Below are 56,612 nucleotides of genomic sequence, written 5' to 3'. Positions count from 1 at the left end.
GCGACATCCTCCTCGACCTCGGGTGTGACCTGGGACAGGGCTACTTGTTCTCCATGGCGTCGCCCGCTGTGGCGCCCTTGCTCAGTCCCTTGCCGTAGGGCGCCCCACCGCTTCTGTCCCACGTCGTCTTGCTTTGTCGGTGCGGTCTCCTAGGCTCGACGACATGACTGCTGGACAGTGGACTGCAGACTCCATCCTTGAGCGGTACGACGACGTCCGCTCCCACACCGAACGGCTCGCCGCACCGCTGTCCCCCGAGGACCAGACGGTGCAGTCGATGCCCGACGTCTCGCCGACGAAGTGGCACCGCGCGCACGTGACGTGGTTCTTCGAGACGTTCCTGCTCGCCGACAACGAGGACGGCTTCGCGCCGTACCAGGACCAGTACTGGTTCCTCTTCAACAGCTACTACGAGGCGGTCGGGCCGCGGTATGCGCGCGCCGAGCGTGGGGTGATCAGTCGGCCGGGTGCCCACGACGTCGGCGTCTACCGCAGCAACGTGGACGACCGGGTGCGCACGCTGGTCGACGCGCTCGACCAGGGCAGCATCGACAAGCTGGCCGCGACCATCGAGCTCGGCTTCCACCACGAACAGCAGCACCAGGAGCTGTTGTTGATGGACATCAAGCACGTGCTGTCCCTCAACCCGCTGCAGCCGGTCTATGCCGGCACGCGTGCTCCGACCACCACCAGCGACCCGCTCGGGTGGGTCGAGATCGAGGGCGGGCTGGTCGAGATCGGCCACCCTGGCGGGGGATTCTCGTTCGACAACGAACTCCCCGAGCACCGGGTGCACCTCGAGTCGTACCGGTTGGCTGACCGCCTGGTCACCAACGAGGAGTGGCTCGCGTTCATGGCAGACGGGGGTTACCGGCGCCCCGAGCTGTGGCTGTCGGACGGCTGGGCGGGTCTCGACAAGCTCGACCACCGGAACAATGCGCCCTTCTACTGGCGCGAGATCGACGGGGTCTGGTTCGAGCACACCCTGAACGGCACCTGGCCGGTCAACCCGAGCCTGCCCGTGAGCCACGTCAGCCACTATGAGGCCGACGCCTATGCGACCTGGGCGGGCAAGCGGTTGCCCACCGAGGCCGAGTGGGAGCACGGCGTCTCCGTCGCTGGAGACGTCGAGGCCGTGGGCCGCCCCGACACATGGCATCCGCAGGCAGCCGGCCCGGCCACCGGCCGACTCCGCCAGGTCGGCGGCGACTGCTGGGAGTGGACCGCATCGGCCTACCTCCCCTACCCCGGCTTCCATCCGGCCGCCGGGGCCATCGGCGAGTACAACGGGAAGTTCATGTCGAACCAGATGGTCCTGCGAGGCGGGTGCGCGCTGACGTCGCCCGACCACGCTCGTGCGTCGTACCGCAACTTCTTCCCGCCGGGCGCCCGCTGGGCGCTCAGCGGCGTCCGCCTCGCCGACGGGGTTTCGAGGCTCGCTGACGCTCGCACCTCAACCACCGGAGGCGCTTGATGAAGCGCATCGAGCCCGAGTTGGCGGTGCTGCTGGACCCCGACTGGGCCAGCGGCAGCCTGGTCGACGACGTACGCCGTGGCCTGACCCGCCATCCGCGCACCCTCCCGCCCCGGTGGTTGTACGACGACCACGGGTCGGCCCTGTTCGACCAGATCACCCGGCAACCCGAGTACTACCCGTTCAACGCCGAGCGGGCGATCCTCGAGGCACACGCCGACGAGATCGTGGCCGCCAGTGGCGCGACCGCGCTCGTCGAACTCGGCAGCGGCACCAGCGAGAAGACGCGCCTGCTCCTCGACGCCTTCACCCGTACGGGCCAACTGACCCGCTTCTCCCCCGTCGACGTCTCCGAGGGCACGTTGCGCGACGCGGCGGCGCAGATCGCCGACGCCTACCCGGGCCTGGAGGTCGTGGGCGTGGTCGGTGACTTCACGCTGCACCTGTCCCACCTGCCCGAGGGCGGCCGGCGGATGGTGGCGTTCCTCGGCGGCACGATCGGCAATCTCTACCTCGAGGAGCGCAGCGCGTTCCTGAGCATCCTCGCCGATCTCCTGGAGCCCGGCGACTCGCTGCTCCTCGGCACCGACCTGGTCAAGAGCACCGACCGGTTGATCGCCGCCTATCACGATGAGGCCGGCGTGACCGAGGACTTCATCCGCAACTCCCTCACGGTCATCAACCGTGAACTCGGCGCTGACTTCGATCAGTCGGCGTTCACCTACATCCCGTTCTGGGACGCCCACATGGAGCGGATCGACATGCGGCTGCGCTCCGAGGTGCCGCAACGCGTCACCGTTCCCGGCGCCGATCTGTTCCTCGACCTGGACGTCGGTGAGGAGATCCGGGTGGAGATCTCGACCAAGTTCCGGATCAGCAAGGTGGCCGCCGAACTGGAAGCCGCGGGCCTCGTGGTGGGCCGCGTCTGGACCGATGAACCGGGCGACTTCGCGCTGACCCTCGCGACCAAGCCCTGAACCACCGCCGGGCGTGGCAAGATCAGCGCCGTGATGGGCGTGCGGATGGGTGCAGCGCTGGCCGGGCTTGCCCTGCTGACCGCCTGCAGTGGCGACCCCAAGCCGGTCTACCAGGACGAGCCCACCCCCGCAGCCGTCGTGTCGACCTACGACGAATCACTGGAACCCTCGGCCGCCGTACTCGCGCTGGTGCCGGCTGACGCCAGCACCGTGATGGTGACGGACTTCGACCAACTGCGGCTGGTGCTGGGTTTTGGCTCCCTCTCCAGGGACAGCGTGCCGGCCGACCGCGACGCCTTCTGGGCGAAGGTTCCCGGCACGGCCGCCCTGTCCCGCGGCATGCTGCGCCCGTTCGAGGCCCGGCTGCGTGACGACTTCGGCATCAGTCAGGACGACGTCGCCTGGGAAGCCACCTACGGCGGTGACAACGGCAGCGGCTGGGTGCTGGCGTTCCGGCCGACGACCGCGATGGCCGCCGTGTCCCGCGCCGTCCGCGCCGGTGTCGGGCCGCTCAAGGGCGCCTCCGTCGACGCCGCCCGCCACCTGGTCACCTCGTCCGCAGCGCCCGACGCGGCGGATTCGTGGGGCGCCGAGCCGGAGTTGGTCCAGCTCGCGGGCCGCGAGGCCGTGTCGACGTACGTCACGCGCGGTTGCCTGGACTTCGACACCGTCTTCGGTGCCGGGATGAAGGCGCAGCTGGCTGCGGCGCCGGGTGCCGCTCTGGGCGCTCTCGACGAACTGGACGGTTTCGCCGTGGCGCTCGGCAGCGAGCTCGCGACCGTCCTGCTCGGCGCGGACCGTTCCGACGCTTTCGAGCGCGCCCGTCTGGCCGAGGTGATGCCGCCGACGGCCCCCGAGTTCCCGCTCGCGATGAGTCGCCCCGTGGCAGACCCGTCGACCGGCCGCCTCGGCTACACGCTGAGCGACCCGGCGGCCGCCGCCGAACTCACCCGGACCCAGCACTTGCCGTTCGCGGTCTGCCGCGGCTGACGGTCTACCGACCGAGGTCGTGCAGGCGCTGCACTGTCGGGGAGGTCGGGACGCTGCTCGGCTCGGGCGCCGTACCGAAGAGGCGGTCCGCCGTACCGGCCGAGGTGACCGTGAACCAGTAGTGCTCGCTCTTGTAGTGGTGCAAACGGTGGTTGCGCCAGATCTTGCGGTAGTACGCCGACTTCGGTCGGTAGTCGCTGTGCAGCAGGTAGTGGGTCCACTCGTAGCCGGACATCAGCGTGTAGATGCCGATCAGCAGCGAGAACATCGCAGTCGGGTTGGGCGTCGTCGCCCAGGCGAGCGCGGTGTACGCCGGCGCCAGCCACAACTGGGCCTGCCACGGGATGAACACCAGCGGGATCTCGCGAGGGTTGGCGTGGTGTGCGCGGTGCTTGCGGGCGAGCAGCGGGTCCAGGGTCAGGCCGGCCACCTTGCGCGGTCGCCAGTGCAGGATGAAGACGTGGACCAGCCACTCCACCACGGGCAGGATCGCGAGCAGCCCGAGTGGGATCGCGAACTCCCACCACGAACCGCCGCCATCGCGGCCAGCCAGCACACGACCGGTGATCGCGGCGACCAGGCAGGTGCTGAGCAGGTACGGGCTCGGGTGCTTCCAGTACTCCCGGAACACCGCCCCCAGGCTGAGGTTGGTACGACGACCGGTGGCCTTGTCGCCGACGATCAGCCGCGCTTCGTCCGCATCGACCCGCTGGGCTGCGAACGCCTCGGCGTCCCGCGGGCTCACTGGTCGTCCTCGCTCAGCGCGGTGAGCGCACCGAGCAGCGAACTCGCTGTCGGGGAGAGCACGCGGGCCGCGGCGGCGCGGGCGGTGGCCGGGTCGCCGGCCCGGATGGCGGCAGCGAGGAGGCGGTAGGGCTCGACCTGTCCGACCTCGTCGGCGAGCACCGCCGCGAGGGCCGGGAGCGCGGGCTCGTAGGCCGCACGGAGGCTGTTGTACATGAGCCGGAAGACCAGGGAGTCGGCTCCGTCGACGAGCAGGTCCCAGTAGTCGAGGGCGAGTCGCTGCCACGTGATGGCGTCGTCGGCTGCTTCGAGGTCGGCGACGACGGCGTCGAGGGCCACGGCCAGTGCCGGTCCCCCGCGCTCGGCAGCCAGCGCTGCGATGCCGGGGCCGACCTCGGCGCGGGCCTCGACGACACTGCGGACGATGGCCGCGTCGAGGCGCCCGCCGCGCACCAGCAACTTCGGCAGCAGGTCCAGTCCAGCGGCTTTGCGGAAGTCGCGCACGGTCGTGGCACCGCCGTGCCGGACCTCGACCAGGCCGGTCTGCCCGATCCGCTGGAGTGCCTCGCGGACCGCGGGCCGGGAGATGCCGAGCACCTCCGCCAGGCGACGTTCACTGGGCAGGGCTTCACCGACGGCGATCTCGCCATCGACGACGTCGTCGACCAACTGGTCGAAGACCTGGTCGGACACGGAGCGGCGGGTGACGGGTCGCAGGGCCATGGACCGACCGTAAACCGCCTCTGGTCCACTGGTCAAGTGGTAAGACCAGTACGCTTCCAAGTGTGGTCCCGGAGTCGAGAGTGCGCCCCTGGAGCCCACGTCTGCTGGGGGCCCACCTGCTGGCCCTGGTCTGCATTGCGTTCGCGGCCGGCATGGGCCTGTGGCAGTACGACGCCTGGCAGGAGCGCCGCGCGGCCGAACGGGTCGACCTGACCGAGGCGGAACCGGTTCCGCTGACGGACGTCCTGGGTCCCGACCAGCCCTTCCAGACCGCCGGGCTCGGGCGACCGGTGGAGGTGCGGGGCACCTTCCTCGCCGAGGGCACCGTGCTTGTCTCCGACCGCGAGAGCGCCGACGGCAAGCCCGGTCGCTGGCTGGTCACCCCGATCAGCGTGGGAGCGCTCGGTGCGCCCGCCGTACCCGTCGTTCGCGGGTGGGTGCCTGCGGACACCGCCATCGAGGACCTACCGGCACCCCCGTCGGGCGAGGTCGACGTCCTCGGCTGGCTCCAGCCCACCGAGGCCGCCGGCGAGCCCGACGACGACCCGAAGGACGCCGTCGTCCCGGCGCTGCGGATCGCCGACCTGCTCCAGCTCCTCGACGAGGACCAGGACCTCTATGAGGCCTACGTCGTCACCGAGGAGCCGTTGGCCGCCGACCAGGCGGACGGCGTCACTGCGGCCACCCTGGACCAGCTCCCGCCGGCCAGCCGGTTCACCGGCCTGCGCAACATCCTCTACGCGATCGAGTGGTGGGTGTTCGCCGCGTTCGCGGGGTTCCTCTGGTGGCGCTACGTGCGCGACGCCGTACGCTCGGAGCCGTGACCAAGCTCTTCAACACCTACCGCGTGCTCGCCCTCGTGGTCGGCGTTCTTCTCGTCATCGGCACCATCGGCTCCGTGCTGAAGTACCTGCTCGAGGACGGCAGCGGCCTGCAGCAGTTCGGTGACGACCTGACGCCGATCTGGCTGGTGCACGGCTGGATCTACATGGTCTACGTCGCCGTGGCGTTCGTGCTGACGCAGAAGGCGCGCTGGACGCTGCCGCAGTTCGGCCTGATGATGATCGCCGGCCTGATCCCCGGCCTGATCTTCTGGGTCGAGCGCCGGGTGGCTGACCGGCTGCGCGAGGAGCACCCCGAGCTCGTCACCTCCTGAGGAGGGTGCCTGTGTGCAGGTTGATTGATATCAATCAACCTGCGGCGCGGGTGGTGCCCAGCTGGATTCGCGGTGGCGCTGTGGACAGACCGTCTCGATGTCGGCGCCGGCTGTCAGCGTCGTCCGCATGCGATTGATCAGCTCACCGTACGAACGCCCATTCCTCCGCTCGGCGTCGTTGAATCCGTTCGACATTGTCGGCGACGGCGGCCTTGTGTCGCATGGCATCGGTGGCCTTGGAGCAACGATGGTTCGCATGGGTGCGTGAGTCGCTGATGGTTCTCGACCCCGAGATACCGGAGTTCCGCTTCCCCGAGACGGAACACGAACGCATGGGTGTCGCGGTCTGGATTGCCTGGCACGAAGTTGTGCGAGGACGCGCCCTCGTCGGCGATCTCGTACCGGCTGAGCTACTCGCTGCGTCGCGTGACGACGAGCGCCACGTGTTCGCCCAAGCCATCGGTGCGTCCGAGGGGCGACCGCTGTCCGATCACCAGCAGGTGACCTTGCTGGGCCTCGCGGAGGGCTTGCGTGCCGAGTTGGTGCGGCCGGGCTCGGCGCTGCCAGTGAGCGTCGCCCGGGAGGTGATGGCCCGACAGGTGGCCACGGTTCTCAACAGTGAGACGCGCCCGGCCGCCTGACGGCCATCACCGACGAGCAGTCAGGCGGTCGGCTCAGCCGACTGCCACTGGGCTGCTCCGGCGCTGCCACCCTGCAGCTTCTTGGCCACCGCAGCGACAACCGCGCCCAGCGCGACAACCAGCACGAGCGTCTTCAACTTCTTCATCCCGAGCACTCCTTGGGGTTGGGGTTGTGCGGGCAGGACCCAGCATGTCTCATCGCGCAAGCAGGGTGCCCGTAGGATCGAGCGCGCACGAAGACGTACCCATCACCGAGACGAGGATTTCATGGCAGACCAGGCCATCCTGAAGACGAACAAGGGCGACATCAACGTCACCCTGTTCCCGAACCACGCGCCGGAGACGGTCGCGAACTTCACCGGCCTCGCCACGGGCGAGAAGGCGTACGACGCCGGCAACGGCAAGACGGGCCCGTTCTACGACGGCCTCGGCTTCCACCGCATCATTCCGGGCTTCATGATCCAGGGCGGGTGCCCCCTCGGCACCGGCACCGGCGGTCCCGGCTACACGTTCAAGGACGAGCCGCACCCCGAGCTCGTCTTCGACAAGCCCTACCTGCTCGCGATGGCGAACGCCGGTCCGGGCACCAACGGCTCGCAGTTCTTCATCACCGTTGGCGCGACGACCTGGCTGAACTTCAAGCACACCATCTTCGGTGAGGTCGCCGACCAGGCCGGCCGCGACATCGTCGACGCCATCGCCGCCGTCCCGACCGGTCGCAACGACAAGCCGGTCGAGCCGATCGTCATCGAGTCCGTCGAAATCGTCGGCTGACCGAGCTCCATGACCAACCCTCCGGTCGGGGTGCCGACCTGTTACCGGCACCCCGACCGCGAGTCCTGGATCCGCTGCCAGCGCTGCGACAAATCCATCTGTCCCGACTGCATGCGTGACGCTGCCGTCGGTTTCCAGTGCCCGGACTGCGTGGCTGAAGGCCGCAAGTCCGTTCGTCAGGCCACGGCCGCGTACGGCGGCGCGCGCTCCACGAACCCGGCGCTCACCTCGCAGGTCCTGATCGGTATCAATGCCGCGATCTGGATCGCGATCATGGCCACCGGCCGCTACGGCAGCTGGCTCTACGAGTACTTCGCCCTGCAGCCCGCGAGTTCGTGTCGCGAGAGCGACGGCTCGTACTACCCGTTCATCAACGATGCGGCGACCTGCACCAGCGGCGCCACCGCCCAGTGGGTGCTCGGCGTCCAGGACGGCGCGTACTGGCAGCTGTTCACCAGCATGTTCACCCACGTCGAACCGTGGCACCTCGGCTTCAACATGCTCGCCCTGTGGGTCCTCGGCCCCCAACTGGAGCAGGTCTTCGGCCGGACGCGCTTCCTGGCCATCTACCTGCTCTCGGGCCTCGCGGGTTCGGTGGCCGTCTACTGGCTCTCCGCCGAGCACGGCAGCACCGTCGGCGCCTCCGGCGCGATCTTCGGGATGATGGGTGCCCTGGTCATCGTCGGCCTCAAGGTCGGCGGACAGATGCAGGGACTGCTGCTGTGGATCGGCATCAACATCGCCCTCACCTTCACGCTGTCCAATGTGTCGTGGCAGGGCCACTTCGGTGGGCTGGCCGGCGGTGCCCTGATCGCGGCCGTCATTGCCTACGCGCCGAAGGGTCGTCGTACCCAAATGCAGGCGCTCGGCCTGAGCGTCGTCGGGGTCCTGCTCATCGCGGCGACGCTCGTCCGCACTCTCACGCTGTCCTGATCCACGCCTGAACGGGACCTTCATCCACAGGGTTATCCACCATTGTGGATGAATCACACCGATGTAGTTCTCCACATCTGGGGAGAAACCTGTGGAACGACAAACGCCGGCGGACCTTGCGGTCCACCGGCGTTTGTCATGCGCGTGCTCGCGCGGGGATCACTCCCAGCGTGTGGCGAAGGTGAAGCCGACGGCCATGAAGGCGATGCCGACGAACAGGTTCTTCTGACCGAGGTCGTTGAAGATCACCAGGTCCTTCGGGTCGTTGCCGGTGAGGAAGATGTAGAAGATGCAGATCCAGATCAGACCGATGATGAAGCAACCGAGCATGCCGACCACGACACCGCGGCCGCGGCCCAGCGGCGTCTTCGGGTGGGCCGAGATGGCCAGGCCGAGGAACAGGGCGATGAACCCGATCAGGTAGTTCTTGCCCTCGAGGTCCTGGAGGAACGACGGGCCGGTCGGCTGGTTCGGCTTGCCGTCGGCGTTGATGCTGCCGAAGCCGTCGGTCGGGCGGACGCCGAAGTAGTAGAAGAGGATCCAGGCGATGCCGCCGACGATGAGCAGCAGGGCGAGCGCGAACCGCAGTGTGAACAGCGGACCGCGGTCGGGCGCGAGGACGTCGCGTTCCTTGCTCTTCAACAGGCGGGGCAACTTGGCCACGGAGGGCTCCTCGATCGTTCTGGGACTTGGGTAGTAGACACTGTCAGTATGACGGGTACGCACACCGAAGGTCCGACGGGCCATCGCTCAGGCCGCTCGTTGGCCTGGCGGATCGGCACGCCTGCCGTCGCGGTGCTGTGCGGCAGCCTGCTCGCGGTGTCGGCCACGAACAGCGACGGCACCGACCTGCGGCCCGGTCGCTACAACGATCTGGCTGGTCTCGTCGAAGGTGAAGCCGCCGACTACCAGGGCGTCGAGGACAAGTTCAACACGCTCTCGGCCGAGGTCGACCGGCTCGGCGCGAACGTCAGCGACGAAGGTGTCGACAGCGCCCGTGCGAAGGTCGAGGAACTCAACGACCCGGCCGGTTTCACCCCCCGGCGCGGGGAGGGCCTGCGGATCACGCTCGCCGACGGTCCCGAAGACCTGCTCGAGGAGGCCGCCGAGCGCAATCGCGACCTCCCGCGCGAGGAGCGACTGAACCTCAACCGTTTCGTCGTGCACCAGCAGGACATCCAGGCCGTGGTCAACGCGCTGTGGAACGGCGGAGCGAGGGCCGTCACGATCGCCGGCCAGCGCGTCATCAGCACCACCGGCATCAAGTGCAAGGGACCGGTCGTCCAGCTCGCCGGCGTGCCGTACCCGCAGCCCTACGTCATCGAGGCCGTCGGCGACCAGACCGCCCTACTGGCGTCCGTCGACACCGACGAACTGGTCAGCCGTTACCGATCGGACGCCGACAACGCCGAGATCCAGATCGGCTGGTCCCTCGAGGAACCCGACCTGGTCACCGCGCCGGCGTACGACGCCGTCCTCGACCTGCAGTACGCCCGGCCGCTGCGTTAGCCCGCTGGGTCAGCCCGCTGGGTCAGCCCGCCTGGGGGCGTTGCCCGCCCGGCCCGCCGCCGGGCAGCGGCGAGAGCGGATTGAGCGGATCGGTTCCGTCGGTGACTTCCTGGCCGTCGCTGACGCCGTCTCCGTCGGTGTCGGCAAGGGCCGGGTTGGTGCCCCGCGTCGCCTCGTCTGCGTCGGAGAGACCGTCGCCGTCGGTGTCCACCGGCTCGGGCGGCTTCTCGTAGATCGACACGTAGAGCACGACCCGGTCGCCCTGGCGCAGCGGTTCACCCGCGACGGGGTCCATCCGGGTGATCCGGCCCTTGGGCTGGGTGGCGTCGTCGGCGGCCGCGTTGTTGACGACCGGGATGAACCCGGCATCGCGGATCGCCTTCTCGGCCGCCGCCTGGGTCCGACCGACGACGTTCGGCACCTTGGCCGGACCGTCGGACACGCAGAGTTCGACGATGGCGGAGGTGTCGACGGCCATGCCGGCGTCGGGGGTCTGGGTGACGACCGTGCCCGCCGGGTCGTCAGATTCCTTGCACTCGGTCTTCTTGATGTTCGCGCGCAGGATGCCGACACCGAGCAGGTCGTTGACCGCGTCCTTGAACGGCTGGTCGGTCACGGGCGGAAGCGGGAAGTCGCAGGGTCCGCTGGACAAGGTCAGGAAGACAGTCCCGGTCGGCTCGATGTAGCGCTCGGCGAGCGGGTCCTGCTTGATGACCTGCCCACCCTCGGGGTATTCGTCGCTGCACTCGGTGGTGCGGTCATCGATGGCCAGACCGACATCGCCGATCCGGTCCCGGGCCAGGTCGCTGTCGAGGCCGATCACCGACGGCACCTTCACGTCAGGAGCTTCGGTGTCGAAGAGCTTCGGCCACACGATGGCGGCCGTGGCGAGCAGGGCGAGGAGCAGCACACCGAGCACGACCCACAGCGCGACCCGGCTGCGCCGGTCGTCGTCCCGCACCGGTGGCAGTGCCGAACGGACGGCGGTCTCGTGGTGCGCGTCGGCCGTACTGGTCGCGCTGGTGGCGGGTCCGGAGACGACCGGCACCACGGCGGTGCTGTCGGCCACGGCCGCCTGGACCGGGCGGCCGGCGAGGTAGCGCTCGATGTCGGCGCGCATCTGAGCGGCGGACTGGTAGCGGTCCTCGACGCGCTTGGCGAGGGACTTCATCACGATCGCGTCGATCTGCGGCGTGAGGTCACCCTCGTGCGTCGACGGGGGTACGGCGGGCTCCCGCACGTGCTGGTACGCGACGGCCACGGGTGAGTCGCCGACGAACGGCGGCCGTCCAGTGAGGAGTTCGTAGAGCAGGCAGCCCGCGGAGTACACGTCGGAGCGGGAGTCGACGGTCTCGCCGCGCGCCTGCTCCGGGGAGAGGTACTGCGCCGTACCGACGACCGCAGCGGTCTGGGTCATCGACGACTGGGCATCGCTCATCGCGCGGGCGATGCCGAAGTCCATCACCTTCACGTCGCCGGACGGGGTGAGCATGACGTTGCCGGGCTTGATGTCGCGGTGGATGATCCCCGCGCGGTGGCTGTAGTCCAGCGCGGACAGCACGCCGCTGGTGATCTCCAGGGCGCGCTCGGGCAGGATCTTGCGGCCCTCGCGCAGAATGTCGCGCAGGGTGCGCCCGGCGACGTACTCCATGACGATGTAGGGGACGATCTCGCCGTCGTCGACGCCACCGACGGTGCGTTCCTCACCGGTGTCGTAGACGGACACGATCGAGGGGTGGTTCAGCGAAGCCGACGACTGCGCCTCGCGGCGGAAGCGGGCCTGGAAGGTGGGGTCGCTGGCGAGATCGGTGCGCAGGCGCTTGACGGCCACGACGCGGCCGAGCCGCGTGTCGGTGCCCTTGCGGACCTCCGCCATGCCGCCGCGGCCGAGGAGTTCGGCGAGCTCGTAACGCCCGCCGACCGTGGGACCACCTGATCCGGGTTCAGTGGGGGGAGTTGTCATCCGTCTTCACCCCCTGGGAGCTCGGTGAGCGGGTTGCTCGGGTCGGTGGTCTCGTCGGTCGGGGTGGTCTCCTCGGTCGGTTCGACGACCGGGCCCCAGTAGTAGACGGTGATCGGGTCGCCCTCGTTCAGGGTGCCGTTGGTGGAGAAGCGGCTCACGGTGTCGGCGGGGCAGGTGCCGTCGTTGACGGCGGAGTCCTGCTCCCAGGTGACCTGGAGGCGGTCGTCCTGCAACTGGGCCACGGCGTCGCGGTAGTCGGCGGTGCAGGAGTACGGCGTGTCGTCGACCTGGACCGTGGTGGCCTCCTCGGAGGTGGTCTCCGTGGTGGGTTCGCTGGAGGAGGATTCCGTGGTGGCTTCGGTGGTCACCTCGGACGTCGTGTCGTCGGCGGCCGGGTCCTCGTCGCCGTCGCGGCCGAGCAGTAGCGCGGCCACCACGACGGCAGCGATGACCAGCAGGATCACGGCGATCGCGGCGGGCCACGGGGAACGTCCCTGACGCTCGGTCGCCTGGGAGCCGGCGTAGGCACCCGGCGCGTCGAGGCGGCGGATCGGCTGTCCGGGAACCGGAACCGGCATCGGGGTGTGCGTCGGCGTGGCCGGCGGGATCGGACCGGTGACCGACGGCAGCACCTGGGTGGCGCCCTCGGAGGGCGGCGGGTACGCCCCGGGAACCGGACCGGCACCCAGGTCGGCCCCGCGTACGGCGGCGGCGAACGCCGCACCGTCCGTGTAGCGGTCCGCGGGGTCCTTCGAGAGGGCGCGCGTGACGATCGCGGCCAGCGCCGGAGGCACCGTCGAGGGCAGCGCAGGAACGGGCTGCTGCAGGTGCGCAAGGGCCGTGGCGACCGGGGTCTCGGCGTCGAACGGACGGCGACCGGTCAGGCACTCGAACGCGACGACGCCCAGCGAGTAGACGTCGGACGCGGGCGTGGACGGGTTGCCGCGGGCCTGCTCGGGGCTGAGGTACTGCGGGGTGCCCATCACCGATCCGGTGCGGGTGAGCGCGACGGCGTCGGCCGCACGCGCGATGCCGAAGTCGGTGATCTTGACCCGGCGGTCCGCGGTGATCAGCAGGTTCGCGGGCTTCACGTCGCGGTGCACGATCCCGGCCCGGTGCGCCACGGCCAGCGCGTCGCCGGTCTGGGCGATCAGGTCCTGCACCACGGCAGTGTCGAGCGTGCGGTCGTTGCCGCGCGCGGTCGCGAGCAGGTTCGAGAGCGGCTGTCCGTCGACCAGTTCCATGACCAGGTACGGCGGCAGGTTGCCGTCGACCTCGCCGGCGCCGTAGTCGTAGACACCGGCGATGCCCGGGTGGTGCAGGGCCGCGGCACTGCGCGCCTCGGCCTCGAAGCGGGTGCGGAACATGGGGTCGTCGGCGTACTCGGGCTTGAGCACCTTCACGGCGACCGAACGGTTGAGGCGCGTGTCCGTGCCGCGCCACACCACGCCCATGCCACCCGTGGCGATCACGGAGTCGAGGTGATAGCGACCTGCCTGGTCGGCGAACTGCCTCTGCTCGGAGTTCACTTCTTCAACACCGCTTCCATCACTGCCTTTGCGATCGGGCCGCCGAGCTGGCCGCCCGCGATCTGCTTGCCGGGTGCTTCCTGGATCATCACGGCCACCGCGACCTGAGCGTCTTCCGCAGGCGCGAACGACACAAACCATCCGTAGGGCGCTTTGCCTTCGACACCTCGCTGGGCGGTGCCCGTCTTGCCCGCGACGCTGACGCCGTCGATGGCGGCGGGTGACGCGGTGCCGTCGTCGACGGTCGCGACCAGCAGGTCCGTGAGCTGGTCGGCGGTCTGGGGCGAGATCGCGTCGCGGAGGGTCTCCGGCTCGGTGGTCTCCAGGACGTCGAACGTTGCGGTCTGCACCTCGTCGACGAGGTAGGGCCGCATCAGCGCGCCGCGGTTGGCGATCGCCGAGACCACCATCGCCATCTGCAGGGGCGTCGACTGGACCGAGAACTGGCCGAAGCCCGAGCGTGCCGTCTCGGCGTCGTTGAGCTCGCGCGGGTCCTGCTGGACGTCGTCGATGGTGTCGACGACCTCCTCGGGGAACACCGAACGCGCCTGCGGGCCGAGGTCCAGCAGATAGTCGCTGTTGAAGCCGAACGCCTCTGCCTGCTCGCGCAGTTTCTCCGGCCCGACCTCGACCGCCATCTTCGCGAAGGCGGTGTTGCAGGAGTCCTCCATCGCCTTCGAGAAGGAGATCTTCGCCGGGCTGCACCCGGCGCGCCCCTCGTTGTCGATCACGTTCTGCGAGCCGGTGGTGCCGGGCGCCTGCCAGGTCGCACCCGCGGGCACCTCGTCGTCGGCGTTGTAGAGACCGTTCTCGATCGCGGCCGCGGCGGTGACCACCTTGAACGTCGAGCCGGGGAACAGCCGGGTCTGGATCGCCCGGTTCAGCAGCGGCTGGCGCTTGTTGCTGTCGAGGCTGTCGTACGCCGTCTCGCGCTTCTCCCGGTCGTGGGAGGCCAGCCGGTTCGGGTCGTACGACGGGAAGGACACCATCGCGAGGATCCGACCGGTCTTCGGCTCGATCGCCACGACCGCGCCTTCCCCTTCGGGTCCGACGGTGTCGCGCAGCGTCGTGTAGGCGGCGCGTTGCGCGGCGGGGTCGAGGGTCAGCAGGACGTTGCCGCCCTGGTTGGTGTCGCCCTTGAGCAGGTCGACGAGCCGGTTGACGAACAGTCGCGGGTCCTCGCCGGAGAGCACTTCGTTCTGGCTGCGCTCGATGCCGGTCTGGCTGCCGAGCTGGAGGTAGCCGGTGACGGGCGCGTACAGCTGCTTCTCGGGATAGACCCGGAGGTACTTGTACTGGTCGTCGACCGGTTCGCTGCGGGCAATCGGCTCCTCGCCGACCAGGATCAGGCCGCGCTCACGGCTGAACGCGGCCGCGGCGACCCGGGAGTTCTTCGGGTCGGTGTTGTACTCATCGGCCCGCCAGAACTGCAGGAACGTCACATTCGCCATCAGGGCGAGGAACAAGAACATGCAGAAGATGGAGACCGCGCGGATCGGCTTGTTCATGACGGCACCACCTTCACGATCTGGGTCTGCTGCTCGTCCGGGTCGTCCTGCTGCTCGTTGAGGTCAGGCACCGGACGGCGGGCCTGGTCGGAGATGCGCAGCAGGATCGCGATGATCACCCAGTTCGCGACCAGGGACGAGCCGCCGTACGACAGGAACGGTGTGGTGAGGCCGGTGAGCGGGATCAGTCGGGTGACGCCGCCGATGACCACGAAGATCTGCAGCGCGAACACGGCTGCCAGGCCGGTGGCGACCAGCTTGCCGAAGCCGTCGCGCGAGATCAGGGCGGCGCGCAGGGCGCGCTCGACGACGAGTCCGTAGAGCAGCAGGACGGCCATGACGGCGGTCAGGCCGAGCTCTTCGCCGATCGCAGCGAGGATGAAGTCGGACTCGGCATACGGCACCCGCTCGGGCATGCCCTCACCGAGGCCGCGACCGACCAGGCCGCCCCACGCGAACCCGTAGAGCGCCTGCACCAGCTGGTAGCCGCTGCCGCTCGGGTCGGCGAACGGGTCGAGCCAGATGTCGACCCGGTTCTGCACGTGGCTGAAGATCCGCACCGCGACGGCCGCGCCGCTGAAGAACATCAGTGCGCCGACCACGATCCAGCCGGGGCGCTCGGTGGCGACGTACAACATGACGAGGAAGAGGCCGAAGAACAGCAGGCTGGAACCGAGGTCGCGCTGCAGGATCAGGATGCCGAGGCTGACGATCCACATCATCAGGATCGGCCCGAGGTCGCGCCCGCGGGGCAGGTCCAGGAACAGCACCCGGCGCCCGGCCAGCGCGAGCGCGTCGCGGTGGACGACGAGGTAGCCGGCGAAGGTGATGACGAGCAGCAGCTTCGCGATCTCGCCCGGCTGGAAGCTGAACGGGCCCACGGAGATCCAGATCCGGGCGCCGTTGATCTCGGTGCCGAGCACCGGGAGCATCGGCAGGATCAGCAGCCCGATCGCCGCGAGGCCCGAGGTGTAGGTGAAGCGGGCGAGCAGCCGGTGGTCGGGCAGCACCACCAGGGTGCCGATGAACAGCACGACACCCAACGTCATCCAGGTCAGCTGCTGGCTGGCCAGCGCGGTCTCCTTGGCGAGGTCGAGGCGGTGGATGATCGCCAGACCCAGGCCGTTGAGGGCGGCCACGACGGGCAGCAGCACCGGGTCGGCGTACGGCGCCACGCGGCGCACCGCGACGTGGGCCGCGACGACGAGCAGGGTCAACCAGCCGCCGTACCCGATCAGGTTCGTCGGGACCTCGCCGTCGACACCGAGCCCGACGGCGGCGTACGCGCCGACGCCGACGAGCAGCGCGAGGATCAGCAAGAAGAGCTCCGCGCCCCGCCGCCGGCGGTGCACGAAGCCCATCAGGGCTGAGTTGGTGGCCATGTCAGTGCCGTCGGTTCGCTCAGGAGCCGTCGGCCGGGCTGCCGAAGTCGCTCGCCTCGCCGGAGGGCGGGGTGGGCGCGGGCGTGGACGTGGACGTGGTGGCGGACGTCGGGGGCGTGACGGAGGGCTCCTCGGTCGGTGTCTCGTCGGTCGGTGTCTCGTCGGTTTCGTCGCCGAGCTGCCGCAGCTTCTTGACGGCCTCTTCGTAGTTGTCGTAGTTCAGGCGACCGTCGACGGCGCTCTTGTCGGCCTGGCTGAGGTCGTCGAAGGACAGGCCGGGGCGCCAGACCACGTCGGACAGGCCGGGGACGTCGACGCCCTGGAAGAGCACGACCTCACCCTTCTCCTCGCCGATGTAGTACTGCCGCTGGCTCCACCAGTACGCCGTACCGAGGACCACCCAGACCAGGCCGAGCAGGACGGCGAGCGCGAGCAGGCGCCGCGCCCACGTGAACCGCGGCGGGGGCTGCAGGGCGTAGCGAACGGCCTCGGGGTCCGGCGGCGGGTCGGCGCGGATGGCGTGGTCGACGCCGGGCGGGATCTCCTCGTCGATCGGCTCGAGCTCGCCGGTGTCGCCGGAACGGTGGCCACGGAACAACGCGCGCGGACGCCGCTGCTTCAGTTCGGCGGCGGCGCCGACGATCTGCGGCTCCGGGGGTACGACGGCCGTGTCGCCCGGGTTCGGGGCGAGATGGACGTCGGCGACCACGCAGGTCACGTTGTCGGAACTGCCGGCCTCGAGGCTGGCGCGGACCATCTCGACTGCGGAGAACTCGGGGGTGCCGTCCGCCAGGATCTCGGTGATCCGCAGGTCGTCGAGGACACCGCACGCACCGTCACTGCAGAAGAACAGGCGGTCGCCCGCGACGAGTTCGAGCGTGAACAGGTCCGGTTCGACGTCGTGCAGGCCGTCGAGGGCCTTGAGGATGAGGTTGCGGTGCGGGTGGACCCGCGCCTCCTCCTCGGTGATCCGGCCCTCGTCGATCAGGCTCTGCACGAAGGTGTGGTCGCTGGTGAGCTGGGACAGCTCGCCGTCGCGGTAGAGATAGGCACGCGAGTCGCCGACATGACCCAGCGCGAGCCGGGCACCGTCGAACAGCCCGACGGTGACCGTCGTACTCGTGCCGTTGAGCGAGGCGTCGTGGTCGACCTGGGCGCCGATGGACACGTGCGCCTCTTCGAGGCCGTCGTTGATCCGTTCGATCAGGTCGACCGAACCGGGCGCCTCGTCGAGCTGGCGCAGCTCGTTGATGGCCGTGCTGGAGGCGATGTCACCGCGGGCCGCGCCACCGACGCCATCACAGACGGCGAGCAGCCACGGGCCGGCGTACCCGGAGTCCTGGTTGTCCTTGCGCACCCGACCCACGTCGGAGACCGCGTGGTAGCTGAATGCCAGGGCCGGCCGCGGAGCGGGAATGGGTACGTCGACGGTGTCGGCCGGGACCGGCGGAAGGATCGTGTCGCCCTCGACCGTCGGACCCGAGATGGGGTCCGGGTCGACGGGGCGGTCGGAGGTCGGCTCCGGGGGCGGAGGCGGAGGCGGGGGACCGTCCGGTGCTGTCGGTTCGGTCATCTACTTCCTCAGCTCCACGATGGTCTTTCCGATCCGGATCTGCGAGCCGAGGCCCACGGGGACGGGCTGGGTGAGCCGCTGGCTGCCGATGTACGTGCCGTTGGTGGAGCCGAGGTCCTCGACGTACCACTGCCCACCGGACGACACGATCCGAGCGTGGCGGGTGGAGACGTAGTCGTCGTCGAGGCGGATGGCTGCGTCGTTGCCGCGCCCGATCAGGATGGGCGCCTGCGCGAGGTCGGCGACGATCCCGGTGTTGACGCCCTGGACGACGGCGACCTCCTTGGGCTGGCCGCGGCGAGCGGCGGGCGCCTTCGCCGGCTTGGGCTGCTTGCCGGGGCTGGCGGGTGCAGGGACGCGGGCACCGAACATGTCGGACCGGATCACCGAGATCGCGGAGAGCACGAAGATCCAGAGGATCGCGAGGTACGCGATCCGGACCAGGAACAGGGTCAGCTCAGACATCGGCCGCCTCCTCGAGCAGTCGAAGTACGAGCGAAGTGTGACCGATCTGGACGCGGGAGCCCTCACGCAGCACCGCGCGGGCGACCTTCTGTCCGTCGACCCGGATGCCGTTGGTGGAGCCCATGTCGTGGACCTCGATCAGGAGCGGCCCCTCGCCGGGCGCGTAGCCGTCGCCGGACTGGGTGGTGATCAGGAACTCCGCGTGCCGCCGGCTCACGCCGGGGTCGTTGATCCGGATGTCGGCCTCGCTGCCGCGACCGACCACCAGTCCCGGCGCCTGCAGCGGGTGCTGGGTGCCGTTGACCTCGATGACCGCGCGGGTGCGCTGGGTGCTGCCGCGACGGGAGTGTCCGGTCACGGAGGCTTCGGCCTGGCTGCGGACCCGGAACCGCCCGGTGCCGAGGTCGTCGGCCGCCTCGAAGACGATCCGGATCGCGCCGGGGAAGACATAGGACTGCAGTTCGGCGTGCTCGGTGAGCTGTTCGGTGAGCTCGGTCGCCAGCGTCGAGTCGTAGGGCCCGAGCCGCTCGAGGTCGCCCGTCGACAACTCGACCGCGAAGCTGTTGGGCACCAGTCGACGGTGCCGCGAGAGCACCTGCGCCTTGTTGTCCAGCTCGCGCTGGAGAGCGGCCGCGATCTCGACCGGCTGGACGGCGCTCCGGAAGGTGCGCGCGAACGCGCCGGAGATCGCCTGCTCGAGGCGTTGTTCGAAACGCTGCAGTCCCCCCACGTGGGGTGCCCTCCCTTCCGAGGTCGCCTGACGGGTCTGTCGATCGTATCGGTGGCACCCTTCCGGGCCCGGTACATCGTCCCGGACCCCCGCGGTTCGTCCCTTCCCCGCGCTGCGCACTCACCAGGTGCGTGCCCAGCGCGGGGAAAGCGCCTGTCGGGGTGCGGCACCCGGTTTTGGGCGAGTGGCGGGGACTGGGATAACCTTGCCGACGCTTCACGCGCGAGTGGCGGAACGGCAGACGCGCTGCGTTCAGGTCGCAGTGTCCGAAAGGGCGTGGGGGTTCAAATCCCCCCTCGCGCACGTGCAGCGAAAGCCCCGGTCGAGAGACCGGGGCTTTCGTCATTTGGTCAACGGACGTAGACGCGAATCGACGTGGACGCGGCAGTGTCGAGCTGGGATCCGGCGTAGTTGAACCGCACGGTCACCCAGCCCCGCCGCTTGGCGGTGACCGAATGCCTGATCAGCTCCCGGATCGCGACGCCCCGATAGGCGTAGTTGGGGTACCTGATCGTGTAGTACCCGCCGCCGGGTCTGCTCAGCCCCGGGGTGAGGACCCGGATCTTGAGGACCGCGTTGAGGTACTTGCGATCGCCGACCCACGAAGCCTCCAGCCTGGTTCGGGCCTTGATCTTCGTCATTCGCAGTGACGTGGCGGACGCGCTGATGCCGTTCCGGGTGTCGACCGCGGTCACCTTGACGGTGATGAAGTCGGCGACGTCGGCGGGGACCAGGCGGTACGACGCACCGGTGGCACCGGTGATCGGCACGCCGCTGCGGTACCACCGGTAGGTGACCTGGTCCGGTGTGAAGTTCCAGATCGGCGCCCTCAGGGTGAGCACCGAACCTGCGACTCGGCTACCGAGGACGGCGGCGCCGTTGGTGGATTGCGGGCTCGCCACCGTGGTGGTCAGCGAGGTCACGATCGCGGACTGGTGGCCGGCCAGGCTCGCCACCTGGCGGACCTTGAGCGAGCAACCCGCGGCGGTGGCTGGGAGTACGACGACCTCGCCCGTCAGGCCGAGTGGGACGCCGTTGCACAGCCACTCATAGCGGGAGGTGTCGGGCGTCGGGGTGACCGAGGCGGAGCGGGCGCTTACGGGCAGACCGGCGACCGGGGGACCTTCGATCGTGGGGAGGCTGCTGGCCGCCAGCCTGTACTCGGGCAGGTGCGTGACCGCCTGGATGGCCAACTCGTCGGGATGCGGCAAGAAGAGTTCGACCGCGTCGCGGGCACTGATCTGCGTGGGCTGGTTGGGATACCAGACCGTCGTGGTCCGGTCGCTGGTGTAGCGCAACGTGATGCCCATCGTGGAGCCCAACCCCAGACCGGGGATCGACCAGGTCCCGTCGTTCGCGGAGACTGCGGACCCCTTGACCACATCGGTGTGGCCACCGTAGGCAGTCACGTCGACTCCGGGCACGGGGTCGCCTGCGGGGTCGAGGACGACGCCCGAGAGCGTCTTTCCACCGGGCTGGTTGATGTCGTTGCCCGAGAGGGTCTGTCCCTCGGTGGGCGCGATCACCGTGGCGGACGAGACGTCCGTCGCTTCCCCGAGCCACCGCGTCTCATATCCGTCCGTGACGACTCTCCCGATGGCCTTCAGGGTCAGCGTGGTGGCCGGAACCACCATGGAGAACTGGCCGTCGAGATCGTCGGACCAGGTGCGGACGTAGCCACCGAGATCAATTCGTTCGCCGTCCTCGATGAGGATCATCCGTACGTCGGCGCTGATGCCTGCACCGCTGACGTTGGTGATCTGCCCGGTGACGATCGCGGTCGGTTGCAGATCGATGGCAATGTCCGAGAGTTCGGTGCCGCCAGCCACCTGCAGCTCAGGGGCGTGCGTCCAGTGGTACTTGTTGCCGTTGAATCGCGCGATGACGTTGAGGGGGGAGAGTGCGCGCGTGAGCCCGACGACGATGGGCCGTTCGGTGGTGACCTTCGCGGTGAACTCGCCGCCGCCGACGGTGAAGGCCGGGAACAACGACTCCCAGGTCCCGGCGACCCTGATGGAGACACCGGTCGGGTCGGGGCCGGTGTACGCGCCGCGCACGACGCCGGCCGGGCTCAGGGTCGTTGACGCATCGACCGTGCCGGAGTCGCCGACGGTGAGGACGCTGCCCGACACTTCGTCGCCGTCGTACCACTTCGTGATGGTGTTCTTCGACTCGAAGCGAATGCGGTAGCCACCCGGCGCGGACGGGACGAACTGGAAATGCCCATCGGTGTCAGCGTTGACTACTCGGAGTTGTCCGCTGTCGCTGTACAGAAGTGCCCTGACCCCGGCGATCGGTGCGCCGTCGCTGGACGACGTCACGGTTCCGGTGATGACGGCAGCCGTTGTCTCGGCAGCTCGTGCTGGTGCGACGAGGGCCAGGAGGGAGAAGAGGGTCAGCGCGAGCAGGGCCCCGAGAAGGCGTTTCACCGGAGAAGCGTAAGCGGCCGACCGGTGGTTTCGTTGCCGAACGGCGACGGCGACTGCGGTCAGCGAGGCCCGGAAGGTACGTCGGCCAGGGCCGGTGCCACCAGCATCTCGAAGCGCTGGTCCTGAAGCATCCGCTCCTGGTCGACCATCCGCCGCAGGTCGGGGAGCAGGCTGCTCAGCCCGAGGTCGTCGGCAGTGCGGGTGATGCGGCCGAGTTCGTCGGCAGTGAGGTCGCCGTCCGCCGTACACATGCGCAGGGTGCAGTAGAGGACGCCGCGCCCGCCGGACGCCATGCCGGGCAGGGCCAGCGTGGTCTCGATGGTCTCGTCGACGGCGTAGGTACGCAGGTCCTCGAGCACCCAGGGTGCGGCACCGGCGGCAGCTTCGAAGCCGACCGCCCACTCACGTTGCCGCGGCGTGATGTGGCTGACGCCGCCGGCTGCGGCGAACATCGCGCGGACCCAGGACCGTTGGTCCTCGTGGGTGAGCTGGTCATAGCTCTCGGCGGGGAGTTCGTACATCTCCCAACCGACCCAGCGCAGGGCGGTCAGGCTGTACGGGTCGCGGGCGGCGACGACGCGTTCGGCGAGGGGGAGGCAGGCGCTGATCGTGGTGCCCTCGCCTGTGCGGCTGTCGATCTCCAGGCGCCCGCCGAGGGCCGACACCCGGTCGGACAGGCCTTCGAGGCCGGAGCCGGGGGCTGTCGTGGCCCCACCGCGGCCGTCATCGGTGACTGCGACGCGCAGGCCCTGGGCGGTCAGGGTGGCGTGGACCACCGCGTGGGTGGCGTCGGCGTGCTTCGTGGCGTTGGCGAGCGCCTCCGCCACGACGTAGTAGGCCGCCACTTCGACCAGGTTCGGAAGAGGAGCGGGTACGTCGACGCGGAGCTCGACCGGCAGGCCCGGCCGCTCGGCCAGGGACTCGAGGGCGCCGAGGAGGCCGGTGGCGGCGAAGATCGCGGGGTGCATGCCCCGGGCGAGCTCGCGCAACTCGGCAATCGCGCCGTCGAGCTCTCCCGCGGCATTCGTGAGGATCGCTGCCAGGGCGGCGTCGGCGGCGGACCTGTTCCCGGCCAGTCGCAGCATCAGGGCGACACCGACGAGGCGTTGCTGGGCGCCGTCGTGCAGGTTCCGCTCGGTCCGTCGACGCTCGAGGTCGACGGCCTCCAGGATGCGCGCGTGGGAGGCACGCAGGTCGGCGACCTCGGCGCGGAGGTCGGCTCGTTGCTGCTCGTTCTCGAAGGCCAGGGCTGCGGCGTCGACGGCCGCCTTCAGTCGGCCGGGACTGCGGAGCAGCGACGGGTCGTGGATCAGCGCGGCGATCGGCTTCCCGCCACGGTCGATCGGCGTCACCGCGCGCCCGTCGATGGTGACGGGAGCGGTCATCGACTGGCCGCGCTCGTCGATCCATCCGCCGCTGCCGACGCGGATGTAGGCGATGTCGAGGCCGGGGTCACCGAGCGACACCCGCAGGGCGTTGCGGAGGGTGTCTCCCGGGCCGACCGTCTGCAGGTCGGCGACCAGGCCGACCAGTCGCTGTGCGGCCCGTCGGTCGCCGCGTCCCCATTTCCGTGACCACGAGACCACCACGGTGACCAGACTGCTCTGCCCGAAGCCGCTGCGCCACCGCTTCCGGGGGTCCATAATTCGTCTGTGCAGGCAATTCGGGTGGTCCTGGTCGATGACGCGGCTCTTGTCCGCGAAGGAATCGCCCGTCTGCTCCGCGAAGAAGGCCTCGACGTCGCCGCTCAACTGGAGGACGCCACCGACCTTCTCGCCACCGTGGAGGAGATCAAACCGGACGTGGTGATCCTCGACGTACGGATGCCGCCGACGCACACCACCGAGGGCCTCGATGCCGCTGTCGAGCTCAAGCGCACCCACCCGCACGTGGGTGTCCTGGTGCTGTCGCAGTACGTCGAGACCCATCACGCCCTGGACCTGCTCACAGGTGGGCAACGCGGGGTCGGCTACCTGCTCAAGGAGCGCATCGCGAAGCCCTCGGACCTGGTCGATGCCCTGGTGCGCGTCGCTGACGGCGGGACCGTGGTCGACCCGGACGTCGTACGCAGGGTCCTGGAGACGCCGCGACGAGCGGACCCGGTGACGCGACTGACCGTCAAGGAGCGCGAGGTCCTCACCCTGGTGGCGGAGGGACATTCGAACGCCACGATCGCCGAACTCCTCGACTCCAACGTCCGCACGGTCGAGACCCACACGAGCCGGATCTTCACCAAGCTCGAGCTGGAAATGAGCGCCACGACCCACCGGCGGGTGCTGGCCGTCCTGGCGCATTTGCGGGCGCGCGCGTCGACGGCAGAGGGATAGCCACGACGGCGTACGGATGTGACTCAGGGCAGCAGCGTCCGCCCCTGCCAGGTCCCGTGCTCGGACAGCGGGCGGAACCGCATGAACGCCGATTCGTGGTGGAACTCGCGCCGGCGCTGCTCGGCCATCGCGACGGTGTGGGCGGGCTGTTCGCCGACGCCCTCGCTGCGCCCGTGCACCATCTCGGTCATCTCCCGCACGGTGCGCCAGATCGAGAATGTCGAGAACGTGTGCGGCGGGCGCATCGCAGCGGTGGAGAACACCGCGGCCGGGTGACCGGCGACGAGGCGCTCGACGGGCTTGCCCCAGGACAGGAAGCGAGGCATCTCCCGGAGCCGGAGTCGGGCCAGGGTGACCGCGACGATCGGCTCCTCCGGGTCCCAGTCGCCGGCCTTCTGGGGAAGCGGCGCGAGGGCGGCCACTTCGCCGTACCTCCGCAGGAACTGCAGGCGCACGTGCCAGCCGGTGGCGAGTTGCTGACCGAGCGGCTGGGTCGCCAGGAAGGCCTCGAGCGCGGCCTCGTCCTCCCAGGCGCAGAACACCGCGAGCCGCCGCAACTGCATCCGCTCCAGCGACACCGTCGGCGAGCCGAGCCGCATCATCGCGAGGGTCTCCGCGTGCTTCATACCGGGTACGACGCCCGCGCGGGGCGGACGCAGCAGCGCCCGGCTCGTGGTGCGGGGCGGGAGCTCGGCCAGGTGGAAGGAGTGCAGCACCGGCCCATTGAAACAAGTGCTGCCGACCCGGGGGTTTCGAGGCTCGCTTTCGCTCGCACCTCAACCACCGGGCCGGCGTGCGGTCAGCGTCCGGTCGGCACCAGTACGCCGTTCTGCGATTCCCACGACGTGGGCGGCAGGTCCTCCGCAGCAGCAGCGACCGGCGTACGACGCTTCGGCCAGGCCCGGTCCCCGAGCAGGACCAGGATCGCGGGCAGCACGACCAGGCGGATGACCGTTGCGTCGATGAGGATCGCGGCCGAGAGGCCGACGCCCATCATCTTCATCTCCATCATCGACAGGGTCGCGAAGATCGCGAACACCGACACCATCACCGCCGCAGCACTGGTGATCACACCGGCGGTGTCGGCGATGCCGCGATGCACGGCGTCCCTGGCGGACAGACCGGAGTCGATGAGTTCGCGGATCCGGCTGAGCGCGAACACGTGGTAGTCCATCGACAGGCCGACCAGCACCACCAGCACGAATACGGGGATCCAGTCGATCACGAAGCCGGGGCTGGTGAAGTCGAGCAGCGACTCACCGACGCCGTGCTGGACGACGATCGCGAGGATGCCGAACGCGACGCCCACGGACGCCAGGTTGAGCACCGTCGACACCACGCCGAGCAGCACGCTGCGGAACGCGGCGATCATCATCACCATCGTCAACAGCAGCACGAACCCGAGCAGGAACGGCATCCGCGCCGACTGCTTCTCCGCGCTGTCGAGCGCTTCGGCAGCGCTGCCGCCGACGGCGTGCTCCGCACCGGTGAGGTCATCGAGCGCGGCCGGAACCAGGTCGGTCCGCAACCGCTCGATCGCGGCACCTGCACGGTCATCGGACTCCTCGTAGGGCATCGGCAGGTCGAGCACCGACGTGTTGCCATCGGCGGAGGCCTGGACCTGCGCGCCGGCGATGGCGAAGTCGTCGAAGCCGCCGGCCTCGTCGCGCAGCCCTTCCAGTGCAGCCTTCGCGGCAGCAGGGTCGGCGCCGGTGACAACGACCTGCGCCGACGTCCCTTCGCTCGGGTAGGCCTTCGTGATGGCGCGGAAGGTCTGCACCGCGGGGATGTCGCCGGGCAGGGTCTCGGGTGTGGCCTGGTGCGTCTTCATCGACAGCGCCGGTACGGCGAGCGCGATGATGCCGACCGTGGCCACGACCAGGGCGGCGACGGGGTGACGAACCACGGGGCCGAGCAGGCGTCCGCTGATGGAGCCGGTCGTCGTACGACGGGTGAGGCGCCAGAGCAGCGGCACGCGAGGCCGGTCGACCCAGCGGCCGAGCTTGGCGAGCAGCGCCGGGAGCACCGTGATGGAGCCGAGGACGGCGACGGCGACGACGATGATCGAGCCGGTGGCGAGGGAGTTGAAGGTGACGTCGGTGAGCACGAAGAGCCCCGCCAGTGCGGCGATCACGGCGCCACCGGACACGAGGATGGCGTGGCCCGAGGTCTCCGCTGCGATTGCGACGGCGTCGAGGGTCGAGCGTCCGGCGGCACGTTCCTGGCGTTCGCGCTTGAGGTAGAAGAGCGAGTAGTCGACGCCGACGGCCATGCCGATCAGCACGATCATGCTGGTCACCGTCGGCTCTGCGGGCACGAGCAGCGACACCGGTGCACTGATGCCGATGGTGGCGGCGACACTCGTCGCGGCCAGCAGGACCGGCAGTCCAGCGGCGATCAGCGCTCCGAAGGCCAGCAGCATCAGGACCAGCGTGATCGGCAGGCTGATGAACTCGGCGGAGTGCAGGTCCTCGGCGACCCGTTCGTTGATGGCTTCGTCGATGGTGACGTCGCCGGCCTGTTCGACGACGAGATCCGGATGCGCCTTCTGTACGGCGGCCGTCGCATCGAGCAACGGCTCGGCGTCGATCTCGTCGGAGGTGAGCTCGACCGGCACGAGCAGAGCACTGCCGTCCTCGCTCGCGATGGCGTCCCCGACGCCGACGACGCCCTTCACGTCGGCCATGGATGCGGCGACCTCGGCGGCTGCAGCCCGGGCATCGGCGCCATCCAGGTCCCCGGACTTCGAGGTGATGAGGACGTTCTCGGTCGGCGGGTGGTCGAGGCCGGCACTGTCGAGCAGCGCTTCGGCGCGGCCGGACTCACCGATCCGGTAGTCGGCGTCCTTGACCTCGTTGGTCGACACGGTCATGGCGAGGCCGACGGCGACGGCGACGAGGAGGAACCAGGCGCCGATGGCACGCCACGGATGAGTGGCGCTCCACCGCGCTGCGCGGGTCGGTAGCTGGGCGAGGGGGTTGGACATCGGGACTCCTGGCTGCTCGGAAGGGGGGTGGGAACCTGTGGTCTCCAGCGAATCGCTCCCGGCGCCGTGGGTCAGGGGTGGAGCGTCCCGACCCGGGGTGGTGCCTGCACCACTGCCCGATGACCGCCGGCACGACAGACTGGTCCGGTGAGCAGATGGCCCGAGCACGACGTCGACCTGCGTGCCGGTCGGTGGGCACTGACCGGGTACGCCGCCCTGCACGTCCTGCTCTTCGCCTTCGTCATCGTCACCTTCGTCCTGGTGACGGTGAGCGCCGTGCTCACCATCGTCTGGGTCGGCGTGGTCCTGCTGATCGGCGTGCTGCCCCTGATGCGGGGCCTGGTCGGCTGGCACCGCACGATGTCGGGCCGGATCCTCGGGGCGCCCGTCACGGCGCCGTACTCCCCGCTCCCGGGCGGCGTGATCGCCAACCTGAAGACCCGCGCCGCCGACCCGATGACGTGGCGCGACCTGTTCTGGATGCTGTGGGCGATGACCTTCGGGTTCGTCGCTTCGCTGCTGGCGCTGGTGCTCTTCCTCGGCGTCATCACCTGGCCCGTCTGGTGGTACGGCGTCGGGCCGCTCATGCGCGCCCGGGCCTGTGTCGACCGGGCACTGCTCACGGTGGGCCGCACCGAACATCTCGAGCGGCGGGTGCAGGTGTTGACCGAGTCGCGCGCGGTCGTGGTCGACCACTCCGCGGCTGAACTGCGCCGAATCGAGCGCGACCTGCACGACGGTCCGCAGGCCCGGCTGGCCGCCGTGTCGTTGAGCCTGGGCCTGGCCGAGGACCTGTTCGAGAGCGACCCCGAAGCAGCCCGCCGTCTCGTGCTCGACGCGCGCTCCAACTCCTCCGCGGTGCTGGGCGAACTCCGCGACGTCGTCCGGGGGATCCACCCACCGGTGCTGGCCGATCGCGGCCTCACCGGCGCCGTGTCGGCGCTGGCCATCGACATGGCCGTGCCCGTGGAGCTCACCCTGGCCGTCGACACCCGGCTGCCGGCACCGGTCGAGTCGGCGGTCTACTTCACCGTCGCCGAGTGCCTTGCCAACGCCACCAAACACGCCAGCGCCGCCCGGACCTGGATCCGGCTCGAGCACTCCGACGACGTCCTGCGCGGCGAGGTCGGCGACGACGGCCGCGGCGGCGCCGACCCGCGCACCGGCACCGGCCTCCAGGGAATCGCCGCGCGCCTCGCGGCCTTTGACGGCACGATGGCGGTGTCGAGCCCGCTCGGTGGCCCGACCGTCGTCAGCTGGGAGATCCCGTGCCGCCCCTCCGCGTAGTCCTCGCCGAAGACCACGCCCTGCTGCGCGCCGGTCTCACCCAGCTCCTGGAGGCCAAGGGCTTCGAGGTCATCGCCGCCGTCGACAACCTGCCCGAGCTGGAGCGCGCGCTCGCCGACCCCCGCGCCGACGCAGCCGTGGTCGACGTACGCATGCCGCCGACGTTCACCGACGAGGGCCTGCGCGCCGCGATCGCCGTGCGTGCGGTCCGGCCGGGCTTCCCGGTCCTGGTGTTGTCGCAGTACGTCGAACAGCTCTACGCCCGCGAGCTGCTCGCGAGCGGCGAGGGGGCCGTCGGGTACCTGCTCAAGGACCGCGTCTCCGACGTCGCCGAGTTCGTCGACGCCGTACGACGGGTGGCCGACGGCGCGACGGTGCTGGACCCCTCGGTCGTCGCGGCCGTCATGGAACGCCGCAAGGATTCGCCCATCGAGCGGCTGACCGACCGGGAGCGCGAAGTACTGGCGCTGATGGCCGAAGGCCGCGCCAATGCAGGGATTGCGGAGTCGCTGGTCGTCACAGAGAAGGCCGTCGCCAAGCACATCAACAGCATCTTCGCGAAGCTCGACCTGCCCGCCGACACCGACGACCACCGTCGGGTCCGCGCAGTCCTGGCGTGGCTACGCGTTTAGCGGTCAGTGCTGAGCGACCGCCGGCGGCTGCACGCCGAGCTGGGTGAGCTCGGCGACGTACTTCTCCACGTTGCGCATCTTGACGTGCTCGTAGCCACGGACCAGGTCGGGCAGCTCGGCGATCACCACCGCGCGCTCGTAGTCGCCGACCAGTCCGGTGGCCGGGTTGGCCGCCAGATCGGTCACGAGCGCGCGGTAGTGGTCGCGCAGCTCCCGCTCGACCTTGCGCAGGTGCGCCCGGCCGAACGGGTCGGCAGCAGTGCCGCGCAAGCGCTTCATCCGGGCCAGCGTGCGCAGGCTGCCGTGCGAGCGGGGACCGAAGCTGATCTTCTTGTCGCGGCCCAGGGCGCGCAGCGCCGGCGGGTGCAACTGGAAGGCCACGGTGCCCCCGGGGAACTCCTCGCCGGTCGAGGCAAGGAAGGCGGGGTCGGTCAGCAGGCGCGCGACCTCGTACTCGTCCTTGTAGGCGGTGAGCTTGAAGAGGTGGCGTGCCACGGCCTCGCTGAAGCGGGTCTCGGTCGTCACGGCACGCTCGGCCGCAGCGACCTCGGAGACGAGGGCGACGTAGCTGTCGGCGAGCTTCTCGTCCTGGTAGTCGACGAGGTCGGCGGCCCGCAGGCTGACGAGGCGCAACAGTTCGCCGTCGAGGCCGGAGGCGGCGACGGACGCCGGGACCGGCCGCTCGCGGACGACGGCGGTGCGCTCGTTGGCGGCGCGGAAGGCAGCCGGGTCGGCGACGGCGGTGCGCCCCCAACGGAAGGCCGCGATGTTCGCAGCGACCGCGGTCCCGTTGATCCCGATGGCCTCCTCGATGGCGGCGGCGGGCAGCCGGAGGGCACCGGTCTGGTGGGCCGCACCGACGAGGAGGAAGTTCGCGGCAACGGTGTTGCCGAAGATCCGGTCCGCTGCCTCGAGGGCGTCGAAGTCGAACAGGTCCAGGCTCGCGGTCCGGACCCGGTCCAGGAGATCGCCCTCGTCGGGGTGCTGGACGTTGAGGTCGTGGACCATCGCGCCCGTCGCCGTACGACTGGTGGACACGACCGTGCGGGTCCCGGTGGCGCTGCCGAAGACGAGGTTGCGGTCCTCGGCGAGGGTGAGCAGGTCGAAGCCGAGGAAGCAGTCCGCCGAGCCCGGGGTCAGCCGGTTGGCCGGCTCGAGGTCGCCGTCGGCGAAACGTAGGTGCCCGACGACCGGCCCGGCCTTCTGGCTCAGGCCCGTCTGATCGAGTGATTCGACGGCGTACCCGGCCCGGAGGGCGGCGGTGGCGAGGACCTGGTTGACGGTCACGATGCCAGTGCCGCCGATGCCCACCATGAAGACGTTCTGGGTCGCGGTGACCCGCTCCTCGGCCGGGCTGGCGGCGACGGTCGGCGGCGTCGGGTAGGCCCGCTTCTTCTTGGCGGCCTTGGTCGCCTTCGTCTCCTGACGCTTCGCCTTGCGGAGCGTACGACGCGTGCGGGGCGCCGTTTCGACGGTCACGAAGGACGGGCAGTCGCCGTCGAGGCAGCTGTAGTCGGTGTTGCAGGACGTCTGCTCGATCTGGGTCTTGCGGCCGTACTCGGTGTCGACCGGCTGGACGGACAGGCAGTTGCTCTTCACGCCGCAGTCGCCACAGCCCTCACAGACGGCCTGGTTGATGACGACCCGCTTGGTGCGGGTGGGCAGCGAGCCGCGCTTGCGTTGGCGGCGGGCGTCGGCGGCGCAGTGCTGGTCGTAGATCAGCACGGTCACGCCGGGGATGTCGCGCAGCATCCGCTGCGCCTCGTCGAGGCGGTCGCGGTCCCAGAGCAGGGTGCCGGGCGCCAGGTCGCGCTTGCGGTGCCGCTCGGGCTCGTCGGCGCAGATGATGATCTTCTTGACGCCCTCGGTGTGCAGCTTGTGGGTCAGCTTCGGCACGGAGAGCGCGCCCTCGGCGTCCTGGGCGCCGGTCATGGCGACGACGTCGTTGTAGAGCACCTTGTAGGTGATGTTCACGCCGGCCGCGATGCAGGCCTGGACGGCCAGCTGGGCGGAGTGGAAGAAGGTGCCGTCGCCGACGTTCTGGAAGATGTGCGGGGCGTCGGTGAACCAGGCCTGCCCGATCCACTGCGCTCCCTCGCCACCCATCTGGGTCACGCCGGTCACGGCGCTCTCCGGACGGTCGGAGATCGTCACCATGGCGTGGCAGCCGATGCCGCCGCCGCCCATCGAGCCCTCGGGGATCACGGTGGAACGGTTGTGGGGGCACCCGCTGCAGAAGTACGCGCCCCGGCTGGCGGCGAGCAGCGGGAGCGGCGTGCGCTTCGCGGCCGGCGGCTTCAGCTCGACGACACCCTGGAGGAGGTGGCGCATGGGCGCCAGCAGGCGGCCGGAGGTGAGCTCGCCGTCGGCCGGGACCAGCAGCATGCCGTTGGCGTCGCGCTTGCCGAGCACCTGGGGCGCGGCGGGCGTGCCGTAGAGGATGTCGCGGATCTGGGTCTCGATGAACGAGGTCTTGTCCTCGATCACGACGATGCGCTCCAGGCCCGCGGCGAACCGGTGGATGATCGACGGGTCGACCGGGCTCATCATGCCGAGGCGGAGCACCCGGATGCCCGCAGCGGTGAGCGCCTCGTCGGTGATGCCGAGGTCGGTCATCGACTGGCGCATCGAGTCGTAGCAACTGCCGGACGCGATGAAGCCGGTGGTCGCACCCGCCACGTCGAGGTCCACGACGTCGAGGTGGTTCGCGGCGGCGTACGCGCGAACCACCTCGGTGCGCGGGCCGACCAGTTCGGCCTCGGCGCCCACGATCATCGCGGGGCGCAGCACGATCGGGCTCTGGGTGTAGACGTAGGGCAGACCGTTCCACTCGATCGCGGGAATCACCGGCTCGACGTGGACGTCGGGGCCGTCGACGACCCAGGCGCCGTCAGCCACGTCGGCCACGATCTTGAGCGCGACGACGCAGCCCGAGGCGCGGGAGATCTCGATGGCGTGCAGCCCCAGCGTCACGATCTCGCTGGCGTTGCGGGGGAACAGGACGGGGATGCCCAGCGCGGCCAGCGACCGCTCGCTCACGGCCGGCACCGTCGAGGACTTCGAGGCGGGGTCGTCGCCGACCAGGAGGACGGCGCCGCCGCGCCGGTTGACGCCGTACATGTTGGCGTGGCGCAGCGGGTCCGTGGCGCGGTCGACGCCGGGTCCCTTGCCGTACCAGAAACCGGTGACGCCGTCGTGGGTCGCGTTGGCGGCCGGGAGGTCGACCTGGCTACCCCAGACGGCTGTCGCGGCGAGCTCTTCGTTGAGGCCGGGGACGAAGCGGATGTCGTTCTCGTCGAGGGTGTCCTGCATGTCCGCGAGCATCTTGTCGAGGCCGCCGAGCGGGCTGCCCTGGTAGCCGGAGACGAAGGACGCCGTGTGCAGTCCGCGGCGCCGGTCCAGTGCGCGGTGCTCGACGAGGAGCCGCGCGATGGCCTGCACGCCGGTCAGCAGGGTCGGTGGCGCGCCCACGCGGAAGCGGTCGTCGAGGTCGTACGACGGCATCGGCTCGGAGGCCGGGCGGTTCAACAACTCGGTCATGAGCTCTCCTGTGCTGGCGCGAGGGCGGGGGTACCCCCACGAGCCTCGCCCCTGGGTGGGGCGGATCACAACAGTCGTCGTCGAGTTTGGCGACGATCCGCAACCAAAGGGTGCCTCAACCTCCATCAGGCGCAACCAGCAACCTGTCCGGCGTAGTGTTTGTTGCGTGACCGAGCATGCCGTCCTCGACCGGACCGACCGCGAGATCCTCGATCTCCTGCGGGAGAACGCCCGCCGCCCGCTGCGCGAGATCGCGACGGCCGTCGGACTGACCGTCGCGCCGGTGCAGCGTCGGATCGCCCGCCTCGAGAAGATCGGCGTGATCGAGCGCTACACGGTCCAGATCAACCATGGCCGGATCGCCAACGGCATCGAGGCCGTGACCGAACTGCAGTTCGCCGACGACCTGGACCTCGCCCAGATTATGGAGTTCGTGGCCGGCATCCCGGAGGTCGAGGAAGTGCTCACCCTGGCTGGTGACCCCGACGCCCTGCTGCGCATCCGGGTCGACGGGGTGGAGGACCTCCGCCGCGTGGTCAGCCGGCTGCGCTCCGGCGGCCAGATCTCCAGCACCAAGACCCTGGTCATCCTGGAGGAATGGAATCGCTTCAAGTGACGGGCGCGATACTCGCTCCATGAACCCCGTCGACATCGTGGAGCCCCTCCGCTCCCGCTGGAGCCCGAGCGTCTTCGACGCCGCCCACGAACTGAGCGATGTCGAGATCACCCGATTGCTCGAGGCCGCGCAGTGGGCGCCGAGTGGCGGCAACCGGCAGCCGTGGCGCTACCTGGTCGCGGTGCGGGGCAACGCCACCCATGACGTGCTGGTCCCGCACCTGAGCCGGGGCAACTCCGGCTGGGTGCCGCGGGCCTCGGTCGTGTTCATCTCGGTGGCCGTCGTGGACCCCGTGGACGGGGAGCCCGGCGACCCGACGTACCCGCTCCACGACCTGGGCCAGGCCTCCGCCCACCTCACCCTGCAGGCCAAGGCGATGGGCCTGGAAGCCCACCAGTTCGCGGGATTCGACCACGACGCCGTGGCGTCGGCGCTGGGTGTTCCGGACCACGCGCGAGTCGTGGCGGGCATCGCGGTCGGGGTCCGCGGCAATCCCGCCGAGGTCAGCGAGCGCGACGCCGAGCGCGAGCACAAGGTCCGTTCGCGTCGCCCCCTCGTGGAGACGGCGTACGGCGACCGCTGGGGCACGCCCTGGCCCGGCATCACCCCGTCCGGGCCGACCACCGCAGAGCCTGCATGACCTCTGACGTCATCGTCAGGAGACACCGCTCGGGGTGAGAGTCGGGGCATGACCAACACCATCGCTCCCCGTACCGCCACTGCCCCCACCACGACCGGCCGGTTCTGGTTCACCGCCGACGCCGTCATCTCCGGCGTCAACGGTCTCGCCTACCTCGTCGCCGCCGGTCCCATCGCCGACCTCCTCGGCGGTGACGCCACGACCTACCGCTGGCTCGGCGCCTTCCTGGTCGGCTACGCCACCGTCGTCGGCCTCTACGCCCGCAGCGCCCTGTCGAAGCGGATGGGCTGGGCGATCGTCGCCGGCAACGCCGTGTGGGTGCTCGCCTCGCTCGAGGTCGCCGTCACCGGGATGTTCGACATCGACGGACTCGGCCGTGCGTGGGTCGTCGCCCAGGCACTCGTCGTGGCCGACCTCGCCCTGATGCAGGCACGGTCGTTGCGGGCCCGGTGACACACTTGCCCGCATGAGCAGCCTCAGCGACTTCTCCGCCACCTCCATCGATGGCAAGCCGATCGACCTGTCGTCGTACGACGGCAAGGTGGTCCTCGTCGTCAACACCGCCTCCCAGTGCGGCTTCACTCCGCAGTACCAGGGCCTGCAGGAGCTGTACGACACGTACGGCGAGCAGGGCTTCGAAGTCCTCGGCTTCCCGTGCGACCAGTTCGGCAACCAGGAGCCGGGCGCCGAGGACGAGATCGCGGCGTTCTGTGAGCGCAAGTTCAACGTCACGTTCCCGATGTTCTCCAAGATCGAGGTCAACGGGGACAACGCCCACCCGCTCTACCAGTGGCTCAAGGACCAGCAGAGCGGCCTGCTCGGCCGTGAAGGCATCAAGTGGAACTTCACCAAGTTCCTGATCGGTCGCGACGGCTCCGTCATCGACCGGTTCGCGCCGACCACCAAGCCCAGCAAGATCAGCAAGGACATCGAGAAGGCCCTCGCCTGATCGCGAGTCGGGGTTTGTGACGCGCCAGTTGGGGTTTGTGACGCGCCAGTTGGGGTTTGTCACCGGTGAGCCGGAGCGAACCGCCAACTCGGCGGTCACAACTCACAACTCGGCGGCGACAAACCCCAACTCGGCGAATCAGACGCTGACCAGTTCGCGGTCCTCGTCGTCCTTCGTCGTGACAGCCACGGGGGCAGAGTCCCGCTCCAGTGAGGTGCCCTCGACGTCGACGTTCGGGAGGATTCGGTCCAGCCAGGCCGGCAGCCACCAGGCCTTCTCGCCGAGCAGGTAGAGCACCGAGGGGATCAGCACCATCCGCACGATGAACGCGTCGAAGACGATCGACGCGGCCAGCGCGAAGCCCATCGACTTCACGACGGCGGCGTCCTCGAGGATGAAGCCGGAGAACACCGCGATCATGATCGAGGCGGCGGCGACCACGACCCGGGCGCTGTTGCGGAAGCCGTCGACGACGGCCTCGTGCATGGGCAGGCCGTGCACGTGCGCCTCGCGCATCCGGGTGACCAGGAACACCTGGTAGTCCATCGCGAGGCCGAAGACCACGCCGATCAGGAACACCGGCATGAAGCTCACGATCGGCTGGCCCTCGAAGATCCCGAAGGCGCCTTCCTGGAAGATCGCGACGGTGGCGCCCAGCGTGGCCAGCACCGAGAGCAGGAAGCCCAGGGTGGCGGTCAGCGGCACCAGGATCGAGCGGAACACCAGCACCAGCAGGACGAACGCCAGTCCGATGACCACGGCGAGGTAGATCGGCAGCGCCGCGTTGAGTCGGTCGGAGACGTCGGTGGTGATGGCGGTCAGGCCGGTGACGCCGACGACCGTATCGGTCTGGTCCTCGATCGCCGACTGGCCATCACGCAGCTTCTCGAGCAGGTCGAGCGTGGCCGGGTCGTCGGGACCCGACGACGGGGTGATGTTGACGATCGCGCCGGTGCCGACACCCTCCTGCACGCCGTCCTTGACGGGCGCGTTGGTGGCGACGATGGACGCGTACTCGACGTCGTCCTGCTTCTCGGCCCATGCCTGGACCTGGTCGAAGGCCGCCTGGCGCTGGTCGTCGTCCTTGATCGAGCGACCGTCGATGACGAGCGTCATCGGGCCCTCGCGGCCCGGGCCGAAGGCCTCGGACTTCAGGTCGGCGGCCTTGCGCTGCATCGTGTCGCTCGGGGCAGTGCTGTCGGTCGGGAACGCGAGGTACATCTGCGTGATCGGCGCAGCGAGCGCGCCGAGCAGGAGGACGGCACCGAGCGCCCAAGCGATCGGGGCCTTCGCCAGGACCTGGGCCCAGCGGACGCCGTTGTTGTGGACCCGGCCGTGCTCGTCACGTTTCGGGGCGTACGCGCGGACCTGGCCGCGGAAAGCCCACGACTTGGTCAGGCCGAGCAGCGCCGGCAGCAGGGTGAGGGCCACCATCACCGCGACGAACACGGTGGCGGCAGCCGCCAGGCCCATCGCCGTCAGGAACGGGATGCGTACGACGGCCAGGGCCGACAGCGCGATCAGGACGGTGAGCCCCGCGAACACCACGGCGGACCCTGCGGTTCCGACGGCGATCCCCGCCGCGTGGGCGCGGTCCTTGGTGTGGGCGAGCTCGGTTCGGTAGCGGGCCAGGATGAAGAGCGTGTAATCGATGCCGACCGCGAGGCCGATCATCGTCGCGAGCATCGGGGTGGTGGAGCCGATGTCCATCAACGCGGTCATTGCGGTGATGCCGGTCATGCCGAGGCCGATGCCGAAGATCGCGTTGAGCAGGGTCATGCCGGCTGCCATGAAGGAGCCGAAGGTCACCAGCAGCACGATGAGGGCGACGCCGATGCCGATCATCTCGGCTGATCCGCCCGCCTGTGCCTCGGCCGCGGTGCCGGCGCCATTGGCCTCGACCGTCAGGCCGTACTCGTCTGCGGTGTCGGCCAGCATTTCCTCGAGGTCGTCGATCGTGGTGGCCTTGATGTCGGAGGGACCGTCGACATCCCATTCGAACCCGAGGGTGCCGATCCGGCCGTCATCGGACAGGGTGGCCGTTCCGGGGGAGGCGCCCTCGGCGGCGGCCGCGGGCGCGACGAGCTGCGGGTTCTCCGGAGCCGTCTGCGGCAGCGTGGGGACCTCGTCGATCAGGTGCTGGATGGCGGCCTGGTACTCCGGCTCGGCGAGGGTGTGGCCCTCGGGCGCGGCGACCACGATGCTCACCGGCACCGAGTCGAACGCGTCCTCGGCGTCGGGGAACAGCTCCTGCTGGATGTCGGCGGCCTTCTCCGACGGGATGCCGGGGATGGAGAACGAGTCCACCATCGGCTTGGAGTAGGCGGCGGCGACGCCGCCGACGGCGACGGCGAGCAGTAGCCAGCCGGCGATGAAGAAGGGCCACCGCCGGTAGGCGGTCGAGCCGAGTCGATAGAGCAGGCGGGCCATGGTGAGGTCTCCTGTGAGTGGTGGGTGTGCAGGGTTCGCCCGCACAGGGCCGGTGGTCGGGGAAGGGGTGGGGGAACGGTCAGGCGAGGACGTCGCGGGCGTCACGGATCGCGGCGTCGAAGTGCTCGGAGAACGGACGGCTCGGGTCGGCCACCGACCGCTCGGCGGCGTTGTCGAACAGGGTGACCACGAGCCGGCTCAGGAGACGGGCGCGATCGGGGTTGTAGGACTCACCGTCGCGTTCGCGGACGAGCTCGACGAATGTTGCCGAGATGTCCTCGAAGCGCTGGTGCGCCAGGCCGAGCAGCCGGGCGTCCTTGAGGACGGCGTTGCGTCCGGTGGCGATCATTTCCTGGTCGCTGGTGTGTTCTTCGATGACGTCGGCCGCCATCGCGAGGACGTCGGCGAGCAGGTTTCCGGACGGCCCGCCGGCGACGAACACCGCGACCCGCTCCGGGTCCAGCTCGACGACCGGACCGAGGACGACGTCGGCCTTGCCGTCGAAGTAGTTGAACACCGTCCGGCGGGAGACGTCGGCGGCTGCAGCCAGGTCGTCGATGGTCCAGCCGTCGAAACCGTGGTCGAGGGTGAGCTGGACTGCGCACTGCTGCAGACGGAGCGCGGTCTGGGTCCGCTTCGTCTCACGGCGATTGCACAGTTGATTCATGAGTGCATCTTTGCACTGTCTCGTACGACGGTGCAACTTTTGTGAGGGCGGTCACGCCGTTTGCGTCCGGGTGCGTCTGGATACGATCACTGGACCCCGGCCGCAGCGTCCGTACGGCCACCTTCAGGAGCGTTCGTGACCGTCTTCTTCATCCTTGGCCTTGTCGGCCTGGTGATCCTTGCCCTGTCCCTGCTGGTCGGAGACGTCCTCGACGGAGCGCTCGACGCGCTCGAGGCCGACTGGATCTCGACTGCCGTCGTGGGTGGCTTCGTGTCGGCCTTCGGATTCGGTGGCGCGGCCGCCGATGGTGCCGGCCTGCCGTGGCCGATCTCCGTCGTGATCGGCGCCGGTGCCGGCGTACTCGTGGCGTGGTTCGCCTGGTGGCTGACCCGCCTGGTCAAGGACGGTCCGAGCGACGGGACCGTCTCGATCGGCGACAGCGTCGGCCAGACCGCGCAGGTGATCACCGCGATCCCGGGCGAGGGCTATGGCGTGATCCGCGTGCTGGTCGGCGGTCACACCCTCCAGTTCAACGCCAGCGCCAACCTGCCGATCGAGGCCGGGACCAAGGTCAACATCACCGGTGTGCTGTCCCCGACCGCGGTGAGTGTCACCACCGTCTGGCAACCCTGACCCACCTGCGTTTCAAGCTGCACCACCCCCCGTCCCGCGAACGAAAGTCGATTCATGAACTCCGCTGTCTGGGTGCCGATCGCCGGCATCGCCGTCCTCCTGGTCCTGCTGGTCCTGCTCGTCACGAGCCGCTACAAGGTCGCCGGTCCCAACCAGGCGTTCATCGTCACCGGCCGCAAGGGCAAGGCGGTGATCAACCCGGAGACGGGCGAGCTGAGCACGGACCTGTCCGGCCAGAAGGTCGTCCTCGGCGGCGGCGTCTTCGTGATCCCGTTCGTCCAGAAGCTGGCGACGATGGACCTGTCCAGCCGCCGGATCTCGGTGCAGATCCGTGGTGCGGTGTCGGGCCAGGGCATCAAGCTCAACCTCGACGGCGTCGCCATCGTCAAGGTCGGCGGCAACGCTGACCAGATCCGGCTCGGTGCCCAGCGGTTCCTCAGCCAGCAGGCCGACATCGAGACCTTCACCCAGGAAGTACTGGCCGGTGCGCTCCGCTCGATCGTCGGCGGTCTGACCGTCGAGCAGATCATCCGCGACCGTGCGGCGTTCGCGCAGCGCGTGGCCGACGAGTCCGAGAGTTCGCTGACGGGGCAGGGCCTGATCCTCGACGCCTTCCAGATCCAGGACGTCACCGATGACGGCAGCTACCTCGCCGACCTCGGTCGCCCCGAGGCCGCCCGGGTCAGCCAGGCCGCCCGGATCGCCGAGGCCAACGCCCGCCAGGCCGCCGAGCAGGCGCAGATCGCCGCCGAGCAGGAGATCGCCATCTCCCAGCGGACCCTTGCCCTCAAGCAGGCCGAGATCAAGGCCGAGACCGACGCCGCTTCCGCCCAGGCCGCCGCGGCCGGACCGCTCGCGCAGGCTGACCGCGACCAGGCGATCTTCGCCGAGCAGGAGAAGGTGGCCGTCCAGCAGGCCGCCCTCACCGAGCGCCAGCTCGAGACCCAGGTGCGCAAGCCGGCCGACGCCGAGCGGTACCGCGTCGAGCAGGAGGCCGAGGCACGCCGGTCGTCCGAGATCGCTGCCGCCGACGCACGCAGGGCGGCCACCATCGCCGCGGCCCAGGGTCAGGCGGAGGAGACCAAGCTGAGTGGTGAGGCCGAGAAGGCCCGCCGTAGTGCGCTCGCGGACGCGACCCGCCTCGAAGGTGAAGCCCAGGCCGCCGCCACGCTCGCGATCGGCGCCGCCGAGGCCGACGCGATGGACAAGCGCGCCGAGGCGTTCGCGCACTACAACGACGCGGCCGTCCTGCAGATGCTGATCGAGGTCCTTCCGCAGATCGCCAAGGAGGTCGCGGCCCCGATCGCCGCGATCGACAACCTCACGATCCTGTCCTCGGACGGCGCGGGCGCGTTGCCGCGGCAGGTCACCGACAACGTCACCCAGACCCTGGCGATGCTGAAGACGACGACCGGCCTGGACCTGGAGTCGCTCATCCACCGCTCGGTCGAGCGCGCCGCCACGGGCATGGGCGGCGTGACCGGCACGCTCACCGGCACCGGCACCGACGCCACGACCGCACCCACGACCGAGCCGGTGGAGACCGTCGAGCCGGTCGAGACCGAGCCGACCGCTTGACCTCGGAGGTCGCTCCGCGCCTGGCAGTTGTCAGGACAGGTGCGGAGTGACCAGCCCGTTGTCGTAGGCGTAGACGATCGCGGCGGGCCGGTCCCGCAGGCCGAGCTTGGTGAAGATCCGCCCCACGTGGCTCTTCACCGTCAGCTCCGAGATCACCAGGTCGCCGGCGATCTCGCCGTTGCTGCGGCCCAGTGCCATCCGGCGCAGGACCTCGAGTTCGCGCACGGTCAGCTGATCGGCGGCACCTGGCGTGCCCGATGCCGCGGGTCGCGGAGCGATGCTCCGGAACCGGTGCAGCACCCGGCCGGTCACCGACGGGTCGAGCCAGTTGCCGCCCTCGGCGACGGTGCGCACGGCGCGAATCAGGTCGTCTGCCGAGGAGTCCTTCAACAAGAAGCCGGCAGCGCCGGCCCGCAGCGCGCCGGACAGCATCTCGTCGTCGTCGAAGGTCGTCAGGACCAGTACGGGCGGGCCGTCGCCGCGAGCGACCACGGCCCCGGTCGCGGTGATCCCGTCGACGGTGCGCATCCGCAGGTCCATCACGACCACGTCCACCCCGGCGCCGAGTTCATCGAGCACGGCCGGCACCTCCGAGCCGTCGCTGCACTCCGCGACGATCTCGAAGCCGTCGCGCCGGCGCAGGATCCGGCGCAGTCCGGACCGCACCAGCTCCTGGTCGTCGACGAGGACGACCCGCACGTTTGCGTCGACGTCGCCCTGAGCCTGTCGAAGGGTCACGTGGGACTCACCTTTCCGATCGTCCGGCCGCAGGGCAGTTCCACCCACGGCTCACGACGCGAGCCCCGTTCCGGTCCCATCTGTACGACGACCTCCCACCCACCGTCCGCGACGCCGGTGCGCAGCGTCGCCCCGAGCTGGGTCGCCCGCGCCTCCATGCCGGCGAGGCCGGAGCCGAGTCCGTCGGTGCGGGGGCGGCCGGGCGGAAGCGGGTTGAGAACCCGCAGGGTGGCTGATCCGGCGCCGGTGACGTGGAACGACATCCGGGCGACGCCGCTGCCGTGCTTGGACACGTTGGCCAGCGACTCCTGTGCGATCCGGTAGAGACCGAGGCCGGCGGCGGCAGTCAGGGCGCTCGGGTCGCCTTGCTCGTCGTACTCGACACGGAGGCCGGCGTCGGACACTTCCTGCACGAGGGCGGCGATGTCGGTGGCGCAGGGCAGGGCGTTGCGTTCGCTGGGCCCGTCGGCGAGGGCGCTGACGGTGCGGCGGATGTCGGCCATGGCGCGGCGACCGACCTGTTCCGCGTCGGCCAGTGCGGCGTCGACCTCGGCCACGGCGTCGGCGGTCTCGGCCGGACCGGCCGCGTCGGTGACGTCGCGCAGGGCCCGCCGGGCGCCGGTGACCTGGAGCAGGGAGACGCTGAGCGAGTGGGCGACGAGGTCGTGGATCTCGCGGGCGATCCGTTCGCGTTCGGCGGTGGTGGCCTGCGCCCAGGCAGCGCCGCGGGCCTCGCGTTCGGAAGCCAGCGCGCGCATCTGCCACCACAACATGGCGCCGACGACGAAGCCGAGCAGCACCTCGAGCAGGTAGACGCCGTAGCTGTCGAGGTTGGCGGTGATCTCGGTCGCGATGATCACGCCGGTCGCGACGGTGGCGACGGCGGCCCCGGGGCGCAGCCCGTCACGGGCAACGGCCTCGGCGGCGATCAGCGCCAACAGGGCCGGCGCCAGGTCGATGCCGGAGTCGACCGGGGATGCCATCAGCACGCCCGCGGCCACGATCGTGGCCGCGCTGTCGATCCACCACGGCAGCCAGCCTCCGAAGCCGAAGTGCACGACCGGCGAGATGAGCACCAGCACGACGGTCACGGTCATCGGCTGCACCGGCCACAGGGCGTCGCGCTGGGCGAGGGCGAGGACGACGGCGAGGGTCTGCCCGACGAAACAGGTCATCGGGACCCACCACGGGTAGAGGATGTCGCGGCGCTCGAGATTGCGCTCGATCCGCTCGCGCACCCAGCGCGGTAGCCGCCACAACATGACCCCCAGCCTAGGCACCTCTGTCCCCGACAGCATCGGTCCACGGGAGGTCACCGACTCCTCCCCTGGGAGGAGTCCAAGTGCGTTCCGCCGACCGATGTACGGCGGTCGCCGTCTCCGTAGGTTCGGTGTCATCCCCCTGATCACCCGTGACGCCCCCGTCACAGCACCAAGAGAGGCCGTGAGGACCATGACCTGGACCGAGACCCACCGTCGTTGGCAGGCACTGCGCTCCATCGAGGAGCAGTTGGCCACGGCCACGAACCCTGAACTTCCGTGGAACGACGAGCTTGCGCTGATCTTCGGTGACCGCGCCGGACTGGTCGCCGCCCTGCGCTACCGGCTGCGCCTGACGGTCAACACGCAGATGGACACGCACCTCCCGGAGCACGTGCTCGAGGAGCAGCGTTTCCTGTTGGTCGCCCGGACCCGGGGACTCTTGCGCGTCCTCGAGGCTGAGGCCCATGCTGAATCGATGCAGGCTGGCCGGATCCGCGATGACGGCACGACGTGGGGGCAGGCCCGTGTGGTCGCCTGACACCCCCCGCTCCTTCGCCGCGTGGAGCCTGTCCCATGGCGTCCAACGCAAGTTGATCCAGCGCAGCGCCCGCAAGGGCGACCTGATCAGTCGGCTCGTGATGGACCCGGCGTTGCTCGCCGACCCGTTCCCGGCGTACGAGGAACTGCGTACGCGGGGGCTGATCGGCAGCAACGGGCTGGTCCGGGCCACGGTCGACCATGGCGTGGTCAACGAGGTGCTGCGCGGCGACGCGTTCGGCACCGCCGGCGGCCAGGGCGAGCTGCCCAAGCCGCTGCAGTGGCTGCACCACCGGTTGATTGATCCCGAGACCCTCGGCCCGGTGGACCCGCCGTCGATGCTCGCGGTCGATCCGCCGCTGCACACTCGCTATCGCAAGCAGGTGGCGCGGGCGTTCACCGCCCGCAAGGTCGGTCGGATGGGCGAACGGGTCGAGTCGGTGGCCGCCGGTCTGCTCGACAACCTGGATCGCGCCGACTTCGACCTCGTTGAGCGTTACGCCTCGCTGCTTCCCGTCACCGTCATCGCGGACCTGCTGGGCGTGCCCGAGTCCGACCACGGACGGCTCCTGGAGCTCGGCAACGAAGCCGCGGTCACGCTGGACCCCGGCCTGTCGTGGCAGCAGTTCCGCCGGGCCGAGGTGGCGCTGCGGGAGATGCACGGCTGGATGCAGGCCCACGTCGACCGGCTCGAGGCCAGCCCGGGCGACGACCTGATCAGCCAGCTGACCTTGCTCGAGGGCGAGGACCGACTCACGCCGGTCGAACTGCGCCAGGTCGCGCTCCTGGTGCTGGGAGCGGGCTTCGAGACCACGGTCAACCTGATTGCGAACGCGGTGGCCCTGCTCGACCAGCACCCCGACCAGCTGCGCTGGTTGCAGGACAACCCCGACGGCTGGGCCAACGCGGTCGACGAGGTGCTGCGACACCAGTCACCGGTGCAGGTCACCCTGCGCGTCGCGCTGCGCGACGTCGAGGTCGCCGGCACTCAGTTCGACAAGGGCGCCGGTGTCCTGTGCTACCTGGGCGGTGCCAACCGCGACCCGGCCGTCTTCGACGACCCGGCGACCTTCGACGTCACCCGCTCGAACGCCGATCATCACGTCGCCTTCTCGGCCGGCGTGCACTACTGCCTCGGCGCGAGCCTGGCCCGGCTCGAAGCCGCGGTCGCGCTGCGCTCGCTCTACGAGCGTTTCCCCGACCTGCGGATCAATGGCACGCCCGAGCGTCGCAGCACCCGCGTGCTGCGGGGCTTCGAGCGGCTGCCGGTGACGACGGCCGCACGCGTGGTCGCCTGACGCTGGTCTCGGGGGGAGCGAGCGGGTCAGAGGCGCTGGATCGGACCGCTTGAGGCACCCAGGACGCCGAACGCTTCACGCAGCCCGGACGCCTGACCGGCGGACTCCAGCGTGTCTGCGAACTTGCGGACCGGACGCGCCCACGGCCACACGTGCACGACCATCAGGACCAGCGCGACGAGGGCGCCGCCGGCGTAGATGAGGAAGCCACCCTCGGGCAGCACGAAGGCCAGCGCGAGCGACAGGATCGCGATGCTCTCGCAGAGGGCGAAGCGCAGGATCATGCTCGACTGCCACTGTGCCCTTGCCTGTGCGGCGGCATCGTCGCTGGTGAGCGAAGGATCCAGGGGAAGGGTGTGGTAGCCCATCGCCTCGAGCAAGGCGTGGGTGGCGATGCCGGCCGCGAGCTGGGCGAGAGGAACCCACAGGGGCGGCGTCTCGTCGAGGGGGAGCACGAAGAAGCACGCGAGTCCGATGAAGACCAGGGCCCCCATCAGTGTGCCGCTCAGGACGCGGGTCGACATGGCGAACTGAGTAGCGGTGGGCTCGGGCGTGGTCGGCGACATGAGCGCGACACTACCGAGCGCCGCGAGCCGTCCGTGGGCAGCGTCGGTGCGCCCGCGGCACACCCGGGGACCGTCGGTGACGCACTTTACATATCTGCAGGGGTTGTCAAAGGCGCTTTACAAGTCGTACCGTCTTGTCAAGCGATGGTGAACATCGCGGCCGCTGGGCCCGGGGAGGGACGCAGCGTGTACCCAGAAGGAAGGCAGAGATCGATGGAGACCTCGAGCGCCGGGATGAATCCCGAGCAGATCGGCAAGACCGTCCCGGACGGTTCCACCGAGAAGTGGAAGGACAAGAAGCGCTACCTCTGGCTGCTCGGCCTGATGGTGCCCGGTCTCGGCATCACCGCCGTGATCGCGTGGCTCTACACCGACTGGATGTGGTTGCTGCTCGCCGGCCCGATCCTCGTCAACGCGGTCATCCCGCTGCTCGACCTCGCTCTCGGCCTCGATCCGGCCAACCCGCCGGACGACGTCATGGAGGAGCTGGAGAACGACAAGTACTACCGCTGGGTGGTGTACATGTACATCCCGCTCCAGTTCTTCATCCTGTTCGCGGGCTTCGCCATCATCTCCGGCACCAACCCGGTCGCCTGGTTCGCCGATCTCGTCGGCGCCACCGGCTGGGTCACCGACAACCTCGGCGGCGACCTGGTCCGCTCGGTCGACATGACCTGGTACGAGAAGCTCTTCCTCGCGGTCTCGATCGCCGGTGTCCAGGGCATCGCGATCAACACGGCCCACGAGCTCGGCCACAAGAAGGAGACCGTCGAGCGCTGGCTGTCCAAGATCGCCCTCGCGCCGACCTTCTACGGCCACTTCTACATCGAGCACAACCGGGGCCACCACGTCCGTGTCGCCACCCCCGAGGACCCCGCATCGAGCCGTCTCGGTGAGTCGTTCTGGGCCTTCTGGCCGCGCACGGTCAGCGGGTCGCTCAAGTCCGGCTGGGAGGTCGAGGCCAAGCGCTACAAGCGCAAGGGCACGCACCCCTTCCGCATCGGCAACGACGTCCTCAACGCCTGGGCGATGTCGGCGGTCCTGTACGGCGGCATGTTCGCCCTCTACGGCTGGGGCATCGCGCCGTACGCCCTGGTCACCATCGTCTTCGGCTTCTCGCTGCTCGAGATCATCAACTACCTCGAGCACTACGGCATGAAGCGCCAGAAGGTCGGCGAGAAGCAGCGCTACGAGCGGGTGCTGCCCATGCACAGCTGGAACAGCAACAACATCGTCACCAACCTGTTCCTCTACCACCTGCAGCGCCACAGCGACCACCACGCCAACCCCACGCGTCGCTACCAGACCCTGCGTGACTTCAAGGAGTCGCCGGCCCTGCCGACCGGGTACGCCGGCATGCTGACCCTCGCTCTGTTCCCGCCGCTGTGGCGCAAGGTGATGGACCACCGCGTGGTCGAGCACCTCGACGGCGACATCACCCTGGCCAACATCCACCCGAAGAAGGTGGACAAGTACCTCGCGAAGTTCCCGCCGCCGGCCGAGCACGTCCAGCACGAGGACCACTGGCTGCAGAACCAGGTGGGCGAGATCGTGGCTGCGAAGTGCCCCGGTTGCTCGTATGTCTACGAGGTGGCTGCAGGCGACGAGCACCAGGGATTCCCGGCCGGTATGGCATGGTCGGACATCCCCGAGGACTGGTTCTGCCCCGACTGCGGCGTGCGCGACAAGGCAGACTTCGTCCCGTTCGATCCGGAGAAGGTGGGGTCCTGATGAAGATCGTTGCTGACCTGAACAAGTGCGAGGGCCTCGGCATGTGCGAGGCCATGGCCAACGACTACTTCATGGTCGACGAGGACGAGGACAAGGTCGAGGTGCTCGACGACTCGCCCCCCGAGGCGGACCGCGCGCACGTCTACGCTGCAGTTCAGGCTTGCCCCGTCCTCGCGCTGACCCTGGAAGGCTGATTCACCCCGATGGCAGTTCTCGCGGGACGTTTCGTCGAGGTTGCTTCCCCCGACGGGGAGGCAGCCTCGACGCTGCGTGATCGCCTCATCGATTCCGCGGTCGGGGTGATGACGACCGCCGGCTGGGCGAAGGTCACCATGGCCCGCCTGGCCGACGAAGTCGGTGTCAGCCGGCAAACGGTCTACAACGAGATCGGCACCAAGAACGACCTCGCCGAAGCGATGGTCATGCGCGAACTCGACCGGTTCCTCGCCGGCGTGACCCGGTCCTTCGACGAGAACCCGAACGACCTGATCAACGCGATCCGGGCCTCGGCCCGCCGCGTGCTCAAGTACGCCCAGAACAACGCACTGCTGCACGCGGTCGTGTCCGCCACCCATGGCGCCGACACCGAGTTGCTCCCGCTGCTGACCACCCATTCCGAGTACCTCCTCGAGGGAGCCAAGGCCGTCGTCTCGGAGCGCGTGGCGTCGTACGACCTCGATCTGCCGGAGGGCCGCCTCGATCCGAGCATCGACATGGTGGTGCGTCTGGTCCTCAGTCACGTCATGCAGCCCTCGGGTGACCCGGCTCGTACGGGCAACGACATCGCATGGATCGCTGAACGCGTCCTGCGCTGACCGGTATCCTCCCTGTGGGAGGACTACCGGGTCACCGGTGGCAGGGAAGGGACAATGGGGTTGGCGCGAGGACGCGTACGGCTGACGGCTGGGCTGTCGGCCGTGGTTGTCGCGACGCTGCTGGTCGGATGTGGGACGCCCGAGAAGGGCACGCCCGAGGCGAAGGCGAGCAAGGCCGCCGCTTCGACCACCACCGAGATCCCGACCGACGCCGCTGACCCGTCCCACGCCGTGGCGCCACCGGGCAAGTTCGACGGGACGCAGTTCGGCGACGACCTGCTGCTGGTCAGCAACAAGACCATCCCCGCCGACGTCCTCAAGCAGATCATCGGCGTGAAGGTGAAGGGGAAGCTGGGCGTCGCCGCCCACACCCAGCTGTCCGTCGGACAATTCTCCGTCGAGAACAAGCTGTTCAACATCGCTGCGGTCGACCCCGCGGAGTACCGCCGCTTCTCCGGCCCCAACAGCGCGAAGTTCCAGGAGCAGTGGGACCGGATCGCTGGCGGCGAGGTCTCCGTCGCCGTCCACCTGCAGCAGGAACTCCCGATCGACGGCAAGGGTTACCTCGCGGTCGGCAAGCAGAGCATCCACGTCGGGTCGTGGGACCGCGAAGGGGTCGACAGCGTCGACGCCGTGGTCAACGAGAAGTGGGGCGAGGAGCTCGGCCTGCCCGAGGACAACGCCGTCCTGATCAACACCGGCATCACCTCGCCGCAGGCGGTCCGCAAGGTCATCGAGAAGAACCTCGGCAAGGACGCCTTCTCCATCACCGCGCTCGACATCGTCGCCCAGGCCGGCATCGACCTCGACACCTTCCAGAACGTCATCCCCGTCGGCGCCTTCGGCGACGCGGTCGGTGTGTTCCGCTACCGCCCGATCGGTGGCGGCCGGATCGCTCCCGACCCTTCGTGGGTGCGGTCCCACATCGTCACCGAGCAGGTGCCGATCCTCGGCCGGGTGACCTGCAACAAGTTCATGATGCCGCAGCTCAAGGCCGCCCTCGCCGAGATCGTCACCAGCAAGCTGGCCGACAAGATCCACGCGCGGGAGTACGCCGGTTGCTACTACCCGCGCTTCATTGCCGGCTCGTCGTCACTGTCGAACCACTCGTTCGGCCTGGCGCTCGACATGAACGTGCCGGGCAACCAGCGCGGAACCGTCGGTCAGATGGACCGCCAGGTCGTCGCGATCTTCAAGCGCTGGGGTTTCGCGTGGGGCGGCGACTGGGCGTTCACCGACCCGATGCACTTCGAACTCGCGCGCATCGTCAATCCGGGCTAGATCCGGCAGGCGCTGGTCGCGCCGGGCAACTTGTAGCGGTAGCGCGCGACGAGCCGGTAGCCGATCGCCGCGAACGGCCGCACGATCCGCCAGGTCAGCACCCGGCCCATCCAGCGCCACGGGCGCCCACAGCTCAGCAGTGCCTGCGCGATCGCGTCGGCCCCGCTTGCGGTCACTGCGCCGGAGGCGTCCTGCCACTGGACCGCCGCGGAGACCTGCTCCTCGGTGAGGCCGAGAGCGTCGAGGTCCAGCGCCTGCCACGGGACGATGGCGCAGGTGCCGTGGCGCTGCAACCACTGGGCCGACTGGGTGCAGAAGCCGCAGTCGCCGTCATAGATGCAGGTGCCGGTCATGTCTTCAGCGTACGGCGACCGGTCCCGCCGGACGACGGACGTTGACATGATCACTGTCACGTTCGTGCCATGATCGGCCCATGACGTTCGCACTGGGTCAGGGAACCGGTCCGCTCAAGGGCCTCAAGGTCGTCGAGATCGCCGGGATCGGGCCCAGCCCGCACGCGTGCATGTTGCTGGCGGACCTCGGCGCCGACGTGATCCGGGTTGAGCGCCCCGGCGGCCAGATGCTCTCCGGCGGCTCGCATGACCTGCTCAACCGGGGCCGGCCGAGCATCGCGCTGAACCTCAAGAACCCCGAAGCGGTCGCGACCGTGCTCGACCTGGTCGCCGAAGCGGACGTCCTCGTCGAGGGCATGCGCCCCGGGGTCACCGAGCGCCTCGGCCTCGGTCCGGAGGACTGCCACGCCCGCAACCCGCGCCTGGTCTACGGACGGATGACCGGCTGGGGCCAGGACGGCCCGTGGTCGCAGGTCGCCGGCCACGACATGAACTACATCGCCATCACCGGCACCCTCCATGGCCTCGGTCAGTCCAAGGACAAGCCGCAGTTCCCGACCAACCTCGTCGGCGACTTCGGTGGCGGGTCGACGTACCTCGTCATCGGGATCCTGGCCGCCATCTTCGAGGCCAGGGCGTCCGGCAAGGGACAGGTCGTCGACGCGGCGATCGTGGACGGCACCGCGAGCCTCAACGCGATGACGTCGGCCTTCCTGGCGGGCAACGGCTTCAAGGAGGAGCGCGCCGAGAACATGCTCGACGGCGGGGCGCCGTACTACGACATCTACGAGACGTCCGACGGCGAGCACCTCTCGGTGGGCGCCCTGGAGCCGCAGTTCTACGACCTCCTCATCGACCTGCTCGGACTCAAGGACCAGGCCCCGGACCGCTGGGACCCGGAGAAGACCGACGAGCTGCGCAAGCTCTTCACCACCACGTTCCTCACGAAGACCCGCGACGAGTGGTGCGCGATCTTCGACGGCACCGACGCCTGCGTGGCGCCGATCCTCAAGCTCAGCGAGGCGCCCGAGCACCCGCACATCAAGGGCCGTGGGGTGTTCGTCGAGCACGAGGGGATCGTGCAGCCGCAGCCCGCTCCGCGCTTCTCCCGCACGCAGGCGACGCTGTCGCACCCGCCTGCCCCCGGCGCCGGTGCGCACACCCGCGAGGCCCTCGAGGCGTGGGGGATCGCGGACGTCGACGGGTTGATCGAGCGCGGCGCGGCGGTCCAGCTCGAGGGCTGAACCCGCCCGGGGTGGTGCAGCCCACACCTGCTGCGCGCCCGCGGATGCAACGCGGCGCGCCCACAACCCCTAGGGTGGAGTTACCGATCCGGCCAGTCTTGCCCTGGATCCTGCGCTCCGCCCGCGGATGCGCCCTCTACCTGAGGCACCGCTTCACCGCCCGTCACCAGACGGGCAGCACGGCGAGACGCCCACATCAGGGGGCTGCGCCGAGTTGTTGCGGTCCCCGGAGAGAAACACCCAGATGACTTCCACGTTCGCCGAACTCGGCGTTCCCGCTGATCTCCTTGCCGTCCTGACGGCCGACGGGATCACCATCCCCACCCCGATCCAGGCCGCGACCCTTCCGGACTCGCTGGCTGGCCGGGACATCCTCGGCCGCGGCCGCACGGGCTCCGGCAAGACCTACGCGTTCGGCATCCCGCTCGTCGCGCGCCTCGTCGGCACCAACCGCCGCCCGGCGCCGAAGAAGCCGCGGGCACTCGTGCTCGCGCCGACCCGTGAGCTCGTCTCGCAGATCGCTGCGGCCATCACCCCGCTCGCCAAGACCTCCGGCCTGAGCGTCACCACCGTGTTCGGTGGCGTCGGCCAGGGCCCGCAGGTCAACGCGCTGCGTCAGGGTGTCGACATCGTCATCGCCTGCCCCGGTCGCCTCGAGGACCTGATCCAGCAGCGCGCATGCGACCTCAGCGACATCCAGGTCACCGTGCTCGACGAGGCCGACCACATGGCCGACCTCGGCTTCCTGCCCGCCGTACGGCGCCTGCTGGACCAGACGCCGAAGAACGGCCAGCGGATGCTCTTCTCCGCCACGCTCGACGGCGCGATCAACGTGCTCGTCAAGCGCTTCCTCGCGAACCCGGCCGTCCACGAGGCCGACTCGGCCCAGTCGCCGGTCTCCAAGATGGACCACCACGTGCTGCACATCGAGCGCGAGCAGCGCCTCGCCGTGCTCATCGACCTGGTCAGCGCGCCGGGTCGCACGGTCGTCTTCACCCGTACCAAGCACGGCGCGAAGGGCCTGGCCCGCCAGCTCAACAGCAACGGCGTTCCCGCGGTCGACCTGCACGGCAACCTGAGCCAGGGTGCGCGCACGCGCAACATGGACGCGTTCCACAGCGGCACCGCGACCACCCTGGTGGCCACGGACATCGCGGCCCGCGGCATCCACGTCGACGACGTCTCGCTCGTGGTCCACGCCGACCCGCCGGCCGAGCACAAGGCCTACCTGCACCGCTCGGGCCGTACGGCGCGCGCCGGTGCTGCTGGCACCGTCATCACCCTGATGACCAGCGACCAGCGTCGCGACGTCAGTGACCTGACCCGGGCGGCCGGCATCAAGCCGACCACCACCCGGATCGACAACCCCAACCACCCGATGCTCAAGGAGCTCGCTCCCGGCGAGCGTTCGCGTCCGGGCGGCATCGACCTCGGCCCGGCCCCTTCGGCCGGTGGCGGCGGCAACGGTGGCGGCGGTCGCAACCGCGGCAAGTCCGGTGGTGGCCGCGCGGCTGCCAAGACCGGCACCAAGACGGGCGGCGGCCGCTCTGGCGGAGCTCCGCGCGGCAACGGTGGCTCGGCTTCTGGCACCACCTCGGGCGCGAAGACCGGCCAGTCGGCCGGCGGCAACCGCGGTCGCCGCAGCGGCGGCGGCGGTGGCGGAGCGGCTCGTGGTGGCAGCAGCGCCGGTGGCAGCAGCCACAGCGCCGCGAACTTCAGCGGTCGCCGCTGAGCGTCTCGACACGCTCGCTACGCGACGATCTCGTAGCAACGCCGGCCCGGCTCGTTTCGACGAGTCGGGCTGGTGTGTTTTTCAGCGTCCGGAGCGGTTCCGGACGTTGCGGGCCACGGCCGTTTCGTACGCCGTCACCAGGCCACCGACGGACAGCGGCTTGAGCCGCTCCATCACCTCGCGGAAGTGCTCGGACTCCTTCTCGAAGCCGGCGGGCACCAGCAGCTCCTCGATGACGGCCCCCAGCTCCTGGGCCATCTGCTCGCCGTGTCGCTGGTAGACCGCGGCGGCGCCGATCGCGACATCCCGGGGGAAGCCGAGCTCGAGCAGCCGGACGCCGATGGCGAGCTGGTTGCTCGCCACGAGGTACGTCGTCCCGCGCAACCGGAGCACACCGAGCGCCTGCAAGGTGGCGATGTCGTCGGCCGAGAGTGCACGCCCGGCACGGAGCTCCAGCTGCTCCAGGTCCATCTCCACCGGCAGGTCGGACTGCCAGGGCGCGAGCATCGTGCGGGCCAGTGAGATGTCCTCGGGGGTGGCGTCCGCGGGGATTCCGGCGACGTACCGCTCGATGGCCGACAGCGTGAAACCGTGGCTCTGCAGTTCGAGGACCAGCTCGATCCGGGCGACGTGGATCGCGGCGTAGTAACCGGACCGTCCGCGGCGGATCGGAGGCGGAACGAGGCCGCGTGTGGTGTAGAACCGCACGGTCCGCACGCTCAGTCCGACCCGGGCGGTGAGCTCGTCGAGCGTCAGCAGCGCGCTGTCGGATGCGTCCCGCGTCACATCCACGGACGCCCCCTCACCCTTGACCATGACAGTAATAGTGTCACAATCGTCTGCAGGGACACCTTTTCCAGTACGGCGCGTCCGCGACGTCGTACGCCACCCGAGTAACCCGAGCAACAAGGACGGTCATGGCAGAAGCATTCGTGTACGACCACATTCGCACTCCGCGAGGACGAGGCAAGGCCAACGGCTCCCTCCACGAGTCGAAGCCGGTCGACCTCGTCGTCGGTCTGCTGGATGCCCTCCAGGAGCGCAACCCGAGCCTGGACCCGAACCGCATCGACGACGTCGTCCTCGGCGTCGTCTCCCCGGTCGGCGACCAGGGTGGCGACATCGCCAAGACCGCGGCCATCGCCGCCGGCTTGCCTGACACCGTTGCCGGCGTCCAGCTCAACCGCTTCTGTGCCTCGGGCCTCGAGGCCGTCAACCAGGCCGCCAGCCGCGTCCGCGGTGGCTTCGAAGACCTGATCATCGCCGGTGGCGTCGAGTCGATGAGCCGCGTCGCCATGGGCTCCGACGGTGGCTCCTGGGCCTCGGACCCGGCCACCGCGTTCAAGGCCGGCTTCGTCCCGCAGGGGATCGGCGCCGACCTGATCGCCACGATCGAGGGCTGGTCGCGCGAAGACGTCGACGCGTACGCCGCCGAGTCGCACCACCGCGCCGCCAAGGCGTGGGCCAACGGCTACTACGACAAGCCCGTCGTACCGGTGAAGGACATCAATGGCCTGGTCCTGCTCGACAAGGACGAGACCGTGCGCCCCGACACCTCGGTCGAGGGCCTGTCCGGCCTCAAGCCGAGCTTCGCCTCGCTCGGTGCCGATGCCGGCTTCGACGACGTCGCGCTCGAGAAGTACCACTGGCTCGAGAAGATCAACCACGTCCACCACGCCGGCAACTCGTCGGGCATCGTCGACGGTGCCGCACTGACCCTGATCGGCACCGAGCAGGTCGGCAAGGACCTCGGCCTGACCCCGCGGGCGAAGATCATCGCGACCGCCGTGTCCGGCGCGGACCCGATCATCATGCTCACCGGTCCCGCCCCGGCGGCCCGCAAGGCGCTGGCCAAGGCCGGCCTCGAGGTCGGCGACATCGACCTGTTCGAGATCAACGAGGCGTTCGCTGCCGTCGCCATGCGGTTCATGCGCGACATGGACATCAGCCACGACATCACCAACGTCAACGGTGGCGCGATCGCGATGGGCCACCCGCTCGGTGCGACCGGCGCGATCATCCTCGGCACGCTCATCGACGAGCTCGAGCGCCGCGACCTGCGCCGCGGCCTCGCCACGCTCTGCGTCGGCGGCGGCATGGGCATCGCGACGATCGTCGAACTGGTCTGAGACCAGCTCGCCTCGACCTCTCTTACGAATCTCAGACTGAAGGAAACACATTGAGCACCGAGACCCAGACCGCGGTCCGTTACGACCGTGACGCCGACGGCGTCGTCACCCTCACCCTCGACGACCCGAACGCCAGCGCCAACACGATGAACGAGCTGTACATCTCGTCGATGGCCGACGCCGTCGAGCGGCTGTACGCCGAGCAGGACGACGTCACCGGCGTCATCGTCGCCTCCGCGAAGAAGACCTTCTTCGCCGGCGGCAACCTCAAGGGCATGGTCACCACGACCAAGGCCGACGCCGCGGGCGTGTTCGAGATGGCCGAGAACGTGAAGAAGGCGCTGCGCCGCCTCGAGCTGTTCCCGAAGCCCGTCGTGGCCGCGATCAACGGCGCCGCGCTCGGTGGTGGCTACGAGATCACCCTCGCGACCCAGCACCGGATCCTGGTCAACGACCGCAAGATCAAGGTCGGCCTTCCCGAGGCGACCCTGGGCCTGCTGCCCGGCGGCGGCGGCGTGACCCGCGCCGTGCGCAAGTTCGGCCTGCAGAGCGCGCTCATGGACGTGCTCCTCCAGGGCACCCAGTTCGACCCCGAGACCGCGCTGAAGAAGGGCATCGTCGACGAACTCGTCGCGACCCAGGACGAGCTGATCCCCGCCGCGAAGGCGTGGCTCAAGGCCAACCCCGAAGCGGCCCTCAACCCGTGGGACGCCCCCGGCTACAAGATGCCCGGTGGCAGCCCGAAGTCCCCGGCGCTGGCCGGTTTCCTCCCGGCCTTCCCGGCGCTGTTGCGCAAGCAGGTCAAGGGAGCCGACTACCCGGCGCCGCGCGCGATCCTGTCGGCGGCCGTCGAGGGCGCGAACGTCGACTTCGACACCGCATCGCGGATCGAGTCGCGCTACCTGGCGAACCTGATCGTCAACCAGGACTCGAAGAACATGATCCAGGCGTTCTTCTTCGACCTGCAGGCGATCAACTCCGGCTCGCTTCGTCCCCAGGGCATCGAGCCGTGGAAGCCCACCAAGGTCGGCGTCCTCGGCGCGGGCATGATGGGCGCGGGCATCGCCTACGTCTGTGCGAAGGCCGGCTTCGAGGTCGTCCTCAAGGACGTCGCCGTCGAGAACGCCGAGAAGGGCAAGGCGTACTCCGAGGCCATTCTCGACAAGGCGATCTCGCGCGGTAAGTCCACCGAGGAGAAGAAGGCCGAGCTGCTCGGCCGGATCACCGCGACCGCCGACCCGGCCGACCTGACCGGTGTCGACCTGGTCATCGAGGCCGTGTTCGAGGACCCTGCCCTGAAGGCCAAGGTCTTCGCCGAGATCGCGCCGTTCATCAACAAGGACGCGCTGCTCTGCTCGAACACGTCCACCCTGCCGATCACCGAGCTCGCCCAGGGCGTCGACCGCCCGGCCGACTTCATCGGCCTGCACTTCTTCTCCCCCGTGGACAAGATGCCGCTGGTCGAGATCATCACCGGTAAGGAGACCAACGAGGTCGCACTGGCCAAGGCGTACGACGTCGTCCAGCTGATCCGCAAGACGCCGATCGTCGTCAACGACAGCCGCGGCTTCTACACCTCGCGGGTCATCGGCTTCATGGTCAACGAGGGCATGGCGATGCTCGCGGAGGGCATTGCGCCGTACTCCATCGAGCGGGCCACCACCTCGGCCGGCTACCCGGCCCCGGTGCTGCAGCTCTCGGACGAGCTCAACCTCGAGCTGATGGCGAAGATCGCCAAGGCCACGGCCGACGGCGAAGCGGCCGCCGGTCGCGCGTACACCCCGCACCCGGGCTCAGCAGTCGTCCAGAAGATGATCGACGCGGGTCGTCCCGGTCGCCTTCGTGGCGCCGGTTTCTACGAGTACGTCGACGGCCAGCGTGGTTCGATCTGGGCCGGTCTCGCCGAGCTCTTCCCGGTCGCCAAGGAGCAGCCGCCGATCCAGGACATCCGGGACCGGATGCTCTTCGCCGAGGCGCTCGAGACCGCGAAGACCTTCGAGGAGGGCGTCATCACCTCGGCGGCCGCCGCGAACATCGGCTCGATCATGGGCATCGGCTTCCCGCCCAACACCGGTGGTGCCGCGCAGTTCATGACCGGCTACGAGAACAAGGCCACCGGCGAGATCGGCCTCAACGCGTTCATCGCGCGGGCCGACGAGCTGGCTGCCCAGTACGGCGACCGCTTCCAGGCCACCGCCTGGCTGCGTGAGCTGGCTGCCTCGGGCGGTTCGTTCCCCGCCTGATCCAACGGAAGCGTCTCGATACGCTCGCTGGCGCTCGCTACTCGACGAACATGCTCGTCGAGTAGCCGAGCCGCCAGGCGAGGCGTATCGAGACGCTTCTGTCGTTTTCAGACGGCGACGACGGCCTCGGCAATCGCCGCGGCGACGTCGGCCGCGTCGTCGGGGGAGACCAGGCCGGTGGTGACCCGCACGAACGCCTGGCCCGGGGCCGTGGCGTCGCCAGCGAGGAAGGGCGTACCGCCTGCTGCCCGGATCCCTGAGGCGGACAGGTGCACCAGGGCGGCTCGCTCGTCACGGACGGCCAGCCACAGGTTGATGCCGTCGGGCGGCGGCAGGTCGATGCCGTGGGTGGCCAGCTCCGCGACCATCGTGCGCTGGCGTGCGAAGTACTGGCGCCGGGCCTCGCCGACCTCGTCCAGCGCCTGCGACGAGGTGAGCAGGTCGAGCAGGATCGTCTGCACCATCCGGGAGGTCCAGGCCGGCCCGAGCATGCGCCGGGCCACGATCCGGTCGATGAGCTCGGACGGCCCCGACATGGCGGCGATCCGGAGGTCGGGTCCGTGCGACTTGGAGTAGGAACGGATGTGCACGACCTTCTCCGGCAGCAGGGTGGCGAGGGTGACGTCGGCCGAGGTGCTGATGCCTGCCGAGTGGTCGTCCTCGATCACCCAGGGCATCCCGTGCGCTGCGCGTCGCAGGACCCGGGTCAGTTGTTCGACCCGCGTCGCGTCCATCGCCACCCCCGTGGGGTTGTGCGCCCGCGGCTGCAGGATGACCGCGACCGGTCGCGCCGCCAACGCCTTGCGCAGGGCGTCGGGCCGGATGCCGCGATCATCGAGTTCGACCGGCACGATCTCGCCGCCGAGGGTCTCGACCAGGTCGAAGAACGGCGGGAACG

The 56,612-nt window shown here is 69.6% G+C and carries 53 protein-coding genes and 1 tRNA gene (2 of these 54 cut by a window edge); 30 read left to right on the top strand and 24 right to left on the bottom strand.

Going from position 1 to position 56,612, the window contains the following annotated elements:
• From HRC28_RS02350 to HRC28_RS02335, 4 genes are all read left to right on the top strand, one after another.
• Positions 1-98, top strand: partial view of a bifunctional diguanylate cyclase/phosphodiesterase gene (locus tag HRC28_RS02350; RefSeq protein WP_182378595.1) — the 3' end only. The gene continues 2,476 nt to the left of window position 1, outside the view; the window shows 98 of its 2,574 coding nt (coding positions 2,477-2,574); its start codon lies beyond the left edge, outside the window; the stop codon is at positions 96-98.
• A gap of 65 nt (positions 99-163) precedes the next feature.
• Complete coding sequence (egtB, locus tag HRC28_RS02345; RefSeq protein WP_182378593.1) at positions 164-1,474, top strand: ergothioneine biosynthesis protein EgtB; 1,311 nt, start codon at positions 164-166, stop codon at positions 1,472-1,474.
• On the top strand, positions 1,474-2,451 hold the full coding sequence (gene egtD / locus HRC28_RS02340; protein WP_182378591.1) for an L-histidine N(alpha)-methyltransferase: 978 nt from the start codon (positions 1,474-1,476) through the stop codon (positions 2,449-2,451). The genes egtB and egtD overlap by 1 nt, the downstream gene beginning before the upstream one ends.
• 30 nt (positions 2,452-2,481) lie before the next feature.
• A complete protein-coding gene (locus HRC28_RS02335; protein ID WP_182378589.1) occupies positions 2,482-3,441 on the top strand; it encodes a hypothetical protein in 960 nt (319 codons plus the stop codon).
• 4 nt (positions 3,442-3,445) lie between these two features.
• Here HRC28_RS02335 and HRC28_RS02330 read toward each other — a convergent pair whose 3' ends face one another.
• Both HRC28_RS02330 and HRC28_RS02325 read right to left on the bottom strand, forming a co-directional pair.
• Positions 3,446-4,186: a sterol desaturase family protein gene (locus HRC28_RS02330; protein ID WP_182378587.1), complete on the bottom strand. Its 741-nt coding sequence runs from the start codon at positions 4,184-4,186 to the stop codon at positions 3,446-3,448.
• On the bottom strand, positions 4,183-4,908 hold the full coding sequence (locus HRC28_RS02325; protein ID WP_182378585.1) for a GntR family transcriptional regulator: 726 nt from the start codon (positions 4,906-4,908) through the stop codon (positions 4,183-4,185). Before HRC28_RS02325 ends, HRC28_RS02330 begins: the two co-directional genes overlap by 4 nt.
• Before the next feature lie 80 nt (positions 4,909-4,988).
• Here HRC28_RS02325 and HRC28_RS02320 point away from each other — a divergent pair, with 80 nt between their 5' ends.
• The 3 genes from HRC28_RS02320 (at position 4,989) to HRC28_RS02310 (ending at position 6,705) form a co-directional block, all read left to right on the top strand.
• Complete coding sequence (locus HRC28_RS02320; RefSeq protein ID WP_182378583.1) at positions 4,989-5,732, top strand: SURF1 family protein; 744 nt, start codon at positions 4,989-4,991, stop codon at positions 5,730-5,732.
• On the top strand, positions 5,729-6,064 hold the full coding sequence (locus tag HRC28_RS02315; RefSeq protein ID WP_182378581.1) for a DUF3817 domain-containing protein: 336 nt from the start codon (positions 5,729-5,731) through the stop codon (positions 6,062-6,064). Before HRC28_RS02320 ends, HRC28_RS02315 begins: the two co-directional genes overlap by 4 nt.
• Positions 6,065-6,324: 260 nt before the next feature.
• A complete protein-coding gene (locus HRC28_RS02310; RefSeq protein ID WP_182378579.1) occupies positions 6,325-6,705 on the top strand; it encodes a hypothetical protein in 381 nt (126 codons plus the stop codon).
• A gap of 20 nt (positions 6,706-6,725) precedes the next feature.
• On the opposite strand, the gene HRC28_RS25545 is transcribed toward HRC28_RS02310, so the two are convergent.
• Positions 6,726-6,851, bottom strand: coding sequence for a hypothetical protein (locus HRC28_RS25545; protein ID WP_272902659.1), 126 nt, complete (start codon positions 6,849-6,851; stop codon positions 6,726-6,728).
• A 121-nt stretch (positions 6,852-6,972) separates the two neighbouring features.
• Between HRC28_RS25545 and HRC28_RS02305 the strand changes: the two genes are divergently transcribed.
• Both HRC28_RS02305 and HRC28_RS02300 read left to right on the top strand, forming a co-directional pair.
• On the top strand, positions 6,973-7,479 hold the full coding sequence (locus HRC28_RS02305) for a peptidylprolyl isomerase (RefSeq protein ID WP_182378577.1): 507 nt from the start codon (positions 6,973-6,975) through the stop codon (positions 7,477-7,479).
• A gap of 9 nt (positions 7,480-7,488) precedes the next feature.
• The gene (locus HRC28_RS02300) at positions 7,489-8,412 is read left to right on the top strand and encodes a rhomboid family intramembrane serine protease (protein WP_237111665.1); all 924 of its coding nucleotides are present in this window, start codon (positions 7,489-7,491) and stop codon (positions 8,410-8,412) included.
• A gap of 159 nt (positions 8,413-8,571) precedes the next feature.
• Here HRC28_RS02300 and HRC28_RS02295 read toward each other — a convergent pair whose 3' ends face one another.
• Positions 8,572-9,075 (bottom strand): cell division protein CrgA, encoded by a 504-nt coding sequence (locus HRC28_RS02295; RefSeq protein WP_237111664.1) that lies wholly within the window; start codon positions 9,073-9,075, stop codon positions 8,572-8,574.
• 48 nt (positions 9,076-9,123) lie between these two features.
• On the opposite strand from HRC28_RS02295, the gene HRC28_RS02290 reads away from it, so the two are divergent.
• Positions 9,124-9,921 (top strand): DUF881 domain-containing protein, encoded by a 798-nt coding sequence (locus tag HRC28_RS02290; protein WP_182378573.1) that lies wholly within the window; start codon positions 9,124-9,126, stop codon positions 9,919-9,921.
• A 22-nt stretch (positions 9,922-9,943) separates the two neighbouring features.
• Here HRC28_RS02290 and pknB read toward each other — a convergent pair whose 3' ends face one another.
• From pknB to HRC28_RS02255, 7 genes are read right to left on the bottom strand one after another with little or no spacing between them, the layout of a single operon-like run.
• Positions 9,944-11,884 carry a Stk1 family PASTA domain-containing Ser/Thr kinase gene (gene pknB, locus HRC28_RS02285; RefSeq protein WP_182378571.1) on the bottom strand — a complete coding sequence of 647 codons (1,941 nt, stop codon included), beginning with the start codon at positions 11,882-11,884 and terminating at the stop codon, positions 9,944-9,946.
• Entirely contained in the window at positions 11,881-13,413 is a 1,533-nt protein-coding gene (locus HRC28_RS02280) for a serine/threonine-protein kinase (RefSeq protein ID WP_182378569.1), read from the bottom strand. Before HRC28_RS02280 ends, pknB begins: the two co-directional genes overlap by 4 nt.
• Positions 13,410-14,921, bottom strand: coding sequence for a penicillin-binding protein 2 (locus HRC28_RS02275; protein WP_182378567.1), 1,512 nt, complete (start codon positions 14,919-14,921; stop codon positions 13,410-13,412). Before HRC28_RS02275 ends, HRC28_RS02280 begins: the two co-directional genes overlap by 4 nt.
• Positions 14,918-16,303 carry an FtsW/RodA/SpoVE family cell cycle protein gene (locus HRC28_RS02270; RefSeq protein WP_202033201.1) on the bottom strand — a complete coding sequence of 462 codons (1,386 nt, stop codon included), beginning with the start codon at positions 16,301-16,303 and terminating at the stop codon, positions 14,918-14,920. The genes HRC28_RS02275 and HRC28_RS02270 overlap by 4 nt, the downstream gene beginning before the upstream one ends.
• Before the next feature lie 19 nt (positions 16,304-16,322).
• A complete protein-coding gene (locus HRC28_RS02265) occupies positions 16,323-17,876 on the bottom strand; it encodes a protein phosphatase 2C domain-containing protein (protein ID WP_182378565.1) in 1,554 nt (517 codons plus the stop codon).
• A complete protein-coding gene (locus tag HRC28_RS02260; RefSeq protein WP_182378563.1) occupies positions 17,877-18,341 on the bottom strand; it encodes an FHA domain-containing protein in 465 nt (154 codons plus the stop codon).
• On the bottom strand, positions 18,334-19,071 hold the full coding sequence (locus HRC28_RS02255; protein ID WP_182378561.1) for a DUF3662 and FHA domain-containing protein: 738 nt from the start codon (positions 19,069-19,071) through the stop codon (positions 18,334-18,336). Before HRC28_RS02255 ends, HRC28_RS02260 begins: the two co-directional genes overlap by 8 nt.
• Before the next feature lie 220 nt (positions 19,072-19,291).
• On the opposite strand from HRC28_RS02255, the gene HRC28_RS02250 reads away from it, so the two are divergent.
• Positions 19,292-19,374, top strand: a tRNA-Leu gene (locus tag HRC28_RS02250).
• A 47-nt stretch (positions 19,375-19,421) separates the two neighbouring features.
• On the opposite strand, the gene HRC28_RS02245 is transcribed toward HRC28_RS02250, so the two are convergent.
• Together HRC28_RS02245 and HRC28_RS02240 are read right to left on the bottom strand one after the other, a co-directional pair.
• Entirely contained in the window at positions 19,422-21,500 is a 2,079-nt protein-coding gene (locus HRC28_RS02245) for a carboxypeptidase-like regulatory domain-containing protein (protein ID WP_182378559.1), read from the bottom strand.
• 59 nt (positions 21,501-21,559) lie between these two features.
• Positions 21,560-23,143, bottom strand: a complete 1,584-nt coding sequence (locus HRC28_RS02240) for a histidine kinase (protein ID WP_182378557.1) — start codon at positions 23,141-23,143, stop codon at positions 21,560-21,562.
• A 9-nt stretch (positions 23,144-23,152) separates the two neighbouring features.
• Here HRC28_RS02240 and HRC28_RS02235 point away from each other — a divergent pair, with 9 nt between their 5' ends.
• Positions 23,153-23,827, top strand: a complete 675-nt coding sequence (locus HRC28_RS02235; RefSeq protein WP_237111663.1) for a response regulator transcription factor — start codon at positions 23,153-23,155, stop codon at positions 23,825-23,827.
• Positions 23,828-23,850: 23 nt separating this feature from the next.
• Here HRC28_RS02235 and HRC28_RS02230 read toward each other — a convergent pair whose 3' ends face one another.
• Both HRC28_RS02230 and HRC28_RS02225 read right to left on the bottom strand, forming a co-directional pair.
• A complete protein-coding gene (locus HRC28_RS02230; RefSeq protein ID WP_182378555.1) occupies positions 23,851-24,543 on the bottom strand; it encodes a hypothetical protein in 693 nt (230 codons plus the stop codon).
• An 83-nt stretch (positions 24,544-24,626) separates the two neighbouring features.
• The gene (locus HRC28_RS02225) at positions 24,627-26,813 is read right to left on the bottom strand and encodes an MMPL family transporter (protein ID WP_182378553.1); all 2,187 of its coding nucleotides are present in this window, start codon (positions 26,811-26,813) and stop codon (positions 24,627-24,629) included.
• Between the two features lie 147 nt (positions 26,814-26,960).
• Between HRC28_RS02225 and HRC28_RS02220 the strand changes: the two genes are divergently transcribed.
• Both HRC28_RS02220 and HRC28_RS02215 read left to right on the top strand, forming a co-directional pair.
• Positions 26,961-28,100, top strand: a complete 1,140-nt coding sequence (locus HRC28_RS02220; protein ID WP_182378551.1) for a sensor domain-containing protein — start codon at positions 26,961-26,963, stop codon at positions 28,098-28,100.
• Positions 28,082-28,732: a response regulator transcription factor gene (locus HRC28_RS02215; RefSeq protein WP_202033200.1), complete on the top strand. Its 651-nt coding sequence runs from the start codon at positions 28,082-28,084 to the stop codon at positions 28,730-28,732. The genes HRC28_RS02220 and HRC28_RS02215 overlap by 19 nt, the downstream gene beginning before the upstream one ends.
• Positions 28,733-28,735: 3 nt before the next feature.
• On the opposite strand, the gene HRC28_RS02210 is transcribed toward HRC28_RS02215, so the two are convergent.
• Positions 28,736-32,272 carry an indolepyruvate ferredoxin oxidoreductase family protein gene (locus HRC28_RS02210; RefSeq protein WP_182378549.1) on the bottom strand — a complete coding sequence of 1,179 codons (3,537 nt, stop codon included), beginning with the start codon at positions 32,270-32,272 and terminating at the stop codon, positions 28,736-28,738.
• 166 nt (positions 32,273-32,438) lie between these two features.
• Here HRC28_RS02210 and HRC28_RS02205 point away from each other — a divergent pair, with 166 nt between their 5' ends.
• The 4 genes from HRC28_RS02205 to HRC28_RS02190 are packed head-to-tail and all read left to right on the top strand — an operon-like array spanning position 32,439 to position 34,477.
• The gene (locus HRC28_RS02205) at positions 32,439-32,888 is read left to right on the top strand and encodes an Lrp/AsnC family transcriptional regulator (RefSeq protein ID WP_202033199.1); all 450 of its coding nucleotides are present in this window, start codon (positions 32,439-32,441) and stop codon (positions 32,886-32,888) included.
• Between the two features lie 19 nt (positions 32,889-32,907).
• The gene (locus tag HRC28_RS02200; RefSeq protein WP_182378545.1) at positions 32,908-33,528 is read left to right on the top strand and encodes a nitroreductase family protein; all 621 of its coding nucleotides are present in this window, start codon (positions 32,908-32,910) and stop codon (positions 33,526-33,528) included.
• Between the two features lie 48 nt (positions 33,529-33,576).
• On the top strand, positions 33,577-33,981 hold the full coding sequence (locus tag HRC28_RS02195) for a hypothetical protein (protein ID WP_202033198.1): 405 nt from the start codon (positions 33,577-33,579) through the stop codon (positions 33,979-33,981).
• Positions 33,982-33,994: 13 nt separating this feature from the next.
• Positions 33,995-34,477, top strand: coding sequence for a glutathione peroxidase (locus HRC28_RS02190; RefSeq protein ID WP_182378543.1), 483 nt, complete (start codon positions 33,995-33,997; stop codon positions 34,475-34,477).
• Positions 34,478-34,615: 138 nt separating this feature from the next.
• On the opposite strand, the gene HRC28_RS02185 is transcribed toward HRC28_RS02190, so the two are convergent.
• Positions 34,616-36,907, bottom strand: coding sequence for an MMPL family transporter (locus HRC28_RS02185; protein WP_182378541.1), 2,292 nt, complete (start codon positions 36,905-36,907; stop codon positions 34,616-34,618).
• Between the two features lie 79 nt (positions 36,908-36,986).
• Positions 36,987-37,574 (bottom strand): TetR/AcrR family transcriptional regulator, encoded by a 588-nt coding sequence (locus HRC28_RS02180; protein ID WP_182378539.1) that lies wholly within the window; start codon positions 37,572-37,574, stop codon positions 36,987-36,989.
• Positions 37,575-37,709: 135 nt separating this feature from the next.
• Here HRC28_RS02180 and HRC28_RS02175 point away from each other — a divergent pair, with 135 nt between their 5' ends.
• Positions 37,710-38,207, top strand: coding sequence for an NfeD family protein (locus HRC28_RS02175; protein WP_182378537.1), 498 nt, complete (start codon positions 37,710-37,712; stop codon positions 38,205-38,207).
• Between the two features lie 54 nt (positions 38,208-38,261).
• The gene (locus HRC28_RS02170) at positions 38,262-39,785 is read left to right on the top strand and encodes a flotillin family protein (RefSeq protein ID WP_182378535.1); all 1,524 of its coding nucleotides are present in this window, start codon (positions 38,262-38,264) and stop codon (positions 39,783-39,785) included.
• A 30-nt stretch (positions 39,786-39,815) separates the two neighbouring features.
• On the opposite strand, the gene HRC28_RS02165 is transcribed toward HRC28_RS02170, so the two are convergent.
• Positions 39,816-40,523, bottom strand: coding sequence for a response regulator transcription factor (locus HRC28_RS02165; protein WP_182378533.1), 708 nt, complete (start codon positions 40,521-40,523; stop codon positions 39,816-39,818).
• Complete coding sequence (locus HRC28_RS02160) at positions 40,520-41,785, bottom strand: histidine kinase (RefSeq protein ID WP_182378531.1); 1,266 nt, start codon at positions 41,783-41,785, stop codon at positions 40,520-40,522. Before HRC28_RS02160 ends, HRC28_RS02165 begins: the two co-directional genes overlap by 4 nt.
• Before the next feature lie 190 nt (positions 41,786-41,975).
• Here HRC28_RS02160 and HRC28_RS02155 point away from each other — a divergent pair, with 190 nt between their 5' ends.
• Both HRC28_RS02155 and HRC28_RS02150 read left to right on the top strand, forming a co-directional pair.
• On the top strand, positions 41,976-42,323 hold the full coding sequence (locus tag HRC28_RS02155) for a hypothetical protein (protein ID WP_182378529.1): 348 nt from the start codon (positions 41,976-41,978) through the stop codon (positions 42,321-42,323).
• The gene (locus tag HRC28_RS02150; protein WP_202033197.1) at positions 42,310-43,620 is read left to right on the top strand and encodes a cytochrome P450; all 1,311 of its coding nucleotides are present in this window, start codon (positions 42,310-42,312) and stop codon (positions 43,618-43,620) included. The genes HRC28_RS02155 and HRC28_RS02150 overlap by 14 nt, the downstream gene beginning before the upstream one ends.
• A 26-nt stretch (positions 43,621-43,646) precedes the next feature.
• On the opposite strand, the gene HRC28_RS02145 is transcribed toward HRC28_RS02150, so the two are convergent.
• Positions 43,647-44,186, bottom strand: coding sequence for a hypothetical protein (locus HRC28_RS02145; protein ID WP_182378525.1), 540 nt, complete (start codon positions 44,184-44,186; stop codon positions 43,647-43,649).
• 213 nt (positions 44,187-44,399) lie between these two features.
• Between HRC28_RS02145 and HRC28_RS02140 the strand changes: the two genes are divergently transcribed.
• The 4 genes from HRC28_RS02140 (at position 44,400) to HRC28_RS02125 (ending at position 48,013) form a co-directional block, all read left to right on the top strand.
• The gene (locus tag HRC28_RS02140) at positions 44,400-45,917 is read left to right on the top strand and encodes a fatty acid desaturase (protein ID WP_237111662.1); all 1,518 of its coding nucleotides are present in this window, start codon (positions 44,400-44,402) and stop codon (positions 45,915-45,917) included.
• On the top strand, positions 45,917-46,111 hold the full coding sequence (locus HRC28_RS02135) for a ferredoxin (protein ID WP_182378523.1): 195 nt from the start codon (positions 45,917-45,919) through the stop codon (positions 46,109-46,111). Before HRC28_RS02140 ends, HRC28_RS02135 begins: the two co-directional genes overlap by 1 nt.
• Positions 46,112-46,120: 9 nt before the next feature.
• Complete coding sequence (locus tag HRC28_RS02130; RefSeq protein ID WP_182378521.1) at positions 46,121-46,732, top strand: TetR family transcriptional regulator; 612 nt, start codon at positions 46,121-46,123, stop codon at positions 46,730-46,732.
• Between the two features lie 102 nt (positions 46,733-46,834).
• On the top strand, positions 46,835-48,013 hold the full coding sequence (locus HRC28_RS02125; protein WP_182378519.1) for a M15 family metallopeptidase: 1,179 nt from the start codon (positions 46,835-46,837) through the stop codon (positions 48,011-48,013).
• Here HRC28_RS02125 and HRC28_RS02120 read toward each other — a convergent pair.
• Positions 48,010-48,366 (bottom strand): DUF393 domain-containing protein, encoded by a 357-nt coding sequence (locus HRC28_RS02120; RefSeq protein ID WP_182378517.1) that lies wholly within the window; start codon positions 48,364-48,366, stop codon positions 48,010-48,012. The genes HRC28_RS02125 and HRC28_RS02120 overlap by 4 nt on opposite strands.
• 80 nt (positions 48,367-48,446) lie before the next feature.
• Between HRC28_RS02120 and HRC28_RS02115 the strand changes: the two genes are divergently transcribed.
• Positions 48,447-49,610: a CaiB/BaiF CoA-transferase family protein gene (locus HRC28_RS02115; protein WP_182378515.1), complete on the top strand. Its 1,164-nt coding sequence runs from the start codon at positions 48,447-48,449 to the stop codon at positions 49,608-49,610.
• Between the two features lie 244 nt (positions 49,611-49,854).
• Complete coding sequence (locus HRC28_RS02110) at positions 49,855-51,342, top strand: DEAD/DEAH box helicase (protein ID WP_182378513.1); 1,488 nt, start codon at positions 49,855-49,857, stop codon at positions 51,340-51,342.
• Positions 51,343-51,423: 81 nt separating this feature from the next.
• Here the strand turns inward: HRC28_RS02110 and HRC28_RS02105 are convergent, their stop codons facing one another.
• Complete coding sequence (locus tag HRC28_RS02105; RefSeq protein WP_237111661.1) at positions 51,424-52,134, bottom strand: MerR family transcriptional regulator; 711 nt, start codon at positions 52,132-52,134, stop codon at positions 51,424-51,426.
• A 125-nt stretch (positions 52,135-52,259) separates the two neighbouring features.
• Between HRC28_RS02105 and HRC28_RS02100 the strand changes: the two genes are divergently transcribed.
• Positions 52,260-53,471 (top strand): acetyl-CoA C-acetyltransferase, encoded by a 1,212-nt coding sequence (locus HRC28_RS02100; RefSeq protein ID WP_182378509.1) that lies wholly within the window; start codon positions 52,260-52,262, stop codon positions 53,469-53,471.
• Positions 53,472-53,521: 50 nt separating this feature from the next.
• The gene (locus HRC28_RS02095) at positions 53,522-55,714 is read left to right on the top strand and encodes a 3-hydroxyacyl-CoA dehydrogenase NAD-binding domain-containing protein (protein ID WP_202033196.1); all 2,193 of its coding nucleotides are present in this window, start codon (positions 53,522-53,524) and stop codon (positions 55,712-55,714) included.
• 107 nt (positions 55,715-55,821) lie between these two features.
• Here the strand turns inward: HRC28_RS02095 and HRC28_RS02090 are convergent, their stop codons facing one another.
• Positions 55,822-56,612, bottom strand: partial view of an aminotransferase class I/II-fold pyridoxal phosphate-dependent enzyme gene (locus HRC28_RS02090; protein WP_182378507.1) — the 3' portion only. 559 nt of this gene lie beyond the right edge of the window; only the last 791 of its 1,350 coding nucleotides appear in the window; its start codon lies beyond the right edge, outside the window; the stop codon is at positions 55,822-55,824.

Origin of the sequence: Nocardioides sp. WS12 (assembly GCF_014108865.1) — a bacterium.
In the GTDB taxonomy this organism is placed as follows: Bacteria; Actinomycetota; Actinomycetes; order Propionibacteriales; family Nocardioidaceae; genus Nocardioides.
This window is presented reverse-complemented; position numbering and strand designations above follow the sequence as displayed.

Bases quoted from the DNA above. Each gene is read 5' to 3' on its own strand.
- egtB (WP_182378593.1), top strand. From the start codon at position 164: ATGACTGCTGGACAGTGGACTGCAGACTCCATCCTTGAGCGGTACGAC.
- egtD (WP_182378591.1), top strand. From the start codon at position 1,474: ATGAAGCGCATCGAGCCCGAGTTGGCGGTGCTGCTGGACCCCGACTGG.
- HRC28_RS02325 (WP_182378585.1), bottom strand. From the start codon at position 4,908: ATGGCCCTGCGACCCGTCACCCGCCGCTCCGTGTCCGACCAGGTCTTC.
- HRC28_RS25545 (WP_272902659.1), bottom strand. From the start codon at position 6,851: ATGAAGAAGTTGAAGACGCTCGTGCTGGTTGTCGCGCTGGGCGCGGTT.
- HRC28_RS02305 (WP_182378577.1), top strand. From the start codon at position 6,973: ATGGCAGACCAGGCCATCCTGAAGACGAACAAGGGCGACATCAACGTC.
- HRC28_RS02300 (WP_237111665.1), top strand. From the start codon at position 7,489: ATGACCAACCCTCCGGTCGGGGTGCCGACCTGTTACCGGCACCCCGAC.
- HRC28_RS02290 (WP_182378573.1), top strand. From the start codon at position 9,124: ATGACGGGTACGCACACCGAAGGTCCGACGGGCCATCGCTCAGGCCGC.
- pknB (WP_182378571.1), bottom strand. From the start codon at position 11,884: ATGACAACTCCCCCCACTGAACCCGGATCAGGTGGTCCCACGGTCGGC.
- HRC28_RS02275 (WP_182378567.1), bottom strand. From the start codon at position 14,921: ATGAACAAGCCGATCCGCGCGGTCTCCATCTTCTGCATGTTCTTGTTC.
- HRC28_RS02270 (WP_202033201.1), bottom strand. From the start codon at position 16,303: ATGGCCACCAACTCAGCCCTGATGGGCTTCGTGCACCGCCGGCGGCGG.
- HRC28_RS02265 (WP_182378565.1), bottom strand. From the start codon at position 17,876: ATGACCGAACCGACAGCACCGGACGGTCCCCCGCCTCCGCCTCCGCCC.
- HRC28_RS02260 (WP_182378563.1), bottom strand. From the start codon at position 18,341: ATGTCTGAGCTGACCCTGTTCCTGGTCCGGATCGCGTACCTCGCGATC.
- HRC28_RS02240 (WP_182378557.1), bottom strand. From the start codon at position 23,143: ATGGACCCCCGGAAGCGGTGGCGCAGCGGCTTCGGGCAGAGCAGTCTG.
- HRC28_RS02225 (WP_182378553.1), bottom strand. From the start codon at position 26,813: ATGTCCAACCCCCTCGCCCAGCTACCGACCCGCGCAGCGCGGTGGAGC.
- HRC28_RS02210 (WP_182378549.1), bottom strand. From the start codon at position 32,272: ATGACCGAGTTGTTGAACCGCCCGGCCTCCGAGCCGATGCCGTCGTAC.
- HRC28_RS02200 (WP_182378545.1), top strand. From the start codon at position 32,908: ATGAACCCCGTCGACATCGTGGAGCCCCTCCGCTCCCGCTGGAGCCCG.
- HRC28_RS02195 (WP_202033198.1), top strand. From the start codon at position 33,577: ATGACCAACACCATCGCTCCCCGTACCGCCACTGCCCCCACCACGACC.
- HRC28_RS02190 (WP_182378543.1), top strand. From the start codon at position 33,995: ATGAGCAGCCTCAGCGACTTCTCCGCCACCTCCATCGATGGCAAGCCG.
- HRC28_RS02185 (WP_182378541.1), bottom strand. From the start codon at position 36,907: ATGGCCCGCCTGCTCTATCGACTCGGCTCGACCGCCTACCGGCGGTGG.
- HRC28_RS02180 (WP_182378539.1), bottom strand. From the start codon at position 37,574: ATGAATCAACTGTGCAATCGCCGTGAGACGAAGCGGACCCAGACCGCG.
- HRC28_RS02170 (WP_182378535.1), top strand. From the start codon at position 38,262: ATGAACTCCGCTGTCTGGGTGCCGATCGCCGGCATCGCCGTCCTCCTG.
- HRC28_RS02160 (WP_182378531.1), bottom strand. From the start codon at position 41,785: ATGTTGTGGCGGCTACCGCGCTGGGTGCGCGAGCGGATCGAGCGCAAT.
- HRC28_RS02155 (WP_182378529.1), top strand. From the start codon at position 41,976: ATGACCTGGACCGAGACCCACCGTCGTTGGCAGGCACTGCGCTCCATC.
- HRC28_RS02145 (WP_182378525.1), bottom strand. From the start codon at position 44,186: ATGTCGCCGACCACGCCCGAGCCCACCGCTACTCAGTTCGCCATGTCG.
- HRC28_RS02140 (WP_237111662.1), top strand. From the start codon at position 44,400: ATGGAGACCTCGAGCGCCGGGATGAATCCCGAGCAGATCGGCAAGACC.
- HRC28_RS02135 (WP_182378523.1), top strand. From the start codon at position 45,917: ATGAAGATCGTTGCTGACCTGAACAAGTGCGAGGGCCTCGGCATGTGC.
- HRC28_RS02130 (WP_182378521.1), top strand. From the start codon at position 46,121: ATGGCAGTTCTCGCGGGACGTTTCGTCGAGGTTGCTTCCCCCGACGGG.
- HRC28_RS02120 (WP_182378517.1), bottom strand. From the start codon at position 48,366: ATGACCGGCACCTGCATCTATGACGGCGACTGCGGCTTCTGCACCCAG.
- HRC28_RS02115 (WP_182378515.1), top strand. From the start codon at position 48,447: ATGACGTTCGCACTGGGTCAGGGAACCGGTCCGCTCAAGGGCCTCAAG.
- HRC28_RS02110 (WP_182378513.1), top strand. From the start codon at position 49,855: ATGACTTCCACGTTCGCCGAACTCGGCGTTCCCGCTGATCTCCTTGCC.
- HRC28_RS02100 (WP_182378509.1), top strand. From the start codon at position 52,260: ATGGCAGAAGCATTCGTGTACGACCACATTCGCACTCCGCGAGGACGA.